At 73.1% G+C, this 55,019-nt stretch carries 53 protein-coding genes and 2 pseudogenes (2 of these 55 running past the window's edge); 23 read left to right on the top strand and 32 right to left on the bottom strand.

Annotated features, from left to right (window positions below):
- A protein-coding gene (locus tag AQJ58_RS24205) for a glycoside hydrolase family 64 protein (RefSeq protein ID WP_067253318.1) crosses the window boundary here: on the bottom strand, positions 1 to 1,116 show its 5' portion. Its footprint begins 69 nt before the window's first position; the window shows 1,116 of its 1,185 coding nt (coding positions 1–1,116); it begins with the start codon at positions 1,114 to 1,116; its stop codon lies beyond the left edge, outside the window.
- Between the two features lie 138 nt (positions 1,117 to 1,254).
- Positions 1,255 to 2,010, bottom strand: a complete 756-nt coding sequence (locus AQJ58_RS24200; protein ID WP_067253316.1) for a dienelactone hydrolase family protein — start codon at positions 2,008 to 2,010, stop codon at positions 1,255 to 1,257.
- A gap of 212 nt (positions 2,011 to 2,222) precedes the next feature.
- On the opposite strand from AQJ58_RS24200, the gene AQJ58_RS24195 reads away from it, so the two are divergent.
- Entirely contained in the window at positions 2,223 to 2,717 is a 495-nt protein-coding gene (locus AQJ58_RS24195) for a molybdopterin-binding protein (protein ID WP_159056307.1), read from the top strand.
- A 72-nt stretch (positions 2,718 to 2,789) separates the two neighbouring features.
- Here AQJ58_RS24195 and AQJ58_RS24190 read toward each other — a convergent pair whose 3' ends face one another.
- Together AQJ58_RS24190 and AQJ58_RS24185 are read right to left on the bottom strand one after the other, a co-directional pair.
- Positions 2,790 to 3,410 carry an L-threonylcarbamoyladenylate synthase gene (locus tag AQJ58_RS24190; RefSeq protein WP_067253311.1) on the bottom strand — a complete coding sequence of 207 codons (621 nt, stop codon included), beginning with the start codon at positions 3,408 to 3,410 and terminating at the stop codon, positions 2,790 to 2,792.
- Positions 3,411 to 3,432: 22 nt separating this feature from the next.
- The gene (locus AQJ58_RS24185) at positions 3,433 to 4,026 is read right to left on the bottom strand and encodes a TetR/AcrR family transcriptional regulator (protein ID WP_067253310.1); all 594 of its coding nucleotides are present in this window, start codon (positions 4,024 to 4,026) and stop codon (positions 3,433 to 3,435) included.
- A gap of 173 nt (positions 4,027 to 4,199) precedes the next feature.
- Here AQJ58_RS24185 and AQJ58_RS24180 point away from each other — a divergent pair, with 173 nt between their 5' ends.
- Positions 4,200 to 5,693 carry a helix-turn-helix domain-containing protein gene (locus tag AQJ58_RS24180; protein WP_067253308.1) on the top strand — a complete coding sequence of 498 codons (1,494 nt, stop codon included), beginning with the start codon at positions 4,200 to 4,202 and terminating at the stop codon, positions 5,691 to 5,693.
- 201 nt (positions 5,694 to 5,894) lie between these two features.
- Here the strand turns inward: AQJ58_RS24180 and AQJ58_RS24175 are convergent, their stop codons facing one another.
- The 10 genes and pseudogenes from AQJ58_RS24175 to AQJ58_RS24130 form a co-directional block, all read right to left on the bottom strand.
- Complete coding sequence (locus AQJ58_RS24175) at positions 5,895 to 7,112, bottom strand: cytochrome P450 family protein (protein ID WP_067253306.1); 1,218 nt, start codon at positions 7,110 to 7,112, stop codon at positions 5,895 to 5,897.
- Entirely contained in the window at positions 7,109 to 8,353 is a 1,245-nt protein-coding gene (locus AQJ58_RS24170) for a cytochrome P450 family protein (RefSeq protein WP_067253304.1), read from the bottom strand. The genes AQJ58_RS24175 and AQJ58_RS24170 overlap by 4 nt, the downstream gene beginning before the upstream one ends.
- On the bottom strand, positions 8,350 to 8,997 hold the full coding sequence (locus AQJ58_RS24165; protein WP_067253302.1) for a GTP-binding protein: 648 nt from the start codon (positions 8,995 to 8,997) through the stop codon (positions 8,350 to 8,352). The genes AQJ58_RS24170 and AQJ58_RS24165 overlap by 4 nt, the downstream gene beginning before the upstream one ends.
- Entirely contained in the window at positions 8,969 to 9,355 is a 387-nt protein-coding gene (locus AQJ58_RS24160) for a DUF742 domain-containing protein (protein WP_067253301.1), read from the bottom strand. Before AQJ58_RS24160 ends, AQJ58_RS24165 begins: the two co-directional genes overlap by 29 nt.
- The gene (locus AQJ58_RS24155) at positions 9,352 to 9,774 is read right to left on the bottom strand and encodes a roadblock/LC7 domain-containing protein (RefSeq protein ID WP_067253299.1); all 423 of its coding nucleotides are present in this window, start codon (positions 9,772 to 9,774) and stop codon (positions 9,352 to 9,354) included. Before AQJ58_RS24155 ends, AQJ58_RS24160 begins: the two co-directional genes overlap by 4 nt.
- Positions 9,771 to 11,174 carry an ATP-binding protein gene (locus AQJ58_RS24150; RefSeq protein WP_067253297.1) on the bottom strand — a complete coding sequence of 468 codons (1,404 nt, stop codon included), beginning with the start codon at positions 11,172 to 11,174 and terminating at the stop codon, positions 9,771 to 9,773. Before AQJ58_RS24150 ends, AQJ58_RS24155 begins: the two co-directional genes overlap by 4 nt.
- A gap of 244 nt (positions 11,175 to 11,418) precedes the next feature.
- Positions 11,419 to 12,279, bottom strand: a pseudogene (locus AQJ58_RS24145) (transposase); the annotation flags it as partial.
- Positions 12,270 to 12,737, bottom strand: coding sequence for a hypothetical protein (locus AQJ58_RS24140; RefSeq protein ID WP_067253295.1), 468 nt, complete (start codon positions 12,735 to 12,737; stop codon positions 12,270 to 12,272). The gene AQJ58_RS24140 and the pseudogene AQJ58_RS24145, both read right to left, overlap by 10 nt.
- A 307-nt stretch (positions 12,738 to 13,044) precedes the next feature.
- Positions 13,045 to 13,413: an ArsR/SmtB family transcription factor gene (locus AQJ58_RS24135; RefSeq protein ID WP_067253509.1), complete on the bottom strand. Its 369-nt coding sequence runs from the start codon at positions 13,411 to 13,413 to the stop codon at positions 13,045 to 13,047.
- Positions 13,414 to 13,625: 212 nt separating this feature from the next.
- Complete coding sequence (locus AQJ58_RS24130; protein WP_055633293.1) at positions 13,626 to 14,000, bottom strand: roadblock/LC7 domain-containing protein; 375 nt, start codon at positions 13,998 to 14,000, stop codon at positions 13,626 to 13,628.
- 220 nt (positions 14,001 to 14,220) lie between these two features.
- On the opposite strand from AQJ58_RS24130, the gene AQJ58_RS24125 reads away from it, so the two are divergent.
- Positions 14,221 to 14,673 (top strand): flavodoxin family protein, encoded by a 453-nt coding sequence (locus AQJ58_RS24125; protein WP_067253293.1) that lies wholly within the window; start codon positions 14,221 to 14,223, stop codon positions 14,671 to 14,673.
- A 7-nt stretch (positions 14,674 to 14,680) separates the two neighbouring features.
- Here AQJ58_RS24125 and AQJ58_RS24120 read toward each other — a convergent pair whose 3' ends face one another.
- Complete coding sequence (locus AQJ58_RS24120) at positions 14,681 to 15,133, bottom strand: hypothetical protein (protein WP_067253291.1); 453 nt, start codon at positions 15,131 to 15,133, stop codon at positions 14,681 to 14,683.
- A 426-nt stretch (positions 15,134 to 15,559) separates the two neighbouring features.
- Here AQJ58_RS24120 and AQJ58_RS24115 point away from each other — a divergent pair, with 426 nt between their 5' ends.
- Positions 15,560 to 17,830: a M4 family metallopeptidase gene (locus AQJ58_RS24115; RefSeq protein ID WP_067253289.1), complete on the top strand. Its 2,271-nt coding sequence runs from the start codon at positions 15,560 to 15,562 to the stop codon at positions 17,828 to 17,830.
- A 117-nt stretch (positions 17,831 to 17,947) separates the two neighbouring features.
- On the opposite strand, the gene AQJ58_RS24110 is transcribed toward AQJ58_RS24115, so the two are convergent.
- Positions 17,948 to 18,646: a hypothetical protein gene (locus tag AQJ58_RS24110; RefSeq protein ID WP_067253287.1), complete on the bottom strand. Its 699-nt coding sequence runs from the start codon at positions 18,644 to 18,646 to the stop codon at positions 17,948 to 17,950.
- 182 nt (positions 18,647 to 18,828) lie between these two features.
- On the opposite strand from AQJ58_RS24110, the gene AQJ58_RS24105 reads away from it, so the two are divergent.
- From AQJ58_RS24105 to AQJ58_RS24095, 3 genes are all read left to right on the top strand, one after another.
- Entirely contained in the window at positions 18,829 to 19,101 is a 273-nt protein-coding gene (locus tag AQJ58_RS24105) for a hypothetical protein (RefSeq protein ID WP_067253506.1), read from the top strand.
- A gap of 106 nt (positions 19,102 to 19,207) precedes the next feature.
- Positions 19,208 to 20,251, top strand: coding sequence for an L-glyceraldehyde 3-phosphate reductase (gene mgrA / locus AQJ58_RS24100; protein WP_067253285.1), 1,044 nt, complete (start codon positions 19,208 to 19,210; stop codon positions 20,249 to 20,251).
- A 147-nt stretch (positions 20,252 to 20,398) separates the two neighbouring features.
- Entirely contained in the window at positions 20,399 to 21,217 is an 819-nt protein-coding gene (locus AQJ58_RS24095) for a chitosanase (RefSeq protein WP_324613811.1), read from the top strand.
- On the opposite strand, the gene AQJ58_RS24090 is transcribed toward AQJ58_RS24095, so the two are convergent.
- Positions 21,205 to 21,738, bottom strand: coding sequence for a molybdenum cofactor biosysynthesis protein (locus AQJ58_RS24090; RefSeq protein ID WP_067253282.1), 534 nt, complete (start codon positions 21,736 to 21,738; stop codon positions 21,205 to 21,207). The genes AQJ58_RS24095 and AQJ58_RS24090 overlap by 13 nt on opposite strands.
- Positions 21,739 to 22,047: 309 nt before the next feature.
- A complete protein-coding gene (locus tag AQJ58_RS24085; RefSeq protein WP_067253280.1) occupies positions 22,048 to 23,379 on the bottom strand; it encodes an alpha/beta fold hydrolase in 1,332 nt (443 codons plus the stop codon).
- A gap of 239 nt (positions 23,380 to 23,618) precedes the next feature.
- Here AQJ58_RS24085 and AQJ58_RS24080 point away from each other — a divergent pair, with 239 nt between their 5' ends.
- Both AQJ58_RS24080 and AQJ58_RS24075 read left to right on the top strand, forming a co-directional pair.
- The gene (locus tag AQJ58_RS24080) at positions 23,619 to 24,662 is read left to right on the top strand and encodes a helix-turn-helix domain-containing protein (RefSeq protein WP_067253278.1); all 1,044 of its coding nucleotides are present in this window, start codon (positions 23,619 to 23,621) and stop codon (positions 24,660 to 24,662) included.
- 466 nt (positions 24,663 to 25,128) lie between these two features.
- Entirely contained in the window at positions 25,129 to 26,610 is a 1,482-nt protein-coding gene (locus AQJ58_RS24075) for an MFS transporter (RefSeq protein ID WP_067253502.1), read from the top strand.
- A 22-nt stretch (positions 26,611 to 26,632) separates the two neighbouring features.
- Here AQJ58_RS24075 and AQJ58_RS24070 read toward each other — a convergent pair whose 3' ends face one another.
- The 3 genes from AQJ58_RS24070 to AQJ58_RS24060 all read right to left on the bottom strand — a co-directional run bounded on the left by AQJ58_RS24070 (position 26,633) and on the right by AQJ58_RS24060 (position 29,539).
- Positions 26,633 to 27,391, bottom strand: a complete 759-nt coding sequence (locus tag AQJ58_RS24070; protein ID WP_079079142.1) for a 2-phosphosulfolactate phosphatase — start codon at positions 27,389 to 27,391, stop codon at positions 26,633 to 26,635.
- 135 nt (positions 27,392 to 27,526) lie between these two features.
- Positions 27,527 to 28,462 carry an SGNH/GDSL hydrolase family protein gene (locus AQJ58_RS24065; RefSeq protein ID WP_067253275.1) on the bottom strand — a complete coding sequence of 312 codons (936 nt, stop codon included), beginning with the start codon at positions 28,460 to 28,462 and terminating at the stop codon, positions 27,527 to 27,529.
- Positions 28,463 to 28,651: 189 nt separating this feature from the next.
- Positions 28,652 to 29,539 carry an oxygenase MpaB family protein gene (locus tag AQJ58_RS24060; protein ID WP_067253273.1) on the bottom strand — a complete coding sequence of 296 codons (888 nt, stop codon included), beginning with the start codon at positions 29,537 to 29,539 and terminating at the stop codon, positions 28,652 to 28,654.
- A gap of 209 nt (positions 29,540 to 29,748) precedes the next feature.
- Here AQJ58_RS24060 and AQJ58_RS24055 point away from each other — a divergent pair, with 209 nt between their 5' ends.
- Positions 29,749 to 29,997 carry a WhiB family transcriptional regulator gene (locus AQJ58_RS24055; protein WP_324613810.1) on the top strand — a complete coding sequence of 83 codons (249 nt, stop codon included), beginning with the start codon at positions 29,749 to 29,751 and terminating at the stop codon, positions 29,995 to 29,997.
- 165 nt (positions 29,998 to 30,162) lie between these two features.
- On the top strand, positions 30,163 to 30,954 hold the full coding sequence (locus tag AQJ58_RS24050; RefSeq protein ID WP_067253271.1) for a LamG domain-containing protein: 792 nt from the start codon (positions 30,163 to 30,165) through the stop codon (positions 30,952 to 30,954).
- A gap of 11 nt (positions 30,955 to 30,965) precedes the next feature.
- On the opposite strand, the gene AQJ58_RS24045 is transcribed toward AQJ58_RS24050, so the two are convergent.
- The 3 genes from AQJ58_RS24045 to AQJ58_RS24035 all read right to left on the bottom strand — a co-directional run bounded on the left by AQJ58_RS24045 (position 30,966) and on the right by AQJ58_RS24035 (position 32,615).
- Complete coding sequence (locus AQJ58_RS24045; RefSeq protein ID WP_067253269.1) at positions 30,966 to 31,340, bottom strand: roadblock/LC7 domain-containing protein; 375 nt, start codon at positions 31,338 to 31,340, stop codon at positions 30,966 to 30,968.
- Between the two features lie 70 nt (positions 31,341 to 31,410).
- Positions 31,411 to 32,268, bottom strand: a complete 858-nt coding sequence (locus AQJ58_RS24040) for a DUF4388 domain-containing protein (protein WP_067253267.1) — start codon at positions 32,266 to 32,268, stop codon at positions 31,411 to 31,413.
- Complete coding sequence (locus AQJ58_RS24035; RefSeq protein WP_067253265.1) at positions 32,265 to 32,615, bottom strand: hypothetical protein; 351 nt, start codon at positions 32,613 to 32,615, stop codon at positions 32,265 to 32,267. Before AQJ58_RS24035 ends, AQJ58_RS24040 begins: the two co-directional genes overlap by 4 nt.
- A 164-nt stretch (positions 32,616 to 32,779) precedes the next feature.
- On the opposite strand from AQJ58_RS24035, the gene AQJ58_RS24030 reads away from it, so the two are divergent.
- The 4 genes from AQJ58_RS24030 to AQJ58_RS24020 all read left to right on the top strand — a co-directional run bounded on the left by AQJ58_RS24030 (position 32,780) and on the right by AQJ58_RS24020 (position 36,292).
- Positions 32,780 to 33,145, top strand: coding sequence for a hypothetical protein (locus AQJ58_RS24030; RefSeq protein WP_067253263.1), 366 nt, complete (start codon positions 32,780 to 32,782; stop codon positions 33,143 to 33,145).
- Positions 33,146 to 33,562: 417 nt separating this feature from the next.
- Positions 33,563 to 33,739, top strand: a complete 177-nt coding sequence (locus AQJ58_RS43915) for a hypothetical protein (protein WP_199844660.1) — start codon at positions 33,563 to 33,565, stop codon at positions 33,737 to 33,739.
- Between the two features lie 44 nt (positions 33,740 to 33,783).
- Positions 33,784 to 35,010 carry an aminotransferase class V-fold PLP-dependent enzyme gene (locus tag AQJ58_RS24025; protein WP_067253261.1) on the top strand — a complete coding sequence of 409 codons (1,227 nt, stop codon included), beginning with the start codon at positions 33,784 to 33,786 and terminating at the stop codon, positions 35,008 to 35,010.
- A gap of 130 nt (positions 35,011 to 35,140) precedes the next feature.
- Positions 35,141 to 36,292, top strand: coding sequence for a glycoside hydrolase family 113 protein (locus AQJ58_RS24020; protein WP_067253259.1), 1,152 nt, complete (start codon positions 35,141 to 35,143; stop codon positions 36,290 to 36,292).
- Here AQJ58_RS24020 and AQJ58_RS24015 read toward each other — a convergent pair.
- Together AQJ58_RS24015 and AQJ58_RS24010 are read right to left on the bottom strand one after the other, a co-directional pair.
- Positions 36,273 to 37,124 carry a hypothetical protein gene (locus tag AQJ58_RS24015; RefSeq protein ID WP_067253257.1) on the bottom strand — a complete coding sequence of 284 codons (852 nt, stop codon included), beginning with the start codon at positions 37,122 to 37,124 and terminating at the stop codon, positions 36,273 to 36,275. The two genes, AQJ58_RS24020 and AQJ58_RS24015, sit on opposite strands and share 20 nt — an antisense overlap.
- On the bottom strand, positions 37,121 to 38,794 hold the full coding sequence (locus AQJ58_RS24010) for a serine/threonine-protein kinase (RefSeq protein ID WP_067253255.1): 1,674 nt from the start codon (positions 38,792 to 38,794) through the stop codon (positions 37,121 to 37,123). Before AQJ58_RS24010 ends, AQJ58_RS24015 begins: the two co-directional genes overlap by 4 nt.
- Before the next feature lie 572 nt (positions 38,795 to 39,366).
- Here AQJ58_RS24010 and AQJ58_RS24005 point away from each other — a divergent pair.
- A complete protein-coding gene (locus AQJ58_RS24005) occupies positions 39,367 to 39,774 on the top strand; it encodes a hypothetical protein (protein WP_067253253.1) in 408 nt (135 codons plus the stop codon).
- A gap of 6 nt (positions 39,775 to 39,780) precedes the next feature.
- Here AQJ58_RS24005 and AQJ58_RS24000 read toward each other — a convergent pair whose 3' ends face one another.
- Positions 39,781 to 40,515: a hypothetical protein gene (locus AQJ58_RS24000; RefSeq protein ID WP_067253251.1), complete on the bottom strand. Its 735-nt coding sequence runs from the start codon at positions 40,513 to 40,515 to the stop codon at positions 39,781 to 39,783.
- 85 nt (positions 40,516 to 40,600) lie between these two features.
- Here AQJ58_RS24000 and ligA point away from each other — a divergent pair, with 85 nt between their 5' ends.
- Entirely contained in the window at positions 40,601 to 42,715 is a 2,115-nt protein-coding gene (ligA, locus tag AQJ58_RS23995) for an NAD-dependent DNA ligase LigA (RefSeq protein ID WP_067253248.1), read from the top strand.
- 46 nt (positions 42,716 to 42,761) lie between these two features.
- Complete coding sequence (locus AQJ58_RS23990; RefSeq protein ID WP_067253492.1) at positions 42,762 to 43,295, top strand: AAA family ATPase; 534 nt, start codon at positions 42,762 to 42,764, stop codon at positions 43,293 to 43,295.
- A gap of 64 nt (positions 43,296 to 43,359) precedes the next feature.
- Here the strand turns inward: AQJ58_RS23990 and AQJ58_RS23985 are convergent, their stop codons facing one another.
- The gene (locus tag AQJ58_RS23985; RefSeq protein WP_067253246.1) at positions 43,360 to 44,838 is read right to left on the bottom strand and encodes a glutamate-cysteine ligase family protein; all 1,479 of its coding nucleotides are present in this window, start codon (positions 44,836 to 44,838) and stop codon (positions 43,360 to 43,362) included.
- Between the two features lie 372 nt (positions 44,839 to 45,210).
- Here AQJ58_RS23985 and AQJ58_RS23975 point away from each other — a divergent pair, with 372 nt between their 5' ends.
- Both AQJ58_RS23975 and gap read left to right on the top strand, forming a co-directional pair.
- A complete protein-coding gene (locus AQJ58_RS23975; RefSeq protein ID WP_067253243.1) occupies positions 45,211 to 46,167 on the top strand; it encodes a GlxA family transcriptional regulator in 957 nt (318 codons plus the stop codon).
- Positions 46,168 to 46,274: 107 nt separating this feature from the next.
- Entirely contained in the window at positions 46,275 to 47,273 is a 999-nt protein-coding gene (gene gap, locus AQJ58_RS23970) for a type I glyceraldehyde-3-phosphate dehydrogenase (RefSeq protein WP_067253241.1), read from the top strand.
- 102 nt (positions 47,274 to 47,375) lie between these two features.
- Here gap and AQJ58_RS23965 read toward each other — a convergent pair whose 3' ends face one another.
- The 3 genes from AQJ58_RS23965 to AQJ58_RS23955 form a co-directional block, all read right to left on the bottom strand.
- Positions 47,376 to 48,719, bottom strand: a complete 1,344-nt coding sequence (locus AQJ58_RS23965) for an MFS transporter (RefSeq protein ID WP_067253239.1) — start codon at positions 48,717 to 48,719, stop codon at positions 47,376 to 47,378.
- A 65-nt stretch (positions 48,720 to 48,784) separates the two neighbouring features.
- Positions 48,785 to 49,678 (bottom strand): PhzF family phenazine biosynthesis isomerase, encoded by an 894-nt coding sequence (locus AQJ58_RS23960; protein ID WP_067253489.1) that lies wholly within the window; start codon positions 49,676 to 49,678, stop codon positions 48,785 to 48,787.
- Between the two features lie 369 nt (positions 49,679 to 50,047).
- Positions 50,048 to 50,524 carry a nuclear transport factor 2 family protein gene (locus tag AQJ58_RS23955; protein WP_067253237.1) on the bottom strand — a complete coding sequence of 159 codons (477 nt, stop codon included), beginning with the start codon at positions 50,522 to 50,524 and terminating at the stop codon, positions 50,048 to 50,050.
- Between the two features lie 167 nt (positions 50,525 to 50,691).
- Between AQJ58_RS23955 and AQJ58_RS23950 the strand changes: the two genes are divergently transcribed.
- The 3 genes and pseudogenes from AQJ58_RS23950 to AQJ58_RS23940 form a co-directional block, all read left to right on the top strand.
- Positions 50,692 to 51,381 carry a hypothetical protein gene (locus AQJ58_RS23950; RefSeq protein WP_067253235.1) on the top strand — a complete coding sequence of 230 codons (690 nt, stop codon included), beginning with the start codon at positions 50,692 to 50,694 and terminating at the stop codon, positions 51,379 to 51,381.
- Between the two features lie 307 nt (positions 51,382 to 51,688).
- Complete coding sequence (locus AQJ58_RS23945; protein ID WP_067253233.1) at positions 51,689 to 53,020, top strand: cytochrome P450; 1,332 nt, start codon at positions 51,689 to 51,691, stop codon at positions 53,018 to 53,020.
- Positions 53,021 to 53,130: 110 nt separating this feature from the next.
- Positions 53,131 to 54,198: pseudogene (locus AQJ58_RS23940) on the top strand (chitinase); the annotation flags it as partial.
- 184 nt (positions 54,199 to 54,382) lie between these two features.
- On the opposite strand, the gene AQJ58_RS23935 reads toward AQJ58_RS23940, so the two are convergent.
- Positions 54,383 to 55,019: the final stretch of a TerD family protein gene (locus AQJ58_RS23935; protein WP_067253230.1), read on the bottom strand. It continues 1,529 nt past the right edge of the window; the window shows 637 of its 2,166 coding nt (coding positions 1,530–2,166); the start codon falls outside the window, past its right edge — the gene reads right to left on this strand; its stop codon occupies positions 54,383 to 54,385.

Below are 55,019 nucleotides of genomic sequence, written 5' to 3'. Positions count from 1 at the left end.
CCCCACGTCGTCGAAGGCGAAGGCGTACGCCTTCCCGTCGGCCGTCCGCGCGTGGATCGCGCGGGCGTAGTGGTTGGTCACCGCGTCCTGGTAGAAGTCCGCCGGGGTCGTGTCCGGCTGTGCGGGCTCGACCAGGAGCGTCGACCGGTTGAAGCCCGCGCACAGGGTGCGGGAGATCGGCCCGCGCACGGCGTCGTTCGGCGCGTCCAGCCGTCCGTGGCAACCGAAGACGCCGGCCGCGTCCGGCTTCTGGAAGCTGGTGACGACCGCACCCGAGGTGTCGGTGAAGTTCATGACCCCGCCGGAGACCCGGCCGTAGTACCTCGTGCCGGGCTGATCCGCGAACGGCGTCACGGTGAGCGTCGTGGTCGTGTACTTCTGCCAGACGCGGTTGACGTAGTCGTCCATCACGGTCGCCGGAAGGACCCCGGTCTCCACCCCGTACAGCGGCGAGAGCGCGCGCAGGACCGTGCCGTCGGAGCGCGTCCGGATCAGGTTCGCCCAGCCGCCCGGCTGACCGCGCAGCGCCGTGAAGACCCCGTTGTAGCCGCCCGTCCTGAGGTGGCCGGTAGTGACCGTGCTGCCGTCGGCGCGCCGCACGCCCACCGCGTACGGCGCGGAGAACATGTCGACCTGGGTGCTGTTCAGCCAGAGCCCCGAGCTGTCGAGCGTGTACTCCGACCAGTTGAAGAGGATGTCCTGGTTGGGGTCGGTCGGGTTCTGCACGGCCGGCTGCACCAGCCCGCCGGTGGTCAGCCGGAACACGAGCTTGCGGCCGTACGAGAAGTAGATCCGGCCGGAGAACCTGGGGATCCGCACGGTCGTCGACCGGCCGGCCGCCGGACCCGGGATCGAGGCGTCCGGCGCAGGGGTGGGCGGGTCGCCGCCGGCGGGCCAGGCGTGGAAGCCGCCGTTCGCGTCCGCCCAGCCCTGCTGACCGGTCGTCAGCGAGGTCCCCAGGTTGTAGAGGTAGAGGGCCTCGCCGCGGCCCGAGTCGTTGGTGATCGTGAGCGGGATCGTGTCGGGGACGGCGGCTGCGGCCGGTGGCCCGAGGGTGAGCAGCGCGCCGAGTAACGCGACCGTCCCGAGCAGTGCCGTGCTGATGCGGGTGAGCACTCTCCACCTCCGGGAGACCGGTGGGGTTGGTCCAGACCTGTTCTGAGAGCGCTCTCACAGGGGCACCATGGGTGTGCCCATGTCAACGGAGGTGCGGAAAAGAGGGCGCCCGGGAACGGTCCGGGCGCCCTCCGCGGTTCAGAAGGTCCGCTTCAGCAGGTCCAGCAGCGCCACCCAGTGCCGTTCCGCCGCCTTCTCGTCGTACGCCGAGGTGTCGGCCTGCGTGTAGCCGTGCTGCGCGCCCTCGTAGACCTCGTGGGTGTGCCGCACGCCGGCCGCCGTCAGGGCGTCCTCCAGCCGCTGTATCTGCTCGGGCGGCAGGGAGTGGTCGTTGTCGGCGTGCCCGAAGTACACCTCGGCGGTGATCCGGCCGGCCACCAGGTGGGGGCTCTCCGGGGTGTCGGTGGCGAGGCCCCCGCCGTGGAAGCCCGCCGCCGCGGCGACCCGCTCGGGGTGGGTGCCGGCGGTCAGCAGGGAGAGCCGCGCGCCCATGCAGTAGCCGGTGAGTGCGACCGGGCCGTCCGCGACCAGCGGGCTCTCCTCCAGCCAGCGCAGATAGGCGTCGGCGTCCCGCGCCGCGAGGTCGTTCGTCAGGGACTGCATGAGCGGCATCAGGCTGCCGAAGATCTCCGGCCGCGCGACGGGGTCGATGAACTCCGGCATCTCCACCACCGGGGCGCGTCCGTGCCGGTAGAACACGTTGGGCACGAGCACCGCGTAGCCCGCCGCGGCGAGCCGGTCGGCCATCGCCTTGAGGTGCGGGCGCAGGCCGAACGCGTCCTGGTAGAGCAGCACGCCCGGCCGGGGCGCCCCGTCGCCCGGGTGGGCGACATAGGCGTCCGCGACGCCGTCCTCGGTGGTGATGTCCACGGCTGTGCCCTGTACGGAGGTCATGGGGGGGGGTGCCTCTCTGCGCGGTCGAACGGGGGCTGCGGGACTCATCGTTGCACGCACCACCCACCCCCCGGCGAGGCACCCCGTCCCAGGGCCGTTGCCGTTCCGTTGTCGAGCGGTCCAGGCCCGGTCACAAGGCGACTGCACCCTCGTGGACCGTGATCATGTACAGCCTCCCCGCAGCCCTTTCCGAGTGCGGACAGGTGATCAGCATGTCCGGGTCCCCCAGTAGAGGCCTACGCGTGGCGGCGGTGATCGCCATGGCCGTCGTGCTGGCCGCGACCGGCACACCGGTCATGACCCAGACCTTCGCGGCGGCCGCCGACGACCGGGTGTCGGTCGCCCCGGACGGCTCCGTCGCCGGCACCGACGGGCACACCCTTGTCGTACCCGGCGACCTGCCGCTCATCGTCACCTGCACCGGGGGCGGCACACCCTCCGCGAGCGGCTCCCGCGTTCCGGGGCACCGGGGCGCCCTTCCCGGTTGGGGGGGCGCGGCCGACCGGCGGACCGTGCAGAAGCTGACGTTCGAGGTGTCGTACGGCGAGGGCGGGACCTGGGCGCCGGCGCGGACCGTGCACGGCGACCGACCGGCGCCGAGACACCCCGCCGAGCCGGGCACCGTCTCGCTGCGCGCCAGGCTGACCGACCGTGACGGCAACACCCTGGTCCAGACGGTGGACCGGGCCTGCCTCACCGTCCGGTAGGGCGCAGGACCGCCCGGCGTGTCCGGAACCGTCCGCGACCGGGGCCCGTCTTCCGCGTCCCCGGCCGCGGGCTCACTCGAACCGTGAGGTGTCCCCGGCGCCGTGCCGCACGATCACCGTCTCGCCCTCGGAGAAGTCGATCACCGTGGTCGGCTCGGTGCCGCAGTCCCCGGAGTCGACCACCCCGTCCACCACGTGGTCGAGCTGGTCCTTGATCTCCCAGCCCTGGGTCATCGGCTCGTCCTCGCCGGGCAGCAGCAGGGTGCTCGACAGCAGCGGCTCGCCGAGCTCGGCGAGCAGGGCCTGGGTGACGACGTGGTCGGGGATGCGGACGCCCACGGTCTTCTTCTTCGCGTGCTGGAGCATGCGCGGCACCTCCCGCGTGGCGGGGAGGATGAAGGTGTAACTGCCCGGCGTCGACGCCTTGATCGCGCGGAACACGTCGTTGTCCAGCCGCACGAACTGCCCGAGCTGGGCGAAGTCCCGGCACACGAGCGTGAAGTGGTGCCGGTCGTCCAGTTTGCGGATGGACCGGATCCGGTCGATGCCGTCCTTGCTGCCCAGTCGGCAGCCCAGCGCGTAGCAGGAGTCCGTCGGGTACGCGATCAGCGCGTCCTCCCGGATGGCCTGCGCGATCTGTGCGATGGTGCGCGGCTGGGGGTTGTCGGGGTGCACGTCGTAGTACTTGGCCATTGGCCGAGCTTATCCGTGGGCCTCAGGGTGCGGGCCGGCCGAGCAACCGCACCCAGCTGTCCGTGAGGAGGTCCAGCGCGGTCTCCGGCTCGCTCTGCCAGCCGTGCCGCATCCACTGCCGGGCCAGCCGGTCGAGCTGGGCGAGCGCCAGGAAGCCGCGCATGCGCCGGGAGCCCGGATCGAACCGGCCGGCCCCGTCGAGTGCGGCCCGGACATCGGTGACCAGCTCGTCGAACCGGCCCTCGACCAGCTCGCGCACCTCCGCGTCCACGGCCGCCGCCTCCTCCGCGGCCAGGACGTACGGCCGGATCGCGGACCAGCGCTCCGCCGAGGTCGCCAGCCAGGCCGCGATGCCGTCCCGCCCGCCCTCGCGCACCACGTCGACGAGGTGCTCGGTGTCCTCGGCGGTCAGCTCCGCAAGCTCGGCGCAGAGGGCGGTCATCAGGGCGGTGCGGGAGGGGAAGTGCGCGTAGAAGGTCACCCGGGTGGTGCCCGCGGCCCGCGCGATGTCGTCGACCGTCGTCCCCGCGTAGCCGTGCTTCCCGAACAGCTCCAGGGCCGTCGACAGCAGCAGCCGACGGGTCATCTGCTTCTGAGCGGCACGCAGCTGGGCCACGGCCCCATCGTACGGCGCGGGCGACCGAGTCTCACGTCCGCATTGCGTCCTATGTTTGACCTGTCCCGGTATCCCGCCGGGCTCGGGCCCGAGCCCGGCGTGAGGTAACGTCCCCGACCGAAATCACTGGTCACGGCCCCGAGCAGGCCGGATGGGACGAGGAGAGCGCGCGCATGACCGGCCGGGACGACGGGAACCGCCACACCGACGCGACGGGCGGCGCGGACTCCTCATGGGCGCAGGAACTGCTCGACCAGCTGCGCCCCGCCGGGTCCGGTGTCCGGCGGATCGTCGCCTGGCTGGCCACCACCCTCGACGCGACGGTGTCCCTGCTGGACCGCTGCGGCGAGCCGCTCGCCGGGGAGCGGATGCCGCTGGACGACGACCTGTTCGGCGACCTCGTCTGCGGCCGCCTCGCCTCCGCCGCCTGGGAGGGCGACGGCCGCCGTCTGCGGCTCGTCCGGGTCGAACGGCCCGGCCCCGGCACGGCCGCCGTCCTCGTCGTCAGCCGGACCGCCCCCTTCGACCGGCGCGCCGCCGAGATCCTCCGGCGCGCCGCGAGCGTCCTGGAACTGCTGCTGCGGGCCCAGCAGACCGTGGCCACCGGCGACCGCCTCGCCCGCGCCACCGCCGACCTGCGCCTGGCGATCCTGCAGCTGCTCATGGTCGAGGACATCGTCGCCGCCCGCCGGGTCGCCGCCGGGCTCTGGCCCGGCCTGCTCGACACCGAGACCACATGCGTCTACGTCGTGGAGACCAGCCCCGCCGACCGCGACCGCCTCGCCGACGCCTGCGTCGAGGCCACCCGCGACGAGGCCCTCGTCGTCCGCTGCCCGGCCGTGGACGGCCATGTCATCGTCGTCGTCCCCGACGACACCACGGCCGCCGCCCTGCGCACCGTGTGCGAGCGCACCCCCGACGCCCTGCTCGGCGGCAGCGCCCGGCAGCGCCTCGCCGGCACCGCCACCGCCTACGGACAGGCCGTCAGCGCCCTGGCCGTCGCCCGCTTCCGCCCCGACCACACCGCCGTCTACGCCGAGCGCACGCACCCCGAGCGCCTGATGGACCCGGACGTCCTGCGCTCCTGGAGCACCCGGCTGCTGCGCCCCCTCGACACCCTCCCGCACCACACCCGGGCCGAACTGCTCGCCACCACCCGCCTCGGACTGGAGTTCACCGCGGTCAGCGCCGCGAAGGTGCTCGGCGTCAGCCGCAACACCGTCCGTGCCCGAATGGAACGGGTCGAGAACCTGCTCGGCACCGACTTCTCCGACCTCACCGTCCGGGCCACCGTCCACCTGGCGCTCAACACGGAAGTCGCCCTCACCGAGGGCACCACGGTCCGGCCGGACGCCCCCGCCCGGCTCGGCGACCTGCTCACCGGACCCGCCCTCGGTACCTGGGCGCGCGAACTGCTGGCCCGCCTGGACACCGACGCCCGCGATCTGCGCCGCACCCTGCGCGCCTGGCTCGCCGCCGGCGGCAACGCCGAACGCGCCGCACAGCTGCTGGGCGTACACGCGCAGACCGTGCGCGAGCACGTCCGCAGCGCCGAACCCGTCCTCGAACGCCAGCTCCTGGCCTCCGGCAGCGACCTCTACGAGGTCGTCCTCGCGCACCTCGCGACCCGCGAACTCGACCAGCCCGACCTGCGCCAGGACCACTGACGGGCCGTCGGACCGGCCGGGTCCCGTCCGGGTCCCGGATGGGGAATCGGGCCATCCGGACTCATCTGTGCACAACTGAGTCCTCGGCGCCCGCGAACGGGCACCGCCACGATTCACATCCCCGTCCCGCGGCACGTAGGTTCGAGGTACCGCGGGGGTGCGACCGGCACGGGGGTCTGGTCGCAGCCCCCGCGGTCGTCCTCAGCCGCGCAGCCGGACCGGGATCTCCTGCCAGCCGAACGCGATGAACGACGGCACCTGCTCCAGCTTCCCGTCGGCCGCGCTCAGCTCGGGGAAGCGCTCGAAGAGGGTGCGCAGCGCGATCGACGCCTCCATCCGGGCCAGCGGCGCCCCGATGCACCGGTGCACCCCGATCCCGAACGACAGGTGGTCCTCCGCCGCCCGCGTCGCGTCGAACACGTCCGCGTCCGGTCCGTAGTGCTCGGGATCCAGGTTCGCCGCGGCGTACGTCGTGATGATCGCGTCCCCGGCCGGGATCGTCACCTCGCCGACCTTCAGATCGCTCACCGCGAACCGCAGCGGCAGCGAGGCGATCGACGGGTGCGCCCGCAGCGTCTCGTCGATGACCGCGTCCCAGGAGATCTCCCCGGCGCGCACCGCCGCCAGCTGCTCGGGCCGCCCCAGCAGCGCCACCACCGCGTTCCCGACCAGGTTCACGGTCGTCTCGAACCCGGCCCCGATGACCAGCAGCAGTGTGTACAGCAGCTCCTCGTCGCTGAGGCGGTCCCCCTCCTCGTCGCGCACCCGGATCAGCTCGGTCGTCATGTCGTCGCCCGGCTGCTCCGTCTTGTGGGCGATCAGCCCGCCCAGGACCGTGCCGATCCGCTCCTGCACGAACGCGGCGTGCTCCGGGCTCGTGTTCGAAGTGTCCATGAGCGCCGCTATCAGCCGGCCGACGGCGTCCCGCATCCCCTCCGGCACCCCGAACAGCTCGCAGATGATCCGCATCGGCAGCGGATGCGCCAGCCCGGCCTTCAGGTCCACCACCTCGCCGCCCCGTTCCAGGTCGTCCAGCAGCTCGGCGGTGACGGCCTCCACCCGCTCCCGCAGCGCCTCGGTGCGCCGGTGCGTGAAGCTCGGCGCCACCAGCTTGCGCAGCCGGGTGTGGTCGGCGCCGTACGTCGACAGCATGTTGACCACCCCGACCCAGCCGAGGATCCAGGCCCAGGAGGGGTGCTCGCCGAGCTCCGGCCACAGCCGCCAGTGCCGGCGCGGGTCCTTGCTGACCTCGGGGTCGAGGATCAGCTGCTTCAGCGTGTCGTACCCGGTGGGCGCCCAGGCGGGGATGCCGCCGGGCAGCTCGACGGGCACGACGGGCCCGAGGGCACGCAGCCGGGCGCTCTCGGCGGTGATGTCGGCGCCGAGCGTGTCGAGGGCGATGCGGTCGGTCACGGTCACGAGGACACTCCTGGCTGGTCGGAAGAGGGCGAGAGGGGGCTGAAACGGACGGGCAGGGCGGTCAGCGAGCGATGGAACGGCCCGGGTCGCCAGGACAGCCGAGCCCGGGGCAGCACCGGGTCCAGGTCCGGCAGCCACTGGGTGAGCTGTTCGATGGCCTCCGTGACGAGCAGCAGCGTGTGCTGCTTGACCGGACAGGCGTGTGCGCCCGCGCCCCAGGACAGGTGCGAGGCGTCGTTCGGATGCCGGCCGTCGGTGACCCCCTGCTCCGAGAAGTGCCCGAGCGCCCCGTACGACACCACGACGGGTACCGCGTCGCGCAGCCACACCCCGTGGAAGGAGACGGGTCTGCGCGCGTAGTAGACGCCGTAGTTGGCCAGCGGCGTCTCGTGGTGGAGCACCTCCACCACCGCGTCCAGCACCGGACGCGCGCCGCTGGTGAGGGTGGAGTAGTAGGCCGGGTTGCCGAGGATCCGGGACAGGGTGTTGGACAGCAGGTTCGCGGTCGGCTCGTAGCCGGCCCCGAGGGTGAGGAACACCTGCCAGGTGACCTCCTCGCGGGTGAGCCGGGCCGGATGCGCCAGCAGCCGGCTCGGCAGGTCGTCCCCCGGCGTCCCTGCCTTGGCGGCGATCAGCTCCAGGACGTACTGCGCGTACTGGGCCTCGCCCTCGGCGGCCTGCGCGCCGCCCTCCATCATCTTCCCCAGGCTGTCGTTGAGCCGGTCGCCCTCGTGGTCGGGCAGCCCGAACAGGTCGTTGAGCACCAGCGCCAGCAGCGGCCGCGCGAAGTCCCCCACCAGGTCCGCCTCGCCCAGCGGACCGATCCGGTCCGCGAGCAGCCGTACCGCGCGGTGCACCCGGCCGCGCAGATCGTGCGGCTCCACCAGGTCGAACACATCGATCAGGGTGGTGCGGTAGCGGACATGGGCGGCGCCGTCGGAGAACAGCGCGTTGGGCCGCCAGCGCATCATGCCGAGCACCGGTGAGTCGGCCGGGACGGTCGTCTCCCAGGCCCTCGGGTCGTGCGAGAACGTCTCCTCGTCGTGCAGCACGTCCAACGCGGCCCGCCGGTCCGTGACCACGTACGCCGGCACCCCGGGCGCCAGCTCCGCCCAGCCCACCGGGCCCTGGGCGCGCAGCGCGCCGTAGTAGTGGCGCGGGTCCGAGGCGAAGCCCTCCTCCCACAGGCGCACCGGCGCCGAACGCGAGAAGTCCCGCCGGTCCGCGGGATAGGTGGTCACGGGGTCTCCACCGGGTCTCGGGTGAGCAGATGGTCGACCAGCGCCAGTAACGCGTCGATCGAGGAGTTCGCGTCCCGGGCGTCGCAGGTCACCATCGGGGTGTCCGCCTCCAGGTCCAGGGCCCGGCGCAGCCGCTCCACCCCGTGGTGCCGGGGCGCGTCCGGGAACTCGTTGAACGCCACCGCGTACGGCAGTCCGCTCTCCTCGACCAGCCCCAGCACGTCGAAGGAGGCGTCGATACGGCGGCTGTCCACCAGGACCAGCGCGCCCAGCGCCCCGTAGGCGATGTCGTCCCACAGGGCCCGGAACCGCTCCTGTCCGGGCGTGCCGAACAGATAGAGCACCACCCCGCCGGGCAGGCTGACCCGGCCGAAGTCGATCGCGACGGTCGTCGTCGTCTTGTCCCGCACCCCCGCCAGATCGTCCACCTGCGCGGACGCCTCGCTCAGATGCTCCTCGGTGTGCAGCGGCCGGATCTCCGACACGGAGCCGATCAGGGTCGTCTTGCCCACTCCGAACGGCCCCGCGACGAGGATCTTCACCAGGTCGCGGGCGGTGTCGGGAAGATGGACGCGATCCGTCTCGCCGGGCGCGCCGGTCGTGCCTGAGGGTGCGCTAGTCGTGCTTGAGGGCGCGGAGGCCATCGGCCACTCTCTTCAGCAGGTCGGGGTCGAACCGCCCGGCGGGCGGGATGGGCGGCCGGGCGAGTACCAGGTGCCGGTCTTCGAGCTCGGCCGCCAGCACCCGCACCGCGGACACCGGGAGCCGCAGCAACGCCGCCGCCTCCACCACGGCCAGCGAGCCGCCCTCCAGGGCTTCCAGCAGGGCGAGTCCGGCGGCGGGCAGTACCTCGGGCAGTCCGTCGGGGGTACCTCGGGGCAGCGGATCGCCGGTGAGGGCGAGCACCGTCAGCCGCTCCATGTGCGGGCGGCTGGGCCGGGCCACGCCCCCGGTCGACAGATACGCGGGGACCAGGGGGCGGCCGGCCGGGCGTCCGGTCATGCCGGAGCGTTGTCGTCGGCTCCTCTGGGCGCGGCCGCCATGGCCTTCTCTCCCAGTCGCGCCACCTGGGAGTGCACCCGGTGCGCCAGCAGGTCGAGGCGCGCCTCGACACCGCCGTACGCGGCGACACAGGTGCCGTGGTCCGTCGGCACGATGAGGACGTACCCGTGGTCGGACTCGATGACGATCTGCCGGACCTCCGCCCGTTCCCGGTCGGCGAAGGCGGCCGAGGCCGTCCGGCACGCCCCCTGTACGGTGCTGGTGATGGCGGCCACCCGTTCGGCCGACGGCTGCGACAGCGCGTCGGTGTACCCCGTCACGAGGCCGTCCCGGGTGAGCATGACGGCGGCCACCACGTGCGGCACCTGCAGGATCGGCTCCAGCACCCATGCGGTGTCGCCCGTGTCGCGGCTGGTCATCGGGCCGCTCCTCCTTCTGCGTGGTCGGTCTGGTCGGTCTCGTCTGTGGCGTCTGTGCCGTCTCCGGCCACCTGCCCGGTGGCCGGCTCGTCCGCGCCGGAGCGGGCCGCCGCGGTGCCGGACTGAAGCGCGCCGAGTGCGGCGGCGGCCTCCTCCGGACGGCGGGCCGGCCGGACGGCCGCGGAGTCCTCGGCCACGGCCGCGCGGGAACGGCGACGCCGCTGGGGCAGGCCGTCGGCGTCCCGGGAGCCGTGGTGCCCGGCGGGCTCCGCGTCCTGGTTCTCCGTTCCGTACGTGTGGGAGGGCGAGGTGCGTTCAGGGGCCGTCCGGCGCGTGGTGCGCGGGGCGCTGGCCGCCGGGGGCCGCTCCTCGGGGTCGATCCTGCTCAGCAGATGGCTCTCGACGCGCAGCACCGCGCGCACCCCGCCGTAGGGGGAGGCCGAGGAGACGTCGACGCCGAGGTCGAACTGGCGGGTGAGGCGGCCGATCGCGGCCAGTCCCATGCGCGGCGGATCGCCCAGCCCGGTCAGCAGGATCGGCTCGTCGCCGGCCACCAGCCGCTGGGCGCGCTCGCGTTCGTCGCGGGTCATGCCGAGGCCCGCGTCGTCGACGGTGACGCACACCCCGTGGTGGACGTGCTCCAGGCCGACCACGACGTCGGTGTCGGGGGAGGAGTGGCGCAGCGCGTTGTCGAGCAGTTCGGCGACGATGATCGCGACCGGCTCCACGGCGTGCGAGACGAGGGCGGTGCCGGGCTCCAGGTGGTTGTGGACCCGCACCCGCTGGTACCCCGCGAGCCGGGCCTGGCCGCCGGTCACCGCGTCCACGACGTGGGACTCCTCGCGGGCGAGCCCCACCCAGGCCCCGCAGACCACCGCGGTGACCTGGGCGCGGCGCAGCGACTGCTCGTTCTCGTGGTCGAGCCGGAACAGGGTCTGGGCCAGCTCCGGGTCGTCGTAGCGCTGCTGCAGCACGCGCAGGGCGTCCTGGAGGCGGTACAGGGCCGCCTGGATCTCCCGGGTGGCGCCGCGCATCCCGGCCTGCGCGGCGGCGTCCACCCGGGTGCGCTGCGCGAGCACCTCGGACTGGAGCGCGAGGAGCACGTTCTCCAGGGCGATGCCGAGCGGGGTGCCGACGGTCAACGGCTGCAACGGGCCCGGGACGTCGAGGTGCCGATGGGCCACCTGGCGGGCGGCGGCGGGTACCCGGTGCGCCGCCAGATGCTCGACCTCTGCCGTGAACGCCCTGACGGTTCCGTCGAGTCGGGTGCGCAGGGCGGCTGTCTCGGCCTGCGCGTGGGCGCGTTGCCTCCGGGCCCGCAGCAGGCCGCCGCCGAGGGCGAACGCGGACAGTGTGCCGACGGTCAGACCGCCGGCCACCAGGTCCGGTAATTCGATCATCGATTCGGGTTCCAGTGGTTCCAGAAAGGGGTCGCATCGGGGTTCTCGCAGCACAGTACACACCGTCATCGGCCGCTCTTGCCCGGTTGGGCGAGAGTTCAGCGCGAAACCGACCGGCTTCTGTTCGGTTCTGCGCCGAGTGCCTGAAATGCCGTTGCCCATAAGTGAGTTGAAAACGGGGAGCGATCCCTGTTCCTGGCGGCGGCCGGGTGTCGCTGTCGCGAAACACGCCCTAGAAGATCGATTGCAGGGCCTGGCGGGCGTCGCCGGTGGAGTAGGCGGTGTCGCCGAAGACGTCCAGCGAGTCGTCCTCCTCGGCGAGGAGGTCCAGGCCGACGGCGGCCTCGTGGTGCTCGGCTCCGGCGCCGGGCCGCAGGGCGACGGCGGTGTATAAGCCCGTCTCGGGCTCGACGGCCAGGTGGGCCTTGAAGCCGTCCTGCCGGCGGGAGCGGGTCTTGTGGACGTGGCGGGCTTCGGGATCGACGGTGGAGACCACCCGGCCAGGGGCGGTGCCCCGGGTGATGCGCCGGCGTCCGTCGCGGCCGTCGGAGTCCTCGGCCGGCTCGACGTCCTGGCCGGCGACCAGGGCAAGGATGCCCACCGCGTTGGCTGCCTTCTCGCCGAGTTGCTGTTCGGGCAGGTGGCCCAGCAGCCGCAGGGCATCGGTGACCAGCGTGTCGACCAGAGCGGCGCGGGCCTGCTCGTCGTTCCAGGCGATGCGGGGCTTGCCCGGGTCGCTGTAGTCGTGCGCGGTGCACTGCGCAGCGGCGACCGCGTCCGCGCCGGGGACCTCACGGATCACCGCCCGCACGGCGGCGATGATCTGGGTGACGGTGTCCTGGGTGGCGACCGCGTCGTCCAGCACGGTGGAGTCCAGCGCCCTGCGGTGCTTGCCCTTGAGGACACCGGTGGCCTTCACGACCTCGCGCACGGCCTCGAAGATCCGGTTCGGGCGGGCGGAACGGGCCAGCCGGCGGCGGAAGTAGGCCAGCAGCGACGGGTCGAACGCCATGTCGTGAAGGCCCAGCCCGCAGGCGGCCTTCCACCGCAGGTCGCACCGCAGTTCCTGGACCGTCCCGAAGTCCGACAGCCCTTCTAGTCCGCGCCGACCGGCGTCAGTACGGCAAGGGTGCCGTTGGCCTGGCGCAGGGCCAGTTCCAGTGTGACGGGCGCGTGCAGGGCGCCGGTGCCGTCCGGTGGCACGAGCCACTCCAGGAACCGGGCCGGCCGGTACGGCGGGGGCACCGCGACCCAGGAGCCCCGGCGGGCGTGCCGCAGCCCGGCCCCGATCCACCGGCTGCCCGGGTCTGGCGGCAGGAAGAAGCCCACCCGGTGGGCCGCGGTGTCCACCAGGGTCGGCCCCGGTACCGGCAGTGCGGGCTGCCACAGCAGGTCCAGCGTGAGCAGGCCGAGCCGGTCCGGGACGCTCAGCACGTCCCAGTACCGGCCCGCCTGGAGCAGGGCGATCCCGTCGCCCTGGTCCCACTCGCGTTTGCAGACCCGAGGGTCCCTCGCCGCGGCGGAGAGCCACTCCACGCCGCGTTCCCACATCGCATCGCTCATCGTCCGGCTCCGTGTGCTGTCCCCAGGACCCGGCGACGGACCAGCGCGGCACCGGGCAAGGCCGTCGGCCGCACTGTGCCGACTCGGCACATGCATGCTGGTAGACATTTCTCCCTGGCGGAAGGGGTGGCGGACCGTGGCGTTTTGGTCTGTTTCGTTCGAATGGCGCTCTGGTGTTCGGTCGGGAGCCGGTGGTCCCGGTGGTCGTTCTCCAGGGGCAGCCCGAACAGGTCCACACCGTGGTCGCCGCTGTTGGGTGTGCGGATGACGGTGTGGATGTGCTGCCGGGAGCAGGGCGAGGCCCGGCTCACACCCGTCGGCCACCGCCCTGCGGCACCGGCAGCGGCGGGTCCGCCTGGCGCAGCTCGGCGAGCAGCTCGTTCTGGCCCGCGAGGAGTTCGGTGAGGATCCGGCGGGCCGCCCGCAGCAGTTCGGCCACGTCGCCGCCGGCGAGCGCGTAGCTCACCGTCGACCCCTCCCGGATCGACACCACGATCCCGGAGCGGCGCAGCACGGCCAGCTGCTGGGACAGGCTGGACGGCTCGATCTCGATCTCGGTGAGCAGGTCCCGTACGGGGACGGGGCCGCCCTGCAGCAGTTCGAGGACCCGGATGCGCACCGGGTGGCCGAGCATGCGGAAGAACTCGGCCTTGGCCTGATAGAGGGGGACCTGCATGGTCAATCGCTCGCTCCTGCCGCGTTCGCCGGATGGGCCCGCCCGCGCGGCGGCCCGGCGTCGTACGCCGCCGCGCGTGGTCCTGCGTCGGGATCCCGCTCCGATCCTCCTGGTTGGAGGCTCCGCACACCCGTGTGATGCGTTGATCTGGATGTGTCGAGATGAAGAAATCTTCAATTCGTGGGCATGCGGAGCCGGGGACCGTGGAGTCGCTACACCTCGATCTCGTTCTCGATGCGCTTGAGCTGGTGGCGGGCCATGGCCAGGTTGGAGCGCTCCCGGTCCAGGACGAGATAGATGAACAGCCCGCTGCCGGTACGGCCCTTGACGAGCCGGATGAGGTGGTACTGGCTGCCCAGGGTGATCAGGATGTCCTCGATCTCGCCCTTCAGGCCCAGGTGTTCCATGGTGCGGACCTTGGCCCGGATCACATCGGTGTTGCCCGCGGCGGCGACGGCCAGGTCGAGGTCCTTGCCGCCGCCCATCGTGCCCAAAGCCATCCCGCTCGTGTAGTCCACGACGGCGGCCCCCATCGCGCCCTCCACCGCGGTCATCATCTCCTTGAGAGAGATCTCCACATTCGCCATGGCGCTCCTCCTGCCGGTTGCACGGGCCCGGACTCCTCCGGTCCCGCTGGTGCATCCGAACGTACGGACCGCGTGCGCCATGAGGGCCGCGTGCTCCGGGACTGGCCCAAGGACGTTCGAAACACGAAGGTCCGCGCGACTTTTTGACCACTGAAGGGTGAGGGTTGACCGGGTGCCCCGCGCTTGCGGTGGGCCGGCCCGGCGGGCAGGGTTCGGTGGCGTGGCCACCTTGCTGATCGTTCATCACACCCCGTCCCCCCACTGCCAGGCGATGTTCGAGGCGGTGCTCTCGGGGGCGACCGACCCGGAGATCGAGGGGGTACGGGTCGTGCGGCGGGCCGCCCTCGCCGCCACCGCCTCGGACGTCCTCCAGGCCGACGGCTATCTGCTCGGCACGCCCGCGAACCTCGGGTACATGTCGGGCGCGCTCAAGCACTTCTTCGACCAGGTCTACTACCCCTGCCTCGACACCACCCGGGGGCGCCCCTTCGGCTACTACGTCCACGGCGGCAACGACGTCACCGGCGCCGTGCGCGCCGTCGGGACCGTCACCACCGGACTGGGCTGGCGCAGCGCTGCCGACCCGGTCACCGTCACCGGGGAACCCGGCAAGGCGGACCTGCGGGCCTGCTGGGAACTGGGCGCGACGGTGGCCGCCGGCCTGATGGAGTGAGCGGGGCTCAGTTCCAGAGCGGGTAGGTCACGACCCGCGGGAAGTGGTCCGGCCTGGCCCCGGTGTAGGTGAGGGTCATCCGGCTGTAGTGCTGCACCCGCGGGTGCTTCTTCCACGGCTTGGGATGGTCGAGCTTCACCTTCACGGCGTACGGGTGGAAGTGCCCGGCCGCGCAGTACGGGACGCAGTCGTTGACCACGTTGACCCCGCTCGCCCGTGCCGTCCGCGTGCCCCAGTGGCTCCAGTGCAGCGAGGTCAGCCGGCTGTTGCCGTCGCCGCAGGCCAGCACGAAGGCGCCGGGCCGGACCTGCGGGTGCCAGAAGCAGTCCACCAGGACCGGCACGGCCACCTGCCGCGACCCGGCCGACGGCGCGCCCGGTGTGGCCGAGGCGGTGCCGATCGCCGCGGTCAGTCCCAGCGCCGCACAGAGCATCACCGCTGTCCTCGTGACGTGTCGCATGTCGGCTCCCGCCCACCCGTCCCGGGACCGGGTGCGTCCCGGGTAGTTCGGTACCGACCGTACGACGATGCGCGCTGTACGACCACTCGAACGGAGCAGTGGCGACCCGTTCGGCGCAGCGCGCCGCGCGGCGTGCGGCTGAAAATCTTCGGTCCGCGGGCCGAATGCCCAGCCCGGCATGGTCATTTCCGGCCGAAGTTTTGACATTCCCATGACAAAGCTGTGCACTCAGTGCCACTCTGCTGCGGTCATTCACCGTTCCTTCACACCCCCCTCATGAGGTGGATGCCCGACCACCCCCCACTCCCTCACCCCCCACCTCCTTCCACCCGCCAGTCGTGCAGCGCTCCGGACCGGCCCATCCCGTCGGTCCCACCCCCCATCGGCCCCCACCAGAGGCCGACCGTCGCACCGAAGGAGAACCCGTTGCCCCGGCGACACCATGCCACCCCCCGGCGCAGACGCGCCTCGCTCATCGCCCTCACCACCGCCGGCACCCTGCTCACCCTCGGGATGCAGACCGGCGCCGCCTCCGCGGCACCCACCGACCCCCGCCCCGGCAGGATCACCGCCACGCCCCGGGCCGGCGCCGAACCGACCGCCCTGTCCCCGGCCCGCCGCGCCTCGCTCATCAAGAGCGCGCAGACCGCCGCCGGCACGACCGCCCAGCGGCTCGGCCTCGGCGGACAGGAGAAGCTGGTCGTCAAGGACGTCATCAAGGACGCCGACGGCACCACCCACACCCGCTACGAGCGCACCTACGCCGGGCTGCCCGTCCTCGGCGGTGACCTGGTCGTGCACGACAAGGGCGGCCGCACCACCGTGACGAAGGCGAGCGGAGCCACCCTGAAGGTGCCCTCGCTGACCCCGAAGCTCTCGGCCTCGAACGCCACCGGCAAGGCGCTCGCCGCCTCGAAGAAGGCCGACGTCAAGGGCTCCGAGACCGAGAAGGCGCCCCGGCTGGTCGTCTGGGCCGGCACCGGCAGGCCCGTCCTGGCCTGGGAGACGGTCGTCGAGGGCGTCCAGGAGGACGGCACCCCGAGCGAACTCCAGGTCGTCACCGACGCCACCACGGGCAAGCAGATCATGGCCGCGGAGAAGGTGCACACCGGCACCGGCACCGGCCAGTACGTCGGCACGGTCCCGCTCGGCACCACCCAGTCGGGCTCGACGTACCAGCTCACCGACCCGGGCCGCGCCGGGCACAAGACGTACGACCTCAACCAGGGCACCTCGGGCACTGGGACGCTGTTCACGGACGACAACGATGTCTGGGGCAACGGTCTGCCGTCCAACCGCCAGACCGCCGGTGTCGACGTGGCCTTCGGCGCCGCCGCCACCTGGGACTACTACAAAGAGGTTTACGGTCGCAACGGCATCCGCAACGACGGGGTCGCCGCCTACAGCCGGGCCCACTACGGCAGCTCCTACGTCAACGCGTTCTGGCAGGACAGCTGCTTCTGCATGACGTACGGCGACGGCTCGGGCAACACCCACCCGCTGACCGCCCTCGACGTGGCCGCCCACGAGATGAGCCACGGCGTCACCGCCGCCACCGCCAACCTCACCTACTCCGGCGAGTCCGGCGGCCTGAACGAGGCGACCTCGGACATCTTCGCCGCGGCCGTCGAGTTCTACGAGAACCTCCCGGCCGACCCCGGTGACTACCTCGTCGGCGAGAAGATCGACATCAACGGCAACGGCACCCCGCTGCGCTACATGGACAAGCCCTCCAAGGACGGCTCCTCCAGCGACAGCTGGAGCTCCACCCTGGGCAGCCTCGACGTCCACTACTCCTCGGGCCCCGCGAACCACTTCTTCTACCTGCTCTCCGAGGGCAGCGGCGCCAAGACGATCAACGGCGTCTCCTACAACAGCCCGACCTCCGACGGCCGGCCCGTGACCGGCATCGGCATCACCAACGCCGCCGCGATCTGGTACCGGGCGCTGACGACGTACATGACCTCGTCGACGAACTACGCCGGTGCCCGCACCGCCACCCTGTCGGCCGCCGCCGACCTCTTCGGCGCCTACAGCCCGACCTACCTCGCCGTCGCCGACGCCTGGGCCGGCATCAACGTCGGCAACCGGATCGCCCTCGGCGTCAACGTCGCCCCGATCGCCGACCAGACCAGCGGCATCGGCCAGGCGGTCAGCCTCCAGGTGGACGCCTACACCACCAACTCGGGCGCCGGCCTGACCTACGAGGCCACCGGACTGCCGGACGGGCTGAGCATCAGCCCGAGCGGTCTGATCTCGGGCACGCCGACCACCCTGGGCACCGGTGACGTGACCCTCAAGGTCACCGACAGCACGGGGGCGTCCGTCACGGACACCTTCAGCTGGCGGATCGCGTACATCTACGCCAACGCCACCCGGGTCGACATCCCGGACAACGGCCCCGCCGTCGAGTCCCCGGTCACCATCACCGGCCGCGACGGCAACGCCTCCGCCACCACCTCGGTCTACGTCAACATCGTCCACACCTACCGCGGTGACCTGACGGTCGACCTCGTCGGCCCGAACGGCACGGTCTACTCGCTGCTCAACCGCAGCGGCGGCTCCGCCGACAACGTCGACCAGACCTTCAGCGTCAACGCCTCCGCCCAGCCGCTCAACGGCACCTGGAAGCTGCGCGTCCAGGACCGCGCGTCGATCGACGTGGGCTACATCCAGAACTGGCAGCTGACGCCCTGACCCGGATCGTCCCCTGACCCCGGGCGGCCCGGCCGCCCCGGGGCCGGGGGACGGCTCCCCGACCACCGCCGCCCCGGGCCCCCGAGGGTCCGGGCGGCGGTGGTCGTGCCGCCCCGCTCACCGCTGGGGAGAGGCGTCCGCCGCGAGCTGGGCCAGCGGGGTGCCGCCCGCCCACAGCAGCAGCCGGGGGCCGTCGATCAGATAGGTGTGGCCCTGGCGCGCGGCCCACACCTCGTCGCGGTGGGTGAACGTGCCCCGGTGCACCACGAGCCGCAGCGCCGGAGCCGCCCAGCCGCGCGCCGCCGGCCGCGTCCGGCAGGAACAGGCCCCGTCCTCGTCGGGCAGCGGTTCCGCCACCGGACGGAACGCCACGTCGAGCACCCGCCCCCGGCCGTCCCGGGCGGCGAGATGCAGCACGTCGTGGCGCGGCGGCGGCAGCACCCGCCAGCCGTCCCGCCGCAGCATCCGGGCCACGGCCACCACCAGCGCCGGCATGTCCAGCTCCGCCAGCTCCAGCGCGGTGTAGCGACCGCCGCGCCGCCGGGCGTAGGGCCGCGAGCGGCGCCGCAGCGCCGCACCGGCGACCGTGCACACCGCCAGGACCGGGACGCAGGCCCAGGCGCCGAACCGGCGGGAGACCAGCACCAGTCCCACGACCAGCGCGCACACGGCCACGATCAGCAGGGCCAGCGCGGGCAGCACCTCCCGTAACCGGGGCCCGTCCCGGCCCGCCGCCCGCAGCTCCCGCACCGCGCGGCGCCGCCGGTCCCGCCCCGACCCGCCCTCCGGTAATCGCGCCCGCCCGCCTGCCGTCACGGTCGTCCCCCAGCCCGTACGCCCCGATGTGCGAGTGAGAGGGGGCTACCCGTCGACGCGCCACCGATGCGGCGAACGCTCCCGTGCGCCCCCGTGCGCCCCGCGTTCCGGCCCGGCCCGCGAGCCTTTCCGGGGCCCCGTCCGGCCGGGCGTTGTCAGTGGGGCGTGCCAAGCTGCTGGTCATGGACGAGGCTGAGTTCTTGCGGGGCCGGGTGTACGGCGCCGATCACGACGACGCGGGCCCCCGCCCGGACCGTGCGTACGCCGAGCTGGTGGGCGGCCCGCTGGACGGCCTGCTGCTCGACGTCACGGACCGCGCCGACCAGGAGCCGGGCGAGGTGGAACTCACCACGGAGATAGGCCGCTACGGCCCCGGCGGCCGCACCCTGTACGCACGGCGCCCCACCGACACCACCCGCTTCGACTGGCGCGGCGACGCTCCGGGTACCCCCTGAAGGCCGGTGCCGCCCGAAGACCGTGGGCATCCGGGATCAGGCCCGGTCGGCTCGATCCGTGGTTTTCTGTGCCCCAGTGACCCCGGACCTCTTGGGAGACCCCTCCATGACCCACGTCGCGCACCCGGAGCGTTACGACAACGGCATGCTCTACCGCCGAACCGGCCGCTCCGGACTCGACCTCCCCGCCCTGTCCCTCGGGTACTGGCACAACTTCGGTGACGACCGGCCGTTCGAGAAGCAGCGTGAGATCGCGCTGCGCGCCTTCGACCTGGGGATCACCCACCACGATCTGGCGAACAACTACGGTCCGCCCTACGGCGCGGCAGAGCTCAATTTCGGCCGCCTGATGAAGCGGGACCTCGGGCCCTACCGCGACGAGCTGGTGATCTCCACCAAGGCCGGCTGGGACATGTGGCCCGGCCCCTACGGACAGGGCGGCGGCTCGCGCAAGTACCTTCTGGCCTCGCTGGACCAGTCACTCCGCCGGATGGGCCTCGACTACGTCGACATCTTCTACTCCCACCGCCTGGACACCACCACGCCCCTCGAGGAGACGATGTCGGCGCTGGCCACCGCGGTGCGCCAGGGCAAGGCCCTCTACGTCGGCATCTCGTCCTACGACGCGGAACGCACCCGTGTCGCCGCGGGCCTGCTGCGGGAACTGGGGACGCCGCTGCTCATCCACCAGCCGTCGTACAGCATGCTCAACCGCTGGATCGAGACCGACGGCCTGCTGGACGTCGCCCAGGAGGAGGGGGTCGGCATCATCGGGTTCACGGCGCTGGCCCAGGGGATGCTGACCGGGCGCTATCTCCAGGGCGTCCCCGAGGACTCCCGCGCGGCCCGGGGCACCTCGCTGGACGCGGCATGGCTCTCCGACGACATGGTCGGCCGGCTGCGTGCCCTCGACGCGGTCGCGGGCCGGCGCGGGCAGACGCTCGCCCAGATGGCCCTGGCCTGGGCGCTCCGGGACCCACGGGTCACCTCCCTGGTGATCGGCGCCTCGCGGACCGAGCAACTCGAGCAGAACGTGGCGGCGCTGAAGAACCTTCACTTCAGCGCGGAGGAGCTCGCCGAGATCGACCGGTACGCCACCGACGCCGGCGTCGACCTGTGGCGGGACGCCCGCCTCGGCACGCTGGGCTGAGCCTGCCGTACCCGGAAGCGGAAGTGGCCGGAAGTGTGCTCGTTCGATCGTACGAACATGCTTGCGGTGGGGTTACTTCTGTGCGGGCGACTTGATAGGAAACTTTCCTGTCAGTTCGCTCGCCCCCCACCCCCTGGAGCCACTGTGGTGCCCATTCCCGCCTCCCGCCGTACCTTCCTCGCCCTCACCGGTGCCCTGGCCGGGACCGTGGCGGCAGCCCCGCTGCTCGCCCCGGCCCGGGCGGGCGCCGTGACCGCGGCCGGGCTCGACGACCCGGCGAAGAAGGAGATCGCGATGAAACTGGTGTCGAGCGCGGAGAACTCCTCGCTCGACTGGAAGGCCCAGTACAGGTACATCGAGGACATCGGCGACGGCCGCGGCTACACCGCCGGGATCATCGGCTTCTGCTCCGGCACCGGCGACATGCTCGACCTCGTGCAGCTCTACACCGACCGCAAGCCCGGCAACGTCCTCGCCAAGTACCTCCCGGCCCTCCGCTCGGTCGACGGGAGCGACTCCCACGCGGGGCTCGATCCGAACTACCCCAAGGACTGGCGCAAGGCCGCCCAGGACACCGCGTTCCAGAAGGCGCAGGACGACGAGCGCGACCGGGTCTACTTCAACCCTGCCGTCAAGCAGGGCAAGGCGGACGGCCTGCGGGCCCTCGGCCAGTTCGCCTACTACGACGCGATCGTGATGCACGGCGACGGCGACGATTCCACCAGCTTCCGCAACATCCGCAAGCGGGCTCTGCGCAGCGCCAAGCCGCCGGCCCAGGGCGGCAACGAGACGACGTACCTCAACGCCTTCCTCGACGCGCGTGTCTGGGCCATGAAGCAGGAGGAGGCGCACAGCGACACCAGCCGCGTCGACACCGCCCAGCGGGTCTTCCTGCGCAAGGGAAACCTCGACCTGGACCCGCCGCTGGACTGGAAGGTCTACGGCGACAGCTATCACCTCGGCTGACGGGCACCGCCCGGGTCCGCCCCCGGCGGTGCGTCGACCACCTCGAACGTCGCCCGGCCGACGGTCAGTACGCCGTCCGACAACGGCGTGCACCGTACGCCGCCCTTGTCGCGCAGGGCACGCCGTGCCCCCGGCCCGACCGTGACGTCCATCCAGGCGCACGGCCGGGCCGGCCGGTTGACGGCGAACACCACGGGTCCGGCCCCGCTGTCGAGCGCGATCGTCGAGCCGACGCAGGAGTCGATGTCGACGCCCCTGAGCAGGACGTTCCGCCGGGTCTGCCGCAGCCCCGGGGAGCCGTCCGGGCCCACCGGCAGACTCTCGACGGCCATGAGGGTCACCGCCGCGTCCCGGTGTGCCGGACGGCCGAAGTACCGGTCGCCGACCAGCCCCAGACCCCGTCGGACCTCCACCCGGGACACCGACTCGTCCTCGGGCCCGTCCGCCGGTCCGTCCGAGGGGCGCCCGGCGAACCGGTGGGCGGCCGACACCAGCAACTCCACCACCTCGATCTCGACCATGGCCTCAGCCTAGGCCGCGGCGGCGGGTGACGTTCATGGCCTCCGGGTCTCCGGATCTCCGGGCGTCCGGGTCTCCGGGTCTCCGGGTCTCCGGGTCTGCGGGCGTCCGGGCGTCCGGGTCTCCGGGGCTGCGGGCGTCCGGGCCTCCGGGTTTCTGGGTCTCCGGGCTTCCCGGCGTCCGAGCCTCCCGGCTTCGCGGCTTCCCGGCGTCCTGGCCTCCGTGTCTGGGCGTCCGGGTCTCCGGGTCTGCGGGCGTCCCGGCGTCCGGGCCTCCGGGCCCAGGGCCTCCGGGCTTCCCGGCCCGGAGCGTCACGGCTTCAGCGGCAGCGTCGCGCAGTTCGACGACGTCGGCTGTCCTTCGAGCCGGTCGGTCAGCCACGCGATCGCGGCGCCCTGGTCGGCGAGCAGAGGGGCGAAGTGGTTGAGCAGGGCCCGGCCCAGACCCGGCAGCACCACCGGCTTGTACGTGACGTTCCCGCCCTTCGCGCACCAGGCCGCGGCGAGCGCCCGTGCCTGGGCGTGGGGGACGAGATTGTCGGCGGTGCCCGTCGCCAGCCGCACCGGGGACGCCGGCTTCAGCCGGCCGATGCGCTGGTCGGCCAGGAACGCCTGGAGCGCCGGCTCCTCCTCGATGATGTCCCCGATGGACCTGCCGTCGGTGGTCCAGGAGGTGCTGCGGGCCGAGTTGTAGGCGAGCAGGGCCTCGCCCACGCACATGGTCGACAGGTCCTTGAGGGCCGCCTTGCCGGCCGCGTTGAGATGGGCCTCCGCGATCGGCTTCAGCTTGGGGTCGGACTGCACGAACCCGTTCACCGACCAGCCGAGCGCCCCCGCCAGGTCGCTGCCGTCGATGGCCCGGGTGACCGCGGCCAGGTCGGCGGGCGGGGCGCCGCTGTAGGTCCCGGCGAGGGTGACGTCGGGGGCGTAGGAGGGCTGGAGTTCGGCGGCGGCCGCCGTGGCTCCGCCGCCCTGGCTGTAGCCGTACAGCGCGACCCGGGAGGCGGCCGTGAGCGACGTACCGCCGAGGGAGCGGGCGGCGCGGACGGCGTCCAGGACGGCGTGCGCCTCGTCGACCCGGTTGACGTAGGTGTGCAGCCGGTCCGTGGAGCCCAGCCCGGGATAGTCGGTGACGACGACGGCGACGCCGCGCGCCAGCAGCCGGTACATCGCCAGGTTCTCGTAACCGACCGACAGGGTCTGGAGGTTGACGATGAGCGGACGCTCCAGTCCGAGGGAGGCGGCGCACTGGTCGCCCTGGCCCATCGTGCCGGGGGCCACCACGACCAGCGGACGCGCCCCGCCGCCCCGCCAGGCGGCCGTCGGTTCGATGTAGGCGCCGGTGACCGCGACGGGACCGCCGGCGGAGTCGGTGGACTTGTACATCAGTCGGGTCGCCGTGCCGGGGAGCGGGCCGTCGACACCGGGCAGGCTCAGGGCGAGGGGGAGCGGTTCGGTGCGGACCAGGGCGCCGTCGGCCGACGGGAGGTTGGCGGGCGGGTTGTAGAAGGTGGGGATGGTGACACCGCGCGAGACCACGGCGTCCGTGGCGGTGTCACCGGCTGCGTCGGCCGGGACGGCCGTCGCACCGAGGCAGGCGGCCACGGTCACGGCCGCGGCGAGCAGTCGGGTGGGGGCGGGCATGGCGGACCTCCGGGGGAGAGGGGAGGCCCGAGCCTTCCTCTGCGGCTCGGGTGGGGGACGGCGCGGAGCGCCGGTCGTCCCGACCGCAGCCCCGACCGCTATTGGACGAACTGGCAGGACCGTACCGACCAGGGGGTTACCGTGGGTACTGGTCGGTAGGTTACGGTTCGGTAATATGACGACGGATGCTCGGGGGCCACCCTCAACAGGGGCCGCGACCTGTGTGATTGACTGCTCGGATGCTGCGAGAGTCGGTCTTCCGGACGATGGACCTGCCGCCGCGCGATCGTTTCGACGCCTGGGCTCAGCGCATGCGGAGCACCCACGCACCCATGCGCCTGAGCACCGACCACACCGAGGGCTACCGCGGCCACCAACGCGTGATCGAGCTGGGCGAGGTCGTCGTGTGGCCGGCCACCATGGACCCCCTCACGTTCCACCGCACGGCCAAACTGGTCCGGCAGTCCGACCCCGAGACGTACCATCTCTCGCTGCTGCTGAAGGGCGAGGGCGCGGCCGTATGGGACCGGCGCCAGGCGGTCTACCGGATCAACGACTTCCACACCAACTCCTCCTCGCGGTCCTGGGACGTGACCACGGGCGCCGATCCCGTCACGATCGTCGGGGTGGAGATCCCGCGCGCCCTGGTGCCCATACCGGGGCACCGCGTCGACCGGATCCTGGGCGGCCTCATCTCGGGCCGGGAGGGCAGCGGCGCACTCCTGGCCCAGTTCCTGCGCCAGCTGATCGGCGACACCGGGTCGTACCGGCCCTCCGACGCACCGCGGCTCGGCACGGTCGTCGCCGACCTGGTGACCGTCGCGTTCGCGCACGCCGTGGACGCCGACCCGAGCGTGCCGCCGGAGACCCGCGGTCGTTCGCTCGTCCTGCACATCAAGGACCACGTGCGCCGCCACCTGGCCGACCCGGACCTCACCCCCGCCCGGATCGCCGAGGCCCACCACATCTCCCGCAGCTATCTGTACCGCCTCTTCCAGAGCGAAGGCGTCGGCATCGCCGCCTACATCCGCGACCAGCGGCTCGCCGGCGCCCACCGCGACCTCGCCGACCCCGCCCTGCGCGCCCTGCCGATCAACGCCGTCGCCGCGCGCTGGGGCTTCCTGCGTGCCGCCGAGTTCACCCGTGCCTTCCGCACCGCCTACGGTCTCGCGCCCAGCGAACTGCGCGAGCAGGCCCTGAACACGGGCGAGGACGGACGGGACGCGAAGGCCGGGGCGGGGGCGGGGCATCGCGCGCCGGTGGACGGGACACCGGAACCCTGACCGCGCACCGCACAGGCCGGGCCGGAAGCGGGACGCGGGACGCGGGAAGCCGACCGCGGGCAGCGGGGGGCGGGCCCCCTGTGGACGCGGTGCCAACGAGTTGTGGACCGTGTGCCAACGACATACCTCCCGTACCTGTCGCATGCTGGTGATCAACCGCGGAGCGCAGACCCGCGGGGGCCGGTGGCCGGGCCAGGACTGCGGGGGAGTCCTGGCCCGGGCCACATCCGGTCCCGTCCTGTCCCGTCCCGCCCGTGCCGTCCCGTCCCCTCCCCGGATGATCGAGTGGTGACGGTCTGGGCGGGGGCGTACGGTCGAACGGTGGATCCGACCCTGGGCACCACCGTCCAAGGTCACCTCCCTCGGGCCCGCTTCGGGCGGGCGACACGACGTCATGACCAGTGCTCCGCAGCCGACCCCCGCGACCGAGACCACCGCCCCGCAGAACGGCGGTGGCGGGCACGCGATGGCGCTGCTGGTCATCGCCTCCTGTCAGTTGATGGTGGTCCTCGACATCACCATCGTGAACATCGCGCTCCCCGACATCCAGCGCGCCCTGGACTTCTCCACCACCAGCCTGTCGTGGGTCGTCAACGCCTACACGCTGACGTTCGGCGGGCTGCTGCTGCTCGGCGGCCGGGCCGGGGACATCCTCGGCAGACGGCGGGTGTTCATCGTCGGCGTGCTGCTGTTCGTCCTCGCGTCGCTGCTCGGCGGCCTCGCCCAGAACGAGGGTCAACTCCTCTCCGCGCGCGCCCTCCAGGGCGTCGGCGGAGCCATCGCCTCCCCGACCTCCCTCGCCCTGATCAGCACCACCTTCCGCGAGGGACCCGAACGCAACCGCGCCTTCGGTGTGTTCGCGGCGGTCTCGGCGGGCGGCGGCGCGATCGGTCTGCTCGCCGGCGGCATCCTCGTCGAGTACCTGAACTGGCGGTGGGTGCTGTTCGTCAACGTCCCCATCGGCCTGCTCATCGCGCTCGCCACGCCGCGCTACATCAAGGAGTCCGAGCGCCACCCGGGCCGCTTCGACCTGGCGGGCGCCTTCACCTCCACCGTCGGAATGGTGCTGCTGGTCTACGGCTTCATCAGGGCCGGACAGGACGGCTGGCGCGACACGCTCACGCTCGCTTCGTTCGCCGCGGCCGTCGTCGTCCTCGCGGTGTTCATCCTGATCGAGCGGCGCTCCCGGCAGCCGATCACCCCGCTGCACATGTTCGCCGACCGCAACCGGGCGGGCACGTACGGCATCATGCTCTGTCTGGCCGCCGCGATCTTCGGCATGTTCTTCTTCCTGACCCTCTTCGTCCAGAACGTGCTCGGTTTCAGCCCGCTCGCCGCCGGTTTCGCGTTCCTGCCGGTCAGCGCGGTCATCGCGGTCGGGGCCGGACTCGCCTCACGGTTCCTGCCGACGTACGGCCCCAAGCCCTTCATGGTCGGCGGCGCGATCCTGGCCGCGGCCGGCCTGAGCTGGCTGACGCTCACGGACGTCGACTCCACCTACGCGGGCAGCATTCTCGGTCCCATGCTCGTCTTCAGCCTGGGCATGGGCATGGAGTTCGTGTCGCTGACGCTGATGGCCCTGTCCGACGTGCCCACGCCCGAGACGGGCGCGGCCTCCGGCCTCCTCAACGCGACGCAGCAGGTGGGGGGTTCACTGGGTCTGTCCATCCTGGTCACCATGTACGGCACGGCGAGCCGCAACGAGGCGAACGACCAGATCCCCGCCTTCCTCGCCCAGGCCACCCCCGCCGAACGTCTGCGCTTCCAGCGCACCGGCCAACTCCCCGCCCCCTGGTCCGACCACGTCCTCACCGCCGGCGTCTCGGCCGCCTTCATCATGGCCGCCATCTTCACCGCCCTCGCCGCCCTGATCGCCATCGTGGTGATCCAGGTACGCCCTTCGGACCTGGAACGCCTCCAGGGCGGCACAGGACCCCCAGGGGTGTGAACCCGCCTGCGTCACCCGCAGCTCACCGCTCCCGGCGACGCAGGATCACCCACTCCTCCTCGACCGCCGCGGCCATCGCGAAGTCGTGCACGTCCGCCTCCAGGCACAGTGCCGTGTCCCCCGGATGGATCCCGCGGTATCCGTTCCGGACCCCGTCGGCGAGGGCTGCCGCGGCGGCGGAGGCGGCCGCGCGGTGCAGATACGGCGCCGGGTCCGCCGTACGCCCGGCGGTCAGTTCGGCGATGTACCGGGCGCAGGCGAGGTCCTCCTCGGCGCGTCCGCCCTCGCCGGTGATCATGTACGTCACCCGCCGGGGCCGGGCCGCACGCAGCGCGCCGGCCGTCGCCGCGGCCACGGTGAAGCCGGCGCAGAGCAGCAGCGGTGCCTCGCGGGCGGCGAGGGTGCCGACGGTGCCATGGGTCGTCTTCTGGACGAGCGTGCGTCCCCTCAGGTCGAGGGAGCGCATGAGGGCGGGGGAGTTGACGGCGTCGAAGCCCGGAGCGGGCGGTCCGTCCTTGAGCGTGAGCCAGTCCGGGTGGCAGGACTTCAGGGCGCGGGCCTGCGCCGGCGACTCGGCCAGGACGATCCGCTCCGCACCCCCGGCGAACGCCCAGGCGGCCGTCGTGAAGGCCCGCAGCACGTCGATCACGACGACCGCCTCGCCGACCTCGGACGGCTCGCGCGACCCGGGCGGCCCGGCCGACGCGGCGGGGCCGGCGCCGTCCAGGACGCCGACGCGCCCGCCGTCCCACTCCGCTGTCCCGATGAAACGTTGCTCCATCGGGGCATCATGACCTACCGGGCCCGCCAACGGGCCCTGGATGCACGTCTCTTGTCCTTGTGTGACACGCCCAGGGGGCGGCAACCGGCTGCGGGTGGGCAGCCCGCCGGGGGCCGGCCCGGCCGAAGGCGCGCGTCAGCGGTCGTGCCACCCCCGGTCGATGCGGTGCAGGACGGCCCCGGCCATGGCGGCCTCGCCCTTGGCGTTGGGGTGGGCGGGTGCCGCCGGGGAGGTGGGCCGGAGCGGTTCGATCCAGCGGTCCGCCGCGGGCTTGCACATGTCGTGCCCGACGGTCGGCCCGTAGGTGTCGACGTACTCCGTCCGGCTCGCGTACGCCACCAGACGCAGCATCAGGTTGACGCGCTTCTCGGTGTCCCGGAGGTAGGCGAAGTCCCCTGCCGCGAAGGGCACCGAGGGGGCGCAGCCGACGCCGTCGTCGGGCAGGAGGTCCGGATAGCCGACGAGGAGCACCCGCGCGTGCGGCGACCGGCGGTGCACGTCCCGCAGCACCTGCGCCACCTTGGGCGCCGTCCGCGCGATCGTGACGCTCAACTGGTCGACCCCGGAAGCACCGTAGTACTTCTGGCAGGGGCTGCCGGCCGGGTCCTGCGCGGCCAGCCCGGCGCACGTCCCGATGATGGTGCCGAAACCGATGTCGTTACCGCCGACCTGCACGGTCACCAGGTCGGTGGTGCGCCCGAGCGCGTCGAGCTGGGGGCCGTTGGTGCCCTGCGCCTTCCACATCTCCTGGGTCGTCGCCCCGGAGCAGCTGACGTCCTTGAAGGGCGTCGTGCCGAGCCGCGCGGCCACGAGCGACGGGTAGTTCTGGTCGGAGCGGGCGCAGTTGGCGTCCGTCTGCCGGGGGATGAGAGGGCCGGCGGTGTACGAGTCCCCGAGGGCCACGTACGCCCGTGTCTTCCCGTCACCGCCGCCGCCACCGGCCCCGCCGCCGTGTGCCGCCGCCGGTACCGCCGACGCGGCCACCAGGGCGCAACCGCCCAGTGCGGCACGTAAGGTCATCCCTCTGCGTCGCCGTCCGACCGAAGCGCCGCCGCGTACCTCGTGCTGCATCGCAGCTCCTCCCCCCGAGCCCGCCCGGGCCGGCGCCGACGGCCCGGACGGCCGCCGTGCTGTGCGCCGCAGTTTGTATACCGCCGGGTAGCCCCCCAGGGCCAGAGGCGGGAGGGACCGTCTTCGCGCGTCTGTGCGGGTGCCGGGGCAGCGCGGCCCGCGGAGGGAGGAGAGCCCTCCGTCACGCGGTCAGCCGGTGGCCGTGGTCACACGCTGCCGGGCCGGTGCCATCGCCCAGCGGATGGTCGCGGTCGTGGCGCGGCCGAGCGGCAGCAGACAGACGTCCTCGACCAAGGTAATCCGGGGCAGTCCCAGTTGTTCGGAGGCCCAGCGCGGCAGCAGCGCCACGGCGTTGGCGGCGAGCACCCCGTAGGGGAGACGGGCGACGAGCGGTACGGGAGGGTGCAGCAGAAGGAAACGCGCGGCCTCCCGGGCCTGTGCTGTGACCGCCAGCTCCGGGCGGTACGCGGTCAGCCGCTCCGTGAGCTCCGCCCTGCTGCGGGGCGGACCCGGGATGCCCAGCTCCACGGCGACCCGGGCCATGTCCTCGACGTAGCCGTCGCACTCGTCGTCGGAGAGGGGACGCGCGCCGTAGCGCTGGTGGGCGCGCAGGAAGCTGTCCGTCTCGGCGAGGTGCACCCAGGTGAGCAGATGGGGATCGGAGGCGTGGTACGGCACTCCGCTCGCGGTGGCCCCCCGCACCCGCTCGTGCACCGCCCGTACCCGGGCGCACGCCCGCTCGGCGTGTTCGGCGGTGCCGTACGTCGTCGTGGCCAGGAAGGTGCTCGTGCGCTGGAGCCGGCCCCAGGGGTCGCCCCGGTACCCCGAGTGGGCGGCCACGGCGGCCATGGCGAGCGGGTGCAGCGACTGCAGGAGCAGCGCGGACAGACCGCCGATGAACATGGAGGCGTCCCCGTGCACCCGGCGGACCGGTCGCTCGGGTCCGAACCAGCGCGGGCCGGGCGTGCCGTGGATCCGGGCCCGGTGGCGTGCGCCGTCCGGCCCGGCGACCCGGGTGAACAGGCCCTCACCGAGACGCTCGCGGGGGCTGCGGCCCCCGGCATCGGCCGGTCCCATGGGTGCCGTGACCTCCTCGTCGCCGCGGGGGGCGCCCGTCGCCGCCCACCGTCCGGAATCGCGCACTCCGGGGCCATGGCCCAAACGGTTCGAAGTGCCTATATTTCTTTCTACCTCCGCCGGGTCCCCGGATGCGAAGGGCGTCGAAGGGCGTCTTCGTGCGGCCGGGCCGCCCTGCGGAGTCGGCGAAGCGGTCGCCGGAGGTGCCGATGAACTCCTTCCCCTCCTTGAACTGGCGTGAGGCGGCGGCCTGCCGTTCCGAGGACCCCGAGCTGTTCTTCCCGATCGGTGAGGACGGCCCGTCCCGGCGGCAGATCGAGCAGGCGCGGGCGGTCTGCCGCAGCTGCCCGGTGATGCGCGCCTGCGGGACCTGGGCGGTCCGGCACGGCGAGCGGCACGGGGTGTGGGGTGCGATGACGGCCGGGGAGCGCCGCGGCCTGCGGCCGAGCCGGCCCTGACCGCGCACCGGTCGGAGACGCGGGCGCACAGCGCGCGACCTTCCCCGTGTCGATTTTCATACTGCGGGCGCGACGCGCCGGGGCCCGTCACTCACACGGGTAGTCCTCCCGGCGGATCCGCCGTCCGCCCGCATGCCCTGGACATATGCGGAGCAGCATCCGGCCATGGAGAATCCCGCATCCGACCGTTCGCCCGAGGCCACCGCGGCCCGGCGCGGACCCGCGGCCGTCTTCACCGCGGACTTCACCTCCACCAGCCAGTGGGTGGCGGGGCGTTCGTGGGCGTATCCGAACGGCGGACCGATCAATCCCGACGACAACAAACTGGACTACCTGGTCTCGGATCCCGCCTACTCCCGGACGGGGACGTTCCGGGCCACCCGTCGCCGCGACGGACGGTGGAACGCGGGCCTGCTCACCACGGAGGGGAGCGAGGAGGCCTTCACGGTCCGCACCGGTGACGTGCTCGAGGCGCGGGTGAGACTGCCGTACGAGATGGGGGCCTGGCCCGCGATCTGGACCTGGCGGGACGGCGACCAGGAGATCGACGTCTTCGAGTACCACCCGGACAACCCCGATCTCCTGGAGCTGAGCAACCACGTCCGCGGCAGCAACCTCTACTACCAGGACCCGGCGATCCGCCCCGGTGCCTGGATCGACCTGAGGGTCGAGTTCGGCAGACGGTCCGTCGTCTGGTGGGTCAACGGCCGGCAGGTGTTCGTCGACCGGCGGGGCGTGGGCCGCGGGTGGAACGCGTACCTGATCGTCAACCTGTCGGTGTGCGCGGGCCGGTACCACCCGCCGCCCGATCCCGGTGTCACCGAGATGTCGTACGAGGTGTCGCGCCTCGTGGTGATGCGCCCGCCCTACCTGCTGGAGGAGGACGACGACGAGCCCGAGGACGTGGCGGGGACCGAGGGGGCGGGGGAGGTGGAGACCGAAGGTGATCCGGTGTGAACCGGGGGCCGTCAGTCCGGGGTGTCGCCGTCCAGGATGCCGCCGAGCTCGGCCACCAGCGCGGGCATCTCCCGGCGGAACGCGGCCAGGTCCAGGCCCTCGTCCGCCATGACGGCGAGCAGCGCGCGCTCCCCGACCGCGGTGACGATCACGTGCCCGGCGCTGCACTGGGCGCTCATCTCGCGCAGGGCGCCGGTGGAGGCCTGGTCGGCGAGGCGGCGCCCGAGGGACAGGGTGGCCGCGGCGACGGCGGCCATGGACTCCGCGTGCGTCTTGCTGACGTCACTGGCGACCACCAGCCCGTCGACGGTCGCGAGGGTGGTTTCGTTGACACCCATCACCTTGTCCCGCAGGGAGATGAGGATGTCGTTCACGGGGTCGCTCATGGTGTCTTCTTCCTGGTGAGCGGTGCGGGCGGGGAGACAGTGGACGGGCGCGACGGGGCAGCCGGCCGGGTCAGGCGAGGTGCCCGGGGGAGTCCGGCGAGTCCGGCTGGGAGCCGGTGCGGCGCGGCAGGCGCCGGGGGAGCCCGGTCGTCGCGGGGGCGGCCGGGGCGGCGGCGGGCGTACGGGGGGCGGTGCTCGGGCGTCCGGCGGCGCCCGGCGGGGGCGCGTACTCGACGAGTCCCAGCCCGGTCAGATGCCGGAGGTCGAGCAGGACGGCGAACAGTCCGCGGCCCAGCGAGAACGCGAGGTCCCGGGGTGTCCGGCGTCCGTCGACGGCGCTCAGGAGGTCCAGGTGGCGGGGGGAGAGGCGGGCGGTGGATTCCGGCAGGCCGGCGGAGGGGGTCGGGTGGACACGGGCACGGGTGGACCGCGCGATCGCGCCGGGCTCCTTCTCCAGCATGCCGAAGCGGCGCGTCGTCTCGGCGACCAGCCGCTCGGGCGGCACCCCGGCCCCGGCGTGCAGCACGGGGACGGGATCACCGACCTCCCAGTCCACCGGACGGTTGAGGGAGAGGGCGAAGGCCGCGTCGAACACTGCGCCCAGGCAGAGAACCTCCAGCTCCCCGGCGCCGATCAGCCCGGCGGCGACCAGCTCCCGCGCCAGATGCTCGTGGGTGCTGTCCGTGGCCCGCACGGCCGTCCACGCCTCCTCGGTGAGGCGGCCGGACCTGAGCAGGATCGCCTCGGCCCCGGGCGCGCCCGGGGTCTCCATGGCGACCACCAGGCCGTCGCGGACGTGCAGGGTGCCACCGGGACGTCCGGTGACGGAGACGGTGCAGGAGCGGCGCTGCGCGTGCAGGCCGGAGAGGAGGGAGGGAAGGTTGCGGGGGGCGGGGGACTTCTCGGCGGCGGCGTCGTTCCGGCTCATGCCAGCAGGGCGTCCGCGTGCCGGGTGAGGTCCTGGAGCACCCAGGCCAGGTTGGTCCGGTCCCGGTCCACGGTCGCGCACAGCAGTACCGGATCGCGGTCCCGGCCGACGTTCAGCGTCACATGGTGGGTGCTCGCGGTGGTGACGACGATGCTCTCCAGTTCGTCGGCGCATCCCGCCTGCCGGAGACCGCCGTCGGCGAGGCCGACGAGGTCGTGGACGTCCTGGCTCGCGCCCGTGTCCCCCAGCGAGGCGAAGGAGAGGCCCGTCACCGAGTCCACCACAGCGGCGCCGGCGATGCCGGGCGTCTGCAGAACTCGGGCGAGGGCCGTCTCGAGTAGAGCCATTGGTTGCCCCTTCGCTTGCCCTGCCGAGCACAGTACTTTATTTGCCAACTATCGCAAGACTGGCCAAAGATGAGCTCGTTCGAAATCAACGCTCCCAGAAATAACACTGGCTGTCGTTGTAAGCGATCAAGACCGGTCGGTCTGTACGGGAAAGAGGCACCAGCGTGAACATTGAGAGCACGCTTAAGGAAGCGATGAGCATCGAGGGTGCCCTGGGGGTCGCCCTCGTCGACTACGAGAGCGGGATGTCGCTCGGTGCCCTGGGCGGCGGGCCCCAGTTGGACCTGGAGCTGGCCGCAGCCGGAAACACCGAGGTCGTCCGGGCCAAGCAGCGGACGCTGAAGTCGCTCGGTCTGCAGGAGGAGATCGAGGACATCCTCATCACCCTCGGTACGCAGTACCACTTGATCAGGCCCCTGACCCGGTCGCGCGGCGGGCTCTTCCTGTATCTCGCGCTGGACCGCGGCCGCAGCAACCTCGCCCTCGCCCGCCACCGGCTCAGGGCGCTGGAATCCGACCTCGAGGTCTGAGCCAGTAACACACGTACCCCGTACCACGGAAGTGGTACGGGGTACGTATCCGAGCGCCGGGCAGGCCTTGCACCTGCATTTCCCCGCAGGAAGCGGGACGTCTTTCCTTGGACCACCAACGCGCCGCCGAGGAACGGGAGTTCCGCCCTTCAGCTTTGGCCTTAGCCTAGCGCATGGTTGCGGCATCGCTGCACCATGAAACCGGAGTCAAAGTCTCCGATGTGTCACGGACGGCCATCCACGGTCATCGGCGAGGGCCGAACCGGGGACAATGCGATGATGTCGCCGACACCGGTATCGCTGCGGGACCGTCAGGCGACGTCACGGCAGCGCCGGTCCACCCGCCGGACCGGTGCCGTGTCCGAAGCCGTTCCACCGTGTCGGCCCGCCCGACCGCCCACGAAAGCAGAGCCACCCGTGTTCTCCGTCTTCGACGACACGCCGATCTACCACCGCCTCGTCAGTGAGCGCGGCGACATCCCCGCCCAGGTGCGCGGCGAGGCCGAACGCATCAAGCGCGACCTGGACCGCGTCATGGCCGGCGGCCCCTCGATCAGCCCCGGACTGCCCGCACCCAGGGGCTTCTTCTCCTGACGCCCGGCCCGCCGACCGATGTCGAAGCGCGAAGAGGGACCACCATGAGCGAGGGCCACGCCCTCACCGCGCCCCGTCCGCTGCCGCTGCCCGACGGCCGGCCCGCGACGGCGGCCTGGACCCTCGACCCCGGCCTGCGCCACCTCAACCACGGCTCGTTCGGCGCGGTCCCGGCCGTCGTCCAGGAACGGCAGAACGCCCTGCGCGCCGAGATGGAGCGGGCCCCCGTCGTCTGGTTCGCGACGCTGCCCGCACGGCTCGCGGCGGCCCGCACGGAGATCGCCGGCCTGCTGCGCGCCGACCCCGAGGACCTGGCGCTCGTCCCCAACGCCAGCGCCGGCGCCAGTGCCGTCCTCGCCGCGCTCGCCGATCGGCCCGGCGGGGACATCGTGGTCACCGACCACGGCTACGGCGCCGTCACGATGGGTGCCGAACGGCTCGCCCGCCGCTGGGGCCGCCGGGTGCGCACCGCGCGGGTGCCGCTCGCCGCCGACCCCGACCAGGCGTACCGGGCCGTGCTGGCCGAGGTGGACGACGAGGTCGCGCTCATCGTCCTCGACCAGATCACCTCCGCCACGGCCCGGCTGATGCCCGTCGAGCGCGTGGCCGCCGAAGCGGCACGGCGCGGCATCACCCTGCTCGTCGACGGCGCGCACGCCCCCGGCCTTCTCGCCGCGCCCCTCACCGGCCTGGACTGCGACGCCTGGGTCGGCAACCTGCACAAATGGGGCTGCGCACCGCGCGGTTCGGCCGCGCTCGTCGCCCGCGGCCCCCTGCGGGACGACCTCCACCCGCTGATCGACTCCTGGGGTGCGGCCGAGCCCTTCCCCGACCGCTTCGACCACCAGGGCACCCTCGACGCCACCGGCGCCCTCGCCGCGCCCACGGCACTGCGGTTCATCGACGACACCTGGGGCTGGGACACGGCCCGCCGCTACATGAACGACCTGGCGGAGTACGGCGCCCGGGTCGTCGCGGACGCCTTCGCCCCCGCCGGAACCCCGTCCGAACCGGTCGACGTGGGCATGCCCGTCCCCGGTATGCGCCTCGTCCGCCTGCCGGGCGGTCTCGGCGCGAGCCGGATCGCGGCCGACGCCCTCCGCGACCGGGCACCCGCCGAACTGGGCGTCGAGGCCGCGTTCACCAGCTTCGACGGCCTCGGCTACCTCCGCCTGTCCGCCCACGTCTACAACACCCCCGAGGACTACGAGCACTTCGCCGAGACCTGCGCACCGGTCGTGCGGCGCTGGGCCCGCCGGACGTCCGGCTAGCGCCGAGCCGACTTCCGGCCCCGCGGCCGCCCCTTCGGCCCCGCGCGGCGGCCGAGGCAGCCACCTTCGTCGCACCGGCACCGACCATCGGCCGACTGCGCGCGGCTCCGCGCCCCGACACCGTGGGGGCATGGAGAAGACCGAAGGGATCAGCCGGGCCCGCTTCCTGGGCGGGGCCGTGGCGGCCGGTGCGGCGGCCGCACTCGGACCGGCGGGGGACGCCCGCGCCGCCCGAGGGCGCCGGGGACTGCGGCACCGGGGTGTCGTCTACACGGTGGGGGAGGGCGAGACCCCGGCGACCGCCTGGAACGCCCACCGGATGCGCACCGACATCCGGGCCGTCCGCCGCGACCTGCACGCCGACACGGTCGACGTCACCGGCGACGGAGTGGAACGCCTCCAGGCCACCGCGCGCGAGGCGGCCGAACAGGGACTGCACATATGGCTCCAGCCCACCCCGGCGGACCTTCCGCAACGCGACATCCTCGACCACCTCGCCGAGACCGGCCGCTTCGCCCAGCGGCTGCGCCGTCAGGGGGCGAGCGTCGACCTGAGCGTCGGCTGCGAGTTCCAGCTGTTCGTGCCCGGCATCGTCCCCGGCGACACCGTGCTCGACCGCGTCCGCGCCCTCCTGACCGGCGCCTACGACCCCGTCGTCACCCAGCGCAGGCTGGAGGCCTTCACGGCCCGCGCCGCCCGCACCGCCCGCTCGGTCTTCGACGGCCGCCTCGGTTACGCCGCCGCCGAGGACGACCGTGTCGACTGGTCCCTGTTCGACGTGGTGGGCATCGACTACTACTCCGTCCACCGGCGTCCCGCCGACCATGTGCGCGCACTCCGCCGCCATCTGCGCCGGGGCAAACCGCTGGCCGTCACCGAGTTCGGCACCTGCGCCTACCGGGGCGCCCCCGAGGCCGGCGGCATGGCCTGGGACGTCGTCGACCTCGACAAGCGGCCGCCCGAGATCAAGGGCCACCTCGTGCGCAGCGAGCGCACCCAGGCCGACCACCTCGTCTCCCTGCTGCGGGTCTTCGAGTCGATGGGCCTGTACGCGGCGATGGCCTACGAGTTCGTCACCCCGGACGCCCCGCACCGGGCCGACGATCCCCGTCACGACCTCGACCTGGCGAGCTACGCCCTCACCCGGACCGTCCAGGACCGCCCCGGCGACCCCCGGTCCGACTGGCACTGGGAACCCAAACAGGCCTTCCACGCCCTGGCCCGTCACTACGCGGCCGCCGCCCGCGGCCACCGCCGACCCGCTACGGACAGTCGTACGTGAAGGCGGCCCGCGCCGTCCTGGCGCCCGGGGACAACACCCGCAGCTCCGCCGTCGCCGCGTAGTGGCCCTGTCCCTGGAAGGTCCACAGCAGATGCACCCGCACCCGCCGGTGCCCCTCGGCGACCGTGGCGTGCAGGACGTCGGACTCGGTGCCGTCGTTGCGGACCCAGCGGTAGGTGAGCCGGCCCGCGTGACCGTCGGTGCGGACGACGCCGACGACGTCCGCCGTCGCGTCGCACCCGGTGCTGTCCTGCGCGGCCGCCGCCGAGACGCCCCGTACCGACAGGCCGGGCGCGTCGTACTGCCGCCACAGCAGGAACAGCACGGCGGCGACCAGCACCAGCGCGGGCAGCGCGTGCCTGCGGAGCCGACGGTGCCGCCGGACCGGCGGCGCGGCGGGCACCGTCACGGCGGGCACCCCGTACGCCGATCCCGCGGTCGCCCCCGGCCGCGCGGTGACGCCCGGCCCGAAACGCAGCACGGTCCCGTCGACCCGCCCACGCGGAACGACCTCGCCGCCGCCGGACCGGACCCCCACCGGCGCCGTCCGCTCCGCCGGGCCCGGCTCCACCACCGCCGTCCCGTGCGCGGACCGGGGGTCCCGCACCGCCGTACCGTCGGCCGCCGCGGGTGTGATCACCGCGGTGCGGTCGTCGGGCCCGGACGGCAGCACCGCCGTGCGCTCGTCGGCCGCGGACGGCAGCACCGCCGTGGCGTCGTCGGACCGGGCGTGCACCACGGTCGTGCCGTCCTCGCCGCGTTCGACCCAGAAGCTGTCCAGGGCGGTGGCGCTGTAGTCGTCCCGGTCGTCGTGCTCGTCAGGCCTGGTCATCGGAGCTGGCACCCCCGGGTCAGAAGTTGCTGGGAGGCGCCGCCGTCCGCGGCGGCGGGGCTGGTGGTGGCCTGCACGGTCCAGTAGCAGCCGGTTCCCTGGAAGGTGTGGTCGACGGTCAGCGTGTACTGCCGGGCACCGCTGCGCCGGTACGACTCGCTGCCGTCCGCCGTCCCCGCCTGTCCGGCCGCGTTGCCCGTGAACCAGGCGAGGGTGAGGGTGACGGGACCCGTGCCGTCCGCGGTGACCGTGACGGTGGTGCTCGCGGTGGCGGGGCCCGTCTGCCGGAAGGCGGACACCGTGACGTCCTTGACGGCGGTGGCGACGGACGGGGAAGGCGACGGGGACGGGCTGCTCGTCGGGCTCGCCGAGTCGCTCGGGGCGGGCGCGGTCCACGAGGCGTCCGGGGAGGCCGACGGGTCGGGGGCGGCGGCGGACGGCGAGGACCCGTCAGAGGTCGACTCCGACGGCGAGGCGCTGGGCGGGGCGGAGGACTCGGAGGCCGACGGCGAGGCCGACGCGGACACCGACGCCGACGCCGATGCCGATGCCGGGGGCGGTGAGCCGCTGTCGGACACCTGACTCGGGCTGGTGGTGGCCCGTGCCTGCGTTTCCTGCCGGGAGGCCGCTCCCGCTCCCTGGCCGACCCCCTGGCCCAGGAGGAGCGCGACGAGCACGGCGGCCGCCGCCACGGCCGCGCCCGGCACGGTGGGCCGCCACGGGCGCAGCCGCCCGCCGGAGGCGTCCGGGCCGAGCACGGTGCGCGCCTCGTCGACGGTGGTGCTCGTACCGGATTCCGTGCGGCCCGAGGGCAGCAGGAAGAGCAGCGACGCCACGAGGGCGGCCAGCCGTCCCCGGCCGCGTTCCTCCCAGTCCTCGCCGTACTGCCCCACGGCGGCCCGCTCCAGGTCCGCCACGAAGGCCGCCGCGTCCGAGGGGCGCTCCGCAGCCGTCTTGGCCATGCCCCGGCGGACCAGGGCGCGCACCGCCTCGGGCACCTCCTCCACCGGGACGGGGTCCTCGGCGTGCTGCACCGCTAGCTGGGCCATGTTGTCGCCGGGATAGGGCTTGTGGCCGGTCAGGCACTCGAAGAACGTGGCGGTGGCCGCGTACACGTCCCCGGCGGGGGAGGCCGGCGCGCCGGTCCACTGCTCCGGCGCCATGTAGGCCGGCGTGCCGGCCACACCCGCCCTCAGGCCGGCGTCCACCGCGATCCCGAAGTCGACGAGCTTGGACGCGCCCTCCGGGGTGACCAGGACGTTCGCCGGTTTGTAGTCGCGGTGGACCACACCGGCCCGGTGGGCGTCGGCCAGACCGAGCAGCGAGCCCTTCAGGACGGCCAGCGCCGACTCCGGCGTCAGGGGGCCCTGGCGGGCGAGCAGGGTCCGCAGGGACACGCCGTCCACCAGCTCCATCACGATGGCGGCGCCCTCGGTGCCCTCGACGTACTCGTAGAAACCGGCCACGTACGGGCTGTGCAGACCGCCGAGCAGTTCCGCCTCGGCGCGGAAGCCGCGCAGGAAACCGGGGCGCGTCCGCAGCGACTCGCTGAGGTACTTGACGGCCACCGGCACACCGGTCGGCTCGTGCAGGGCGAGCACCACCCGTCCGCCGGCTCCGGAACCCAGTTCCAGGGACTCGGAGTACCCCGGTACGGCCCAAGAGCTCATCGCCCCCCCTTTCCTCGGCGCGCCCGCGCCCTTCCGGCCCCGGCAACCGTCGGGCCACGGCTGCTGAGACACGATTTCGGCCACCACGGTTGCACTCCCCGCCGCCGATCGCGAGGGGGCGGAACGACATCGCACCCGTGTGACGTCACGATCGCCCGACGACACGGGCCGGGCGGACCCGTCGACCTGCCCGGCCACCGGCCTTGACCCCTTCTCTCAACGCTGCTGATCGGGTCCCACCGCCGACAGCGCGACGAGCGCGTCTCCGAGGCGCAGCAGAGGAATCCGGCAGTTCCTCGGCCGCCGGGGGAAGCCAGGAGTCGGTGCGCCGCACCATGGAGTCGAGCGCCCGCGCTTCCTGCCGTGCCGAGTCCCACGCCTCGTCCGACGACCATGCGGCGCCCCGCGTCACACCCCTCAGTATGGACAAAGCGGCCCATCCGGGAAGGCCTTCCCGTGACGGCGCAACAGTAATGTCACTGCCGTGTTGAAGAATGCGCGCATCAGAGATCAACTTCGCTCCAACGGGGTAGACGGTGTACAGCCGTTGTCCCTGAAAGAGGTCGCCGCCCATGCCGCCCGCCGACGCTCCGCGCCTGTCCGACTCCCCGCGCCGCAACGCCCCGCTCACCCGGGCCGAGGCGGATGTTCTGCGGATCGTCAGTGATGCGAGCCATCCCGTCTTCGTGACCGTGCATACGAACGGGCGGCACCGGTACAGCTATTGGCGGCCGCTGGACTCCGTCACCGGCAAGGGCGGCTGCTACGTCGCCCTGCCGACCGCCGAGTGCGACCAGCTGCGCGCCACCGGCCGGATAACCCTGGGCGACCCCGTCGCCGACCGGAGCCGCACGACCTACCGGGTGCGTGCCGTACGACCCCAGGCGGCGCCCCTGCGTCTCCCGGCCCCGCCCGTGTCCCCGCCGGTGCCGGCCACCGTGCCGGTGCTCGCGGCGCGGCGCCGGGCCCGCGCGGCCTGACCCGCGTCAGTAGGGCGGGTCGTCGGGGGAGGCGGGGAGGGTCTCCAGCCGGGGGTCGGCCAGCAGGCCGGCGATCAGCTCCGGCGACCCGCCCACATAGGTGCTCACCAGGTCCACGTCCCCGCCCACGCACCAGGCACGGTCCTCGGGCCACCACAGGTCCGGCAGCTCGGCGAACTCGTCCACCGAGACCGGCGAGAGCACCTCGGACAGTGCCCCGCGCAGCAGCACCTCGTCCCGGCCCGGGGTGGGGAACGTGGGCACCCCGGCGAAGTCCCGGCGGCCGTAGCCCTCCCACAGGCCGAACCAGCAGTGCCGCGGCGTCCGGGTGTGCCGGACGAGGACCGGGACGAGGGCCTCCGCCACCACCGGCGGGGTCGGCCCCTGCGCCGGATGCTCGTCCCACACACCGGCCAGACCGTGCTCCGACCCGTTGTGGTAGGCGCGGGGCACACCGACGAGCCGGTGCCACTGCGCCCCCGGCCCGACCGTCCGGCCGTAGGCGGCGGCCGCCCGCGACCACCGCACCGGCCGCCCGTCGAGGGCCGCCGGGTGCAGGACCCGTGCGTAGGCGGCGAAGCCCGGCGCGGCCACCCCGGCCACCGTGCCGAAGCCGCCACCGCCCGGCCCCGGCGCTCGCCGGGTCAGCCAGTCGGCCGGACCCGGCTCGCCGGTGCACACCCGCAGGCTTCCGTACCGCTTGTAAGCGGCTTCCCGTTCCACCGGTCCCGTCCTGTCCACACGCCCAGTCTGCCCGCCCCGCCCCCGGGCCGCCGCACCCCGCCCCCCTCCGCCCGCCGGGGCATTGTCAGTGGTGGCAGGCAGGATGAAGGACATGACGACACCTGGTGCAGTTGCAGTGATCGCGGACGCCGAGGCCTACGCGCGTGCCGTGCGGGACGCGGTGCGGGCGGCCGCCGCCTACTACGCGGGCGGTACCTCGGCCCTGGACGACGACGCCTACGACCGTCTGGTGCGCGCCGTCGCCGAGTGGGAGGCCGGGCACCCCGACGACACACTGCCCGACTCGCCGACCGGAAAGGTCGCCGGAGGCGCCGCCGAGGGGGACGTGCCGCACACCGTCGCGATGCTCAGCCTGGACAACGTGTTCTCACCCCAGGAGTTCACCGCGTGGACCGCCTCACTGGCCCGCCGCGTCGGCCACGACATCACCCGGTTCAGCGTGGAGCCCAAGCTCGACGGCCTCGCGATCGCCGCCCGCTACACCGACGGCCGCCTGACCCGCCTGATCACCCGCGGCGACGGGACGGCCGGGGAGGACGTCTCGCACGCGATCGGCACCATGGAGGGCCTCCCGGACCGGCTCACCGCACCCGTCACCGTCGAGGTGCGCGGCGAAGTCCTCATGACCACAGCCCAGTTCGAGCACGCCAACGAGGTGCGCACGGCACACGGCGGACAGCCCTTCGCCAATCCCCGCAACGCCGCAGCGGGCACCCTGCGCGCCAAGGACCGCGCCTACACCGTGCCCATGACCTTCTTCGGCTACGGCCTGCTGCCCCTGCCCGCCACCGAACCGGCCCTCGCCGAGTCCCTCGCCGACACCGCGCACAGCGACCTCATGACCCTGACCGGTTCCTACGGCGTGAACACCACCGCCACCACAGCCGTCCCCGGCACCACGGCCGCCGACGCCGACGCGGTGCTGGCCCGAGTCCAGGAGATCGCCGCGCTGCGGGCCGAACTGCCCTTCGGGATCGACGGGATCGTCGTCAAGGCCGACCTGGCCGCCGACCAGCGCACCGCGGGCTCCGGCTCGCGCGCCCCGCGCTGGGCCATCGCCTACAAGCTCCCCGCCGTCGAGAAGATCACCCGCCTGCTCGCGGTCGAGTGGAACGTCGGCCGCACCGGCATCATCGCCCCGCGCGGCGTCCTCGAACCCGTCGAGATCGACGGCTCCACCATCACCTACGCCACCCTCCACAACCCGGCCGACATCACCCGCCGCGACCTGCGCCTCGGCGACCACATCATGGTCCACCGCGCCGGTGACGTCATCCCCCGCGTCGAGGCCCCCGTCGCGCATCTGCGCACCGGCGACGAACAGCCCATCGCCTTCCCCGAGTCCTGCCCCCGGTGCGGCGCCGGCATCGACACCGGTGAACAGCGCTGGCGCTGCGAGAACGGCCGCGACTGCCATCTCGTGGCCTCCCTCTCCTATGCCGCCGGGCGGGACCAGCTCGACATCGAGGGACTCGGCCACACCAGGGTGGTGCAGCTCGTCGAGGCGGGCCTGGTCGCCGACCTCGCGGACCTGTTCACCCTCACCCGGGACCAGCTCCTCGGCCTGGAGCGGATGGGGGAGACCAGCAGCGACAACCTCCTCACCGCGCTCGGCAGGGCCAAACAGCGCCCGCTGTCCCGGGTTCTGTGCGCCCTGGGCGTACGCGGCACCGGCCGCTCCATGTCCCGCCGTATCGCCCGCCACTTCGCCACCATGGACGCCCTGCGCGCCGCCGACGCCGAGGCGATCCAGCGGGTCGAGGGCATCGGCACCGAGAAGGCCCCGTCCATCGTCGCGGAACTCGCCGAACTCGCTCCGCTCATCGACAAGCTCGCCGCGGCCGGCGTCAACATGACCGAGCCCGGCGCCACACCTCCCGCGGCCGCGGACACCGCGGCCGCCGCCGTGGAGGGTGCCGCCGACGCCCCCGCCGCCGGTCCGCTCGCCGGCATGGCGGTGGTGGTCACGGGCGGGATGACCGGCCCGCTGGAGAAACTCAGCCGCAACGAGATGAACGAACTGGTCGAACGGGCCGGTGGCCGCGCCTCCTCCAGCGTCTCCAGGAAGACCGCGCTGGTCGTCGCGGGAGAGGGCGCCGGGTCCAAGCGGACCAAGGCCGAGACCCTCGGTGTCCGCCTCGCCACCCCGGACGAGTTCGCCGTCCTGGTCGCGGACTTCCTGGACCTGGGGGAGTGAGCGCCCGGGACCCGCGCTCCGGCCCGCCGACAGGGTGGCGCGGATGATGGTGGGCACCGCACTGACCCGGCTCGTCCTCCTGCGCGGGAACTCCGCCTCCGGGAAGTCCTCGGTCGCGGCCGGTCTGCGCGAGCGCTTCGGGCGGGGGCTGGCCCTCGTCGGCCAGGACAACCTCCGCCGGACCGTCCTGCGGGAGAGGGACCGGCCGGGCGCGGCGAACATCGGCCTCATCGACGCCGTCGCCCGCTATGCCCTCGACGCCGGCTACCACGTCGTCCTCGAAGGCATCCTCCGGGCCGACCGGTACGGCGACATGCTGACCCGGCTGCGCACCGACCACCGCGGCCCCACCCACGCCTACTACCTCCATGTGCCGTGGGAGGAGACCCTCGCCCGACACGCCACCAAGCCGATCGCCCACGAGGTCGGCGAGGACGTGCTGCGCCAGTGGTACCGGGAGATGGACCTGCTGCCCGGCGGTGCCGAGACCGTCATCGGCGCCGACAGCGGTCTCGCCGAGACCGTCGAGAGGATCATGCGCGAGACCGGGCTGGACGGCCTGCCGGCCCTGGAGCCGTGAGGGCGGCGGCAGGTCGGCGCGGGGATCCGGAGGGCCCCCGGCCTGCGGGCCCGGTGACCGTCGGTCAGTCCACGGGCCAGGTGTGCACGGGGGCGTTGAGATGCATGTAGTCGATGTACTGCTGGGTCATCAGCCGCAGCGCCTCATGCCGGTCCACGTGCGCCGCCTTGCTGATGCGGTGGAACATCTCCTTCTGCCAGACCGCCCCGTTGCGGGCGGTGACACAGCGCTGCTCGATGACACCGAGCAGCGGCTCCCGCCAGGCCGCGTCCATGCCCGACAGCTCCAGTCCGCGGTGCGCCAGCGGCAGCAGCCGGCGCAGCACGAGTTCCGGCACCGGCACCTCGCCCATGCCCGGCCAGTACAGCGGGGCCTCGATGCCGTGGCGGGCGGCGGTGTGCAGATTGTCCTCTGCGGCCTGGAACGACATCCGCGACCACACCGGCCGGTCCTCCTCCACCAGGGCACGGGTGAGCCCGTAGTAGAACGCCCCGTTGGCGAGGGTGTCGGCGACGGTCGGCCCGGCCGGCAGACAGCGGTTCTCCACGCGGACGTGCGGCTCGCCGTCGGCGACGGCGTAGACCGGGCGGTTCCAGCGGTAGATGGTCCCGTTGTGCAGGGTCAGCTCGCCCAGCTCCGGGATGGCGCCCTCGTCCAGGGTCCTGGCCGGGTCCTGCTCGTCGCACAGCGGCAGCAACGCGGGGAAATAGCGCAGGTTCTCCTCGAACAGATCGAACACACTGGTGATCCAGCGCTCCCCGAACCACACCCGGGGCCGTACGCCCTGCGCCTTGATCTCCTGTGGGCGGGTGTCGGTGGCCTGTTCGAACAGCGGGATCCGGGTCTCGTGCCACAGCTCTTTGCCGAACAGGAACGGCGAGTTGGCCGCCAGCGCGACCTGGACCCCGGCGACGGCCTGGGCGGCGTTCCAGTAGGCGGCGAACTCCTGCGGCGAGACCTGGAGGTGGAACTGGGTACTCGTGCAGGCGGCCTCCGGCGTGATCGTGTCGGCGTAGGTGCGCAGCCGGTCGACCCCGTCCATCTCGATCCGCAGGTCCTCGCCGCGCGCCGCGAACACCTGGTCGTTGAGCAACCGGTAGCGCGCGTTCTCCGACAAGGTGTCCTCGCCGACGTCCTCCTGGCGCAGCGTGGGCAGGATGCCGATCATGATGAGGCGGGCGTCGGCGGTCCTGGCCCGCTGGTCGGCGTGGTTGAGCGCCTTCCGGATCTCGGACTCCCAGTCGTCGGGCCCGCCCTCCGTCAGCCGCCGGGGCGGCACATTGATCTCCAGGTTGAACCGGCCCAGCTCGGTCGACCACGCCGGGTCCGCGATCGCCTCCAGCACCTCGCTGTTGCGCATCGCCGGTTCGGCCTCGTCGTCGACCAGGTTCAGCTCGATCTCCAGCCCCACCCGGGGCCGCTCCGAGGCGAACCGCTCCTCGCGCAGCATCTGCGCGAGGACCTCCAGGCACTCCTGCATCTTGATCCGGTAGCGGCGACGGTCCTCGCGGGTGAAGACCAGCGCCGGGACGTCACGTCCCATCGATCCTCCCGCTGCTCCGAGGACGCCCCTCACCTCCAGCGTCCCACCACCCCCCGCACCTGACCATGCGAGCGGGCCGAAGGGGCTCCCCGCGGCCGCCCGGGCGAGGACGCCGCACCCGCCCGCCGGGCCGACACCGAAGCGCCGCCGCGGGTGCGGAGCCGGGGCTTGCCGGTGCTCCAGCCGGGGGCCGGCGCGGTGACCGTGGCGTGCGTCCGGCCGATGCCGGTGGTGGTGCCGTCCCGGCCGGTCAGATCCTCGCCCACGACCCCGACCCGCAGCAGCCGGGGCGTCGGGTAGAGGGCCGGGGCGACCGGCCGAGTCCGAGGTCCGCGCCCAGCGCTTCGAAGCCTGACACTTAAGCTGTACCGCGTGCCGTCCTCCCGCCTCCGACGCGTCGCCGTCCTCGTGCTCGAAGGTGCCAAGCCGCTCGACGTCGGCATCCCCGCCCAGGTGTTCACGACCCGCGCCAGCATGCCGTACGAGGTCCGGGTGTGCGGGGCCGAACCCGGTCTGGTCACCGGTGGTGACGGGCTGTCGTACCACGTGGCCCACGGGCTGGAGGCCCTGGAGTGGGCCGAGATCGTCTTCCTCCCCGGCTACCGCTCCCCGGACCGCGAGGACCCGCCGCCGCGGGTCGTCGAGGCCCTGCGCGCCGCCCATGCCCGCGGCGCCCGGCTGGCCGCCATCTCGACCGGGGCCTTCGCGCTCGCCGCGACCGGCCTGCTCGACGGCCGACGCGCCACCACCCACTGGCACTACACCCGGGCCCTCGCCGCGAAGCACCCGCTCGTACGGGTCGACGAGAACGTCCTGTTCGTGGACGAGGGCAGCGTCCTGACCTCCGCCGGTGCCGCCTCGGGCATCGACCTGTGCCTGCACATCCTCCGCGGCGACCTCGGCGTCTCCGCCTCCAACCACGCCGCCCGGCGGCTGGTCGCCGCGCCCTACCGCAGCGGCGGCCAGGCCCAGTACGTCCCGCGCAGCGTGCCCGAGCCGCTGGGCGAACGGTTCGCGGCCACCCGCGAATGGGCCCTGCACCACCTCGACGAACCCCTCACCCTCGACACCCTCGCCCGGCACGCGGCCGTCTCGCCGCGCACCCTCTCCCGCCGCTTCGTCGAGGACACCGGCTACACCCCCATGCAGTGGGTGATGCGCGCCCGGATCGACCGCGCCCGTGAACTGCTGGAACGCTCCGAGCGCGGCGTCGAGCAGATCGCCGGCGACGTCGGCCTGGGCACCGGCTCGAACCTGCGGCTGCACTTCCAGCAGATCCTCGGGACCACCCCCAGCGAGTACCGGCGCACCTTCACCCGGGGCGAATAGCGCCCCCGAACCCGCTTGGCGAGATCCTTGCGAACCATGTCGCTCACGCCGTGGCCACCGGCGACCGCGGCACGCGAGGCTGGGGGCGACTCGAAGGGACACGATTCATGACTCGCATCGCCATCAACGGATTCGGCCGCATCGGACGCAACGTGCTGCGCGCGCTGCTGGAGCGCGAGACCGACCTCGAGGTCGTCGCCGTCAACGACCTCACCGAGCCGACCGCCCTCGCGCGCCTCCTCGCCTTCGACTCCACGTCCGGCCGTCTCGGCCGGCCGGTCACCGTCGAGGACGGCGCGCTCGTCGTCGACGGACACCGCATCCAGGTGCTCGCCGAGCGCGACCCGGCACAGCTGCCGTGGGCCGCGCTGAACGTCGACATCGTGCTGGAGTCGACCGGCCGCTTCACCTCCGCCAAGGCCGCCCGCGCCCACCTCGACGCCGGTGCCCGCAAGGTCCTCGTCAGCGCGCCCTCCGACGGCGCCGACGTGACCCTCGCCTACGGCGTCAACACCGACGCCTACGACGCCGAACTGCACACGATCGTCTCGAACGCCTCCTGCACCACCAACGCGCTCGCCCCGCTGGCCGCGGTGCTCGACGAACTGGCCGGCATCGAGCACGGCTTCATGACGACCGTGCACGCCTACACCCAGGAGCAGAACCTCCAGGACGGCCCGCACCGCGACCCGCGCCGCGCCCGCGCTGCCGGCGTCAACATCGTGCCGACCACGACGGGCGCCGCCAAGGCGATCGGTCTGGTGCTGCCGAACCTCGACGGCAAGCTGTCCGGCGACTCGATCCGGGTGCCCGTCCCGGTCGGCTCGATCGTGGAGCTGAACACCACCGTCGCCCGTGACGTGACCCGCGACGAGGTCCTCGCCGCCTACCGCACGGCCGCCGAGGGCCCCCTGGCCGGCATCCTCGAATACTCGGAGGACCCCCTGGTCTCCTCCGACATCACGGGCAACCCGGCCTCGTCGATCTTCGACTCGGAGCTCACCCGGGTCGACGGCCGCCACGTCAAGGTGGTCGCCTGGTACGACAACGAGTGGGGCTTCTCCCACCGGGTCGTCGACACCCTGGGGCTGCTCGCCGCCCGCTGACCCCCCGGCCCGGCGTCCCCCACGGCACGTAAATGCCGTGACCGTGGGGGAAGGCCGGGTCCTGGGTGTCGTTCGGGCGTGCGGGGCGGGGGAACCGGTCGGCTACCCGACCGAGCGGACGAACCGGACGGCGAGCGCGCCCAGGACGGCGGCGACCGCGCCGAAGAGGAACAGCGCGCCGTAGTTCCCGCCGCCGCCGATCGCCAGGAGGGCGGGGGCGACGATGGGCACGAGGGACTGGGGGAGCGCGTTGCCGATGTTCAGCACGCCCATGTCCTTGGCGGACTCCTCGGGGTCGGGCAGCACCGCGGCGGCCAGCGCCAGGTCGACGGAGAGGTAGAGCCCCTCGCCGAAGCCGAAGACGACCAGGGCGACGACGTACATCCCGAAGCTCTGTGCGGAGGCGATCAGCGCCAGGCCGACCGCCATGACCAGCGAGGCCCCCAGCACATAGGGCTTCCGGCGCCCGGAGCGGTCGGAGAGCCGACCGCCGAGGAGCGAACCGGCCACGATCGAGGCGACCATGGCGAGCGTGCCGAGCAGCACCTTCCCGGTGACCGCCGTGTCGTCGTACCCGAGACGGTCCATCAGGAAGTACACCTGGTAGCCGGTCACACAGGAGGCGCCCGTGAAGACCAGGAACCGGCCGGCGAAGTTCCAGGCGAAGTCGGGGTGGCGGCGCGGGTTCACCCAGAAGCTCCGCAGGAACTCCCGGACGCCGTACGGCTCGAAGGCTCCGGCGCGGGCCGGGCGGTCCTCGATGACGGCTGCGAGGCAGCCGACGGCGGCCAGGCCGATCACCCCCGGCACCAGGAAGGCCGGCGCCGTCGAGCCGCTGAACACCTGGGCGATGACCGAGCCGCCGATCATCGCGAGGGAGGTCGTGATGCCGAGGAAGCCGGAGACCCGGGCCTGCTGCCCCGGCGGGATCAGATCGGGAACGCAGGAGGTCAGGGCGGCCAGAGTGGCGTTGATGCCGAGCTGGGCGACGGCCCACCCGGCCATCAGCACCGGCACGCTCCCGCCGAGGGCGACGACGAGCAGTCCGACGAGCCCGGCGGTCATGCCGCCGACCAGCCACGGCCGGCGGCGGCCGAAGCGGCTGGTGGTGCGGTCGGACAGGGCGCCGAAGACGGGGTTGCCGAGCATCGCGAGCAGCGCGCCGACGCTCAGCACCTGTCCCAGGGCGGCGCCCCGGTCGGCCTCCGGCACGATCTGGCCGACCCGCAGGGCGAGGGTCACCATCACCGGGGTGAGCACGGCCAGGTAGGCGCCGAACTGGGCGAGGGCGAGGGCGAGGACCAGCCGGGGGGATGCCTTGGGGGAGGCGTCCACGGGGGAGACGTCGACAGGGATGTCGGGAGCGGCGGGAGTGGCGGGGGTGACGGTGGGCGCGGCGGTCGGAGCGGGCGACTCACCGAGCGGGGCGTCGTGGCTCAGGGCCATGGCGGCTCTCCATGGGGGACGGGGGCGGCTTCTTCGCCGCACCGGCCTGATCAGGGAAACACGCCCTAGACGATCAGCACCGCCCCGCCCGTCACCCGGGTCCGGCCGAGTTCCGGGTCCACGTCGATCAACAGATCGCTGGGGCGGCCCATGTCCTCACCCTGACGGATCGCGATCCTGGCCGGGGCCGTGACGAGCCCGAGCGCGCCGAGGTAACCGCCGAAGGCCGCGGCCGCCGCGCCGGTCGCCGGGTCCTCCACGACACCGCCGACGGGGAACGGATCCCGGGCGTGGAAGTACCGCGGCGACTCCCGCCACACCAGGTGGACGGTGGTCCAGCCGTACTGCCGCATCACCGCGGCGAGACCGTCGAAGTCGTAGGCGAGGTCCGCCAGTCGGGCCCGGGAGGCGGCGGCCAGGATCAGGTGGTCGTTGCCGGCGAACGCCACATGCGGCGGCAGCGCCGGGTCGAGATCGCCGGCCGCCCAGCCCAGGGCCGCGAGGGTCGCGTCCAGTTCGGCGCCGGAGGCGGGACGGGAACGTGTCGGGACACTGGTGAGCGTGGCCAGCACCGCGCCGTCCTCACCGGTCCCGATCGCCACCGGGATCTCACCGGCGGGGGTGTCCAGGACGATCCCGCCAGGACCGAGCCGCTCCGCGAGGGCGACGGACAGGGCGACGGTCGCGTGCCCGCAGAAGGCCACTTCGGCCAGCGGGCTGAAGTAGCGCACCCGGAACCGCCGCGCCGCGTCGTCGCGCTCCGTCACGAACGCCGTCTCCGAATAGCCGACCTCCGCGGCGACGGCCAGCATCTGCGCCGCGTCGAGCCCGGAGGCGTCGAGCACGATCCCGGCGGGGTTGCCGCCCGCCGGGTCGCGGGTGAAGGCGGAGTAGCGCAGGGTCTCGACAGCCGTCCCGGGGCCGGCCACGGGGCTCGCCCCGCTCGCATCGTTGGTCATGGGCACACGCTGCCACCCGGTGCGGGCCGAGTCCACAGGGAAGATCGAACCACACCGGGAGATCATGCTCGCCGCCGCCGGCCATCGGTCCGTCAGCGGCTGCGGATCGCTGTCGTGGCGAGGAAGCCGGTCGCGGCGGCGGTGATGAGGGCGCAGACGGCGAGCAGAGTGGTACGGCGCATGGAACAGCCTTTCCCTAGCGGGTGGACGAGGTGTCCTGTACAACGCCGGTCATGCCGGAGTCGGCTTGCCGCGAGCGCGTTTGCCACCCGCATGGACGCGTGACGGCGGAGCGGCGGGCCCGCATGCCCCACCCCTGGTCCCGGCGGGAGCGCCCTCAGGCCAGGGCGTCGCGGACGGACCCACCCATCAGTCCCGGCCGACGGGGGCCAGGCGTTCCGTCGGGCCGCCGAAGGCGAGGTGCAGGGTGCGGATGGAGAGGAGCCAGGTGCCGTCGACCCGGCGGAAGGTGTCCTCGTAGTGGCCGATGTTGGCGGGCGGCCGTGGGGCGACGAGGGCGCCCTCGGTGTGCCCGTCGACGCGGTACGTCGCGAAGTAGGTCAGGGCGGTGGCGGTGTCGGGGGACTCGACGGTGACCAGGATGTTGGTGCAGATACGGCGGGAGAGGCGGTCGGCGGGGCGGGAGCCGAAGTAGGCGCGGAGCGCCTCGCGGCCCTCGACGCGCCGCGAGTCGTACGGCCATTCCCAGCTGCCGTCGGGGGTGAAGAGGTCGCAGACGGTGCTCGGGTCACCGAGGTCGAGTCGGCGGACGAACTCCAGGATCACCCGCTCACAGGCGCGTTCGGCGAGGAGCCGCTCCGACGGGCCGAGGTCATGAGAGGTCATCTGCCCTTCCTACCAGGCGTGTTGACCGGGCCACGACTCCTTTCGCCCGGCCGTTCGGAGCCACGATGCGGACAAGTGGTCGTGTCCGGCCGGGCTGTGACAGGGCTGTGACTGGAAAAGTGACCTGCGTCACGGCCGGTGGATCGTGTTCACATCAAGATCATCGAGTGCGAAGAAACTTGTTACCGGCCCGTCTGACGGGCCGTCCGGTCGTCGCGGGCGCGGCCGCCATCGGTGTGGTCGCGGGTGTGCTGATCGGCTGGCCGGGCCTCGACACCGTCAACGGCTGCGGCCTCGCGGTCAATCGCTACCCGTCGGAGACGGCCAAGGACTGGGTCCGGTACGCCGACGTGGTGGTCGTCGGCCGGGCGGTCGAGGAGCGGGAGAGCGGGCGGGAGGAGCTGTCGGCGGGGACCTACAGCCACAAGGTGCAGCGGACGGTGAAACTGGAGGTCCAGGACAAGCCGTTCACCTCCACCACCCGCTCCCATCCCGCCGTGGGGTCCTCGCTGGACTACATCGGCCTGGGCTGGAACCTGCTGCGCTCCGACGGCAAGACCCTCGTTCCCGAACTCACCGGCGACGCCCCGCGGGTCGTGCCGGACCACACCTACGTCCTCGCCCTGCGCTGGGAGGACGGGCGCTGGGTGTCCCTGGGGGAGGGCGCGGTGGTCCCGTTCGACGGACAGTCCGTCGGCAACGGCGAGTGGTGCGGGCAGGTCGTGGACACCGACGGCTTCGCCCAGGGCGAGCGGACGGGCCGCAAGGGCGACCACAGCCTGGAGAAGACCCTGCTCGGGCAGGGGCTGCCGGCGCTGAGGACCGCCCTCGACACGGCGGCCAAGAAGTCGTCCTGAGCCCTCGGCCCCGCGCCCCGGCCACGCGCTGGAGGCACGCCGAGGCCGATGCCCCGGCTGGGCAGGGTCGTCGCGGCCTGCTCAGCAGGGCCGGCGCGCCGCGGATCGCGGGGTGGCGGAAGCCGACGCCGAGGGCCGCCAGGGCGGCGTACGCAGGGCTCCCGCCGGACGAGCGACCGCCGGCCCGCACGCCCTCACTCCGACCGCCCTCTGACGGGCTGTCACCACGCGTGCCGTCTCCCGTACAGTCCGTAGTGCCGGCGCACGGATCCGACCGCGACGGCACCGGCCGACCGGGAGAAGGAACGTGGACAGCGAAGCAGGCCTCCGCCCCCACCCGCACGCCCCCGCGACGGGGCACCCGGTCCCGGAGGCCGATCCGGGTCTCGTCGCCCGCTGGCATGCCGCGGGAGGCGAACTGGTCGACCTGCTGGCACAGGTGCGGGAAGAAGTCGGCGGGGTCGCCGGGGTGCGGCTCGGGCCCGGCCTCACCGTGCTCGTCACCGACCCGGACGCGGTGCAGCAGGTGCTCGCCCGGCGGCCGGACCGGTACGTCAAGCGTGCGCACCGCGCCCGGCTGCTGGTCGGTGACGGTGTCCTCTCCGCCACCGGCGAGGCCTGGAAGCGACAACGCCGATTGCTCCAGTCGCAGTTCACCGGCACCGGGATGCGCCGCTACGACGGGCGGATCGCCGGGGCCGCCCGGACCGCGGCGGCCCGCTGGAGGGGGTACGCCCGGACGGGGGAGGCCTTCGACGTCGGGCAGGAGATGCGCCGGTTCGCCCTGGACGCCATCTGGCGGTCGCTCACCGGGTACGCAGTCGGCGAGGAGACCGAGCGTGAGCTGACCGCGGTCGCGTCGGTGGCGGCCGCCCTGCCGACCCTGCCCGCCGACGCCGCAGACGCGCGCGACGCCGTCGCCGCCGACCTCGCACGGATCGACGCCGTCGCCCGGCGGGCCGTCGAGACCGCCCGCGCGGGGGCGGCGGGACCCGACGGCCCCGGCCTGCTCCAGGTCCTTCTGGACGCCGCCGCCGAGCGCCCCGAGTACACCGATCGGCTGATCCGTGACGAACTGGTCACGCTCCTCGTCGCCGGGCACGAGACCACCGCCACCACCCTCACCTGGCTCCACCTCCTGCTCGACCGGAACCCCACCGCCCGTGAGGAGACGCTCGCCGCCGGCCCCGAGGGTTCCGCGCCGCGCCTCCGGGCGATCCAGGCCCTGGTCCACGAGACGCTGCGGCTGTACCCGCCCGCCTGGATCCTGCCGCGGCACGCCGCCGAGGCGGACGTCCTCGCGGGCCGCACGGTCGAGGCGGGCACCGACCTCCTCGTCTGCCCGTACCTCATCCACCGCGACCCCGGACTCTGGCCGGACCCGGAGCGCTTCGACCCGCGCCGCTTCACGACCCCGGAAGGCCGCCCCGCCCACCCGGGTGCCTACCTTCCCTTCGGCATCGGCCCCCGCGCCTGCCTCGGCACGCAGTTCGCGCTCCGCGAGTCCACGGTCCTGCTCGAACACCTGCTGCCCGCCCACACGGTGACCTTCCACCGCACGCCCACCGGGACGTCGTACGGCATCACGGTCCGCCCCGAGGGCCCCGCCGTCGTCACCCTCGCCCCGCGCACCGGGTGAGGTCAGTTAATTGTAAAGAACCTTGACAGTTAAATGGTCTAGTCCAACGATGGTCGCTGTTCACCCGCGGGCCGTGTGCCTCCACGTGCCCCGCGGCACGTCCCTTCACCATGGGAGCGTCAGTGAGACGACCTGGTTCTGTGCGTACGTTGCTGTCCTGTCTGAGCGCGACCTCACTGTCCGTCGGACTCATGGCCCTCGGGGGAGGGGCCGCCCTCGCCGCGCCCGACGCGCCGTCGGCCGCGACGCCGGCCGCCGCGAAGCCCCGGCCGGCCCCGGTGGTCGCGCCGTACTTCGAGACCTGGACCGGGCAGAGCCCGGCCGAACTCGCCGCCGCCTCCGGCAACACGTACCTCACCCTGGCCTTCCTCCAGACGTCCACACCGGGCTCCTGCACCGCGTACTGGGACGGCGACACCGGCCGGCCGATCGCGAAGGACGCCTTCGGCCGTGACATCGCGCGGCTACAGGCGCGCGGCGGCAACGCCATCCCGTCCTTCGGCGGCTGGTCCGCGGACACCACCGGCACCGAACTGGCCGACAGCTGCACCGACGTCGACGCCATCGCCGCCGTCTTCAAGAGCCTCGTCACCACCTACGGCATCACCCGCATCGACCTCGACGTCGAAGGCGACTCCATCGACAACGCCGCCGGGATCGACCGCCGCAACAAGGCGATCGCCAAGGTCGAACGCTGGGCGGAACACACCGGCCGCAGCGTCCGGTTCTCCTACACCCTGCCGACCTCCACGACCGGACTGGCGGCCAACGGCCTGGCCGTCCTGCGCAACGCCGTCGACAACGGCGCACGCGTGGACGTCGTGAACCTCATGACCTTCGACTACTACGACGGCGCCACCCACGACATGGCCGCCGACACCGCGACGGCCGCCACCGGACTCCACGGCCAACTGGCCGCGCTCTACCCGAAGAAGAGCTCCACCAAGCTCTGGAACATGATCGGCGTCATCGAGATGCCCGGCATCGACGACTACGGCCCCGAGGAGACCTTCACCACCGAGAACGCCGTCACGGTGGAGAAGTGGGCCGAGGCACGGGGCATCAACACCCTCTCCTTCTGGGCGCTCCAGCGCGACAACGGCGGCTGCGTCGGCACCGGCGGCTCCGACTCCTGCTCCGGCATCGCCCAGGACACCTGGTACTTCAGCCACACCTTCGAGGCGCTCGCCGCCGCGCACCACGCGCACCCCTGACGACCCACTGCATGACGGCATGACGACGCCGGGGTGCGCTGCGGCACCCCGGCGTGAGGTCGACGGGGAGGAAAGCGAACGGACTGAATCAGGGAGAGTGAGGAGAAGGAAGCCCGTTCATGGCCTCGCCCGAAGGCAACGGTAGCAGTCAGCCCGGGATCAGGTCGCGCAGGTTTTCCCGGGTGACGACCACCGAGTCCGGGTGCAGCCCCTCGGGCCGCTCCAGCCCGATGTACAGGACCGGTCCGTCCGGGACCGTACCGCCGTCCCACACCGTCGTGGTCCCGGCACCCATGAGGCCGACGAGATGCCGGACCGTGAGCTGGTCCCGCTCGACGACCGCCCGCACCAGCGTCGCGACCGAGAGCCGGTTCCCCTCGACCCGGTTGTGGGCCACCCTGCCCCGCAGATACAGGTGCAGCCACTTCGCCCGCCAGCCGCCGTCGGGGCCGCGCAGGAACACCAGCGGCAGCGCGACCCGGCCGGGACCCCGCAGCTCCGACTTCATCCGCACGGTCCGCGCCTCGAAGGGACGCCCCCGCTGCTCGGCCTCGCGCAGCATGAAGCCGAAGAAGGACTCCTCGACCTCCTCGAAGCCCTCGCCCGAGAAGATGTTGACCTGCGGCACGACGAAGTCCCCGCGCGCCGCCCCCAGCCGCAGATCGATGAACTCCGAGGCGCCGTCCGGCGCTTCGGTGATGTCTCCCGAGTGCTCGCCCTCGACCTGCTTGAGCTCGGTGTACGACAGCCAGCCGAGGGTCTCGTACGAGGCGTCCAGGAGCAGC

The organism is Streptomyces sp. DSM 15324 (assembly GCF_001514285.1).
In the GTDB taxonomy this organism is placed as follows: Bacteria; Actinomycetota; Actinomycetes; order Streptomycetales; family Streptomycetaceae; genus Streptomyces.
This window is presented reverse-complemented; position numbering and strand designations above follow the sequence as displayed.

What these genes read in the sequence shown, in the direction of transcription:
- AQJ58_RS24200 (WP_067253316.1), bottom strand. Translation starts at nt 2,010, where the DNA reads ATGACCTCCGTACAGGGCACAGCCGTGGACATCACCACCGAGGACGGC.
- AQJ58_RS24195 (WP_159056307.1), top strand. Translation starts at nt 2,223, where the DNA reads ATGTCCGGGTCCCCCAGTAGAGGCCTACGCGTGGCGGCGGTGATCGCC.
- AQJ58_RS24190 (WP_067253311.1), bottom strand. Translation starts at nt 3,410, where the DNA reads ATGGCCAAGTACTACGACGTGCACCCCGACAACCCCCAGCCGCGCACC.
- AQJ58_RS24180 (WP_067253308.1), top strand. Translation starts at nt 4,200, where the DNA reads ATGACCGGCCGGGACGACGGGAACCGCCACACCGACGCGACGGGCGGC.
- AQJ58_RS24165 (WP_067253302.1), bottom strand. Translation starts at nt 8,997, where the DNA reads ATGGCCTCCGCGCCCTCAAGCACGACTAGCGCACCCTCAGGCACGACC.
- AQJ58_RS24160 (WP_067253301.1), bottom strand. Translation starts at nt 9,355, where the DNA reads ATGACCGGACGCCCGGCCGGCCGCCCCCTGGTCCCCGCGTATCTGTCG.
- AQJ58_RS24155 (WP_067253299.1), bottom strand. Translation starts at nt 9,774, where the DNA reads ATGACCAGCCGCGACACGGGCGACACCGCATGGGTGCTGGAGCCGATC.
- AQJ58_RS24150 (WP_067253297.1), bottom strand. Translation starts at nt 11,174, where the DNA reads ATGATCGAATTACCGGACCTGGTGGCCGGCGGTCTGACCGTCGGCACA.
- AQJ58_RS24140 (WP_067253295.1), bottom strand. Translation starts at nt 12,737, where the DNA reads ATGAGCGATGCGATGTGGGAACGCGGCGTGGAGTGGCTCTCCGCCGCG.
- AQJ58_RS24135 (WP_067253509.1), bottom strand. Translation starts at nt 13,413, where the DNA reads ATGCAGGTCCCCCTCTATCAGGCCAAGGCCGAGTTCTTCCGCATGCTC.
- AQJ58_RS24130 (WP_055633293.1), bottom strand. Translation starts at nt 14,000, where the DNA reads ATGGCGAATGTGGAGATCTCTCTCAAGGAGATGATGACCGCGGTGGAG.
- AQJ58_RS24120 (WP_067253291.1), bottom strand. Translation starts at nt 15,133, where the DNA reads ATGCGACACGTCACGAGGACAGCGGTGATGCTCTGTGCGGCGCTGGGA.
- AQJ58_RS24105 (WP_067253506.1), top strand. Translation starts at nt 18,829, where the DNA reads ATGGACGAGGCTGAGTTCTTGCGGGGCCGGGTGTACGGCGCCGATCAC.
- mgrA (WP_067253285.1), top strand. Translation starts at nt 19,208, where the DNA reads ATGACCCACGTCGCGCACCCGGAGCGTTACGACAACGGCATGCTCTAC.
- AQJ58_RS24090 (WP_067253282.1), bottom strand. Translation starts at nt 21,738, where the DNA reads ATGGTCGAGATCGAGGTGGTGGAGTTGCTGGTGTCGGCCGCCCACCGG.
- AQJ58_RS24085 (WP_067253280.1), bottom strand. Translation starts at nt 23,379, where the DNA reads ATGCCCGCCCCCACCCGACTGCTCGCCGCGGCCGTGACCGTGGCCGCC.
- AQJ58_RS24080 (WP_067253278.1), top strand. Translation starts at nt 23,619, where the DNA reads ATGCTGCGAGAGTCGGTCTTCCGGACGATGGACCTGCCGCCGCGCGAT.
- AQJ58_RS24075 (WP_067253502.1), top strand. Translation starts at nt 25,129, where the DNA reads ATGGCGCTGCTGGTCATCGCCTCCTGTCAGTTGATGGTGGTCCTCGAC.
- AQJ58_RS24070 (WP_079079142.1), bottom strand. Translation starts at nt 27,391, where the DNA reads ATGGAGCAACGTTTCATCGGGACAGCGGAGTGGGACGGCGGGCGCGTC.
- AQJ58_RS24065 (WP_067253275.1), bottom strand. Translation starts at nt 28,462, where the DNA reads ATGCAGCACGAGGTACGCGGCGGCGCTTCGGTCGGACGGCGACGCAGA.
- AQJ58_RS24060 (WP_067253273.1), bottom strand. Translation starts at nt 29,539, where the DNA reads ATGGGACCGGCCGATGCCGGGGGCCGCAGCCCCCGCGAGCGTCTCGGT.
- AQJ58_RS24055 (WP_324613810.1), top strand. Translation starts at nt 29,749, where the DNA reads ATGAACTCCTTCCCCTCCTTGAACTGGCGTGAGGCGGCGGCCTGCCGT.
- AQJ58_RS24050 (WP_067253271.1), top strand. Translation starts at nt 30,163, where the DNA reads ATGGAGAATCCCGCATCCGACCGTTCGCCCGAGGCCACCGCGGCCCGG.
- AQJ58_RS24045 (WP_067253269.1), bottom strand. Translation starts at nt 31,340, where the DNA reads ATGAGCGACCCCGTGAACGACATCCTCATCTCCCTGCGGGACAAGGTG.
- AQJ58_RS24040 (WP_067253267.1), bottom strand. Translation starts at nt 32,268, where the DNA reads ATGAGCCGGAACGACGCCGCCGCCGAGAAGTCCCCCGCCCCCCGCAAC.
- AQJ58_RS24035 (WP_067253265.1), bottom strand. Translation starts at nt 32,615, where the DNA reads ATGGCTCTACTCGAGACGGCCCTCGCCCGAGTTCTGCAGACGCCCGGC.
- AQJ58_RS24025 (WP_067253261.1), top strand. Translation starts at nt 33,784, where the DNA reads ATGAGCGAGGGCCACGCCCTCACCGCGCCCCGTCCGCTGCCGCTGCCC.
- AQJ58_RS24020 (WP_067253259.1), top strand. Translation starts at nt 35,141, where the DNA reads ATGGAGAAGACCGAAGGGATCAGCCGGGCCCGCTTCCTGGGCGGGGCC.
- AQJ58_RS24015 (WP_067253257.1), bottom strand. Translation starts at nt 37,124, where the DNA reads ATGACCAGGCCTGACGAGCACGACGACCGGGACGACTACAGCGCCACC.
- AQJ58_RS24010 (WP_067253255.1), bottom strand. Translation starts at nt 38,794, where the DNA reads ATGAGCTCTTGGGCCGTACCGGGGTACTCCGAGTCCCTGGAACTGGGT.
- AQJ58_RS24005 (WP_067253253.1), top strand. Translation starts at nt 39,367, where the DNA reads ATGCCGCCCGCCGACGCTCCGCGCCTGTCCGACTCCCCGCGCCGCAAC.
- ligA (WP_067253248.1), top strand. Translation starts at nt 40,601, where the DNA reads ATGAAGGACATGACGACACCTGGTGCAGTTGCAGTGATCGCGGACGCC.
- AQJ58_RS23990 (WP_067253492.1), top strand. Translation starts at nt 42,762, where the DNA reads ATGGTGGGCACCGCACTGACCCGGCTCGTCCTCCTGCGCGGGAACTCC.
- AQJ58_RS23985 (WP_067253246.1), bottom strand. Translation starts at nt 44,838, where the DNA reads ATGGGACGTGACGTCCCGGCGCTGGTCTTCACCCGCGAGGACCGTCGC.
- gap (WP_067253241.1), top strand. Translation starts at nt 46,275, where the DNA reads ATGACTCGCATCGCCATCAACGGATTCGGCCGCATCGGACGCAACGTG.
- AQJ58_RS23965 (WP_067253239.1), bottom strand. Translation starts at nt 48,719, where the DNA reads ATGGCCCTGAGCCACGACGCCCCGCTCGGTGAGTCGCCCGCTCCGACC.
- AQJ58_RS23960 (WP_067253489.1), bottom strand. Translation starts at nt 49,678, where the DNA reads ATGACCAACGATGCGAGCGGGGCGAGCCCCGTGGCCGGCCCCGGGACG.
- AQJ58_RS23955 (WP_067253237.1), bottom strand. Translation starts at nt 50,524, where the DNA reads ATGACCTCTCATGACCTCGGCCCGTCGGAGCGGCTCCTCGCCGAACGC.